This is a genomic window from Nonomuraea sp. NPDC051298 (genome assembly GCF_055586305.1).
In genome coordinates this window covers 166,606-223,506 of record NZ_JBVJIM010000008.1, presented here as the reverse complement: position 1 = coordinate 223,506, position 56,901 = coordinate 166,606, and the positions used below count along the sequence as shown (strand labels likewise).

Below are 56,901 nucleotides of genomic sequence, written 5' to 3'. Positions count from 1 at the left end.
AGCCACCGGTGCAGGCGGTCGCTCACACCGTCGAGGCCGCGGTCGGAGTAGGCGAAGTAGGCCCACGGGGACGCGTACGACTCGCCCGGAGCCAGCCGTACCTCGCCGGGGCCGAGCAGTTCGCCCGCGCCGATGACCGACCAGCCCTCGGGAAGCCGCTCGGCGTGGTGCTGGTGGTTGCCGCTCCAGCCGAGGTGCACCGCCCACACCTCCCCGTGCCGGAAGCCGAAGCCGGGGGTGCCGGCGACCAGCAGGCCGGTGGCGCTGTGCCCAGTGCGTCCCCGGCGCAGCTCCAGGGAGCGGATGCCCTGGTGGAAGGGGGAACGCTGGGGGTGGCGCTCGCGGCCCCAGCGTCCGGTCCAGTCCATCAGCTCGCCCGCGTGGTCGGGCACCGGCAGCACTGACAGCGGCGCGGCCAGGGTCCACGGGGTGCTGCCGAGGTTGGTCAGCGTGTGCCGCAGCCGCACCACCCCTTGGGGCTCCAGGTGCAGCTCGGTCGCGGTGCCGACGCCCGCCTCCGCGTCCTCGGCACGGATGAGCACCCGGCCCTCGGGGGCCTCCGCCTCGACGTCCGTCGTACGCAACCGCAGGTGGGGCGGGCGGCCCTCGCCGTGTCCCGCGACGCCGGGCCGTCCCTGCCAGCCCTCGTGCTCACCGGGCAGCAGCGACAGCACGGGCGGGACCGGCGGGGAGGCGCCGAGCCGGGCGGGGGTCCAGGCGCCGGTCAGCGCGTCGAGCGACACGCCGTCCAGCGGGCCCAGGGCCGGGCCCCAGTGCAGGACACTGGGTAACCCGGGGCCGTCGAGGCTCAGCACGAGCGCCGTGCCGTCGGCGCTCAGGATCAGCGGCTCAGGCATGCGCGCCGCCCTGACCTGCCGGTGGGGCCTGCTCGCCGGAGGGCGGGCGGGCGTCCGCCGGGTCGATGAGGGCGATCCGCCGGCGTACGTCGTCGAAGTGCGCGCGCATCTCGGCCGCCGCCAGCTCCGCGTCACCCTCGCGCAGGGCCCGTACGATCGCCAGGTGGATGGGCGCCAGCCTGCGCTTCCCCGGCGCTTTGAGAGCCTCCCCCAGCCGGGCGAACAGCTCCCAGAACGTCTCTATCACCTGGTCGACCAGCGTGTTGCCGAGCGCCCGGTAAAGCCGCAGGTGGAACTCCTTGTCCACGTCGGAGGTGGGCACCCCGGCCGTCTCCCGCTCCCCCATCACCTTGGCCAGCCGCTCGCATTCGTGCAGCTCGACGCTGGCCGGGAGCTTGGCGACGAACGCCATCAGCCCCACCTCCATGGCCTCGCGCGCCACCAGGATCTCGCCGAAGCGGGCGCCGGTGTCGGCCAGCCCGTACGGCAACTGCTCGATGATGGGACGGAAGGAGAAGGCGGAGACGAACAGCCCGTTGCCATGCCGCGCCTCGATCACCCCGAGCGTCTGCAGGCTCCTGGTGGCCTCCCTCAGCGAGAGCCTGCTGACGCCCAGCTCACTGGCTAGGGCCGCCTCCGGCGGCAGCCGATCGCCCGGACGCAACCTGTGCGTCTGGATGTACTCCTTGAGGCGGGCCTGCGCCTCGCGGTAGATGGGCGACTTGGTCAACTCGCCGTCCCCGTCCGCTCCGCCACGATCGGCCGCAGGTCCTCGGCCAGGCGGTCGATCTGCGCCATCGCGTCGGCGGGCAGCGAGTCCCATGGCGAGCGGCACCGCCCGGTGCGGGGCCCGAACCGGGAGACCAGTTCCTTGACCGTGGCGAGCGAGCCGAGCCGGTCGGCCAGCTCGGCCACGTCCCTGAAGGGACGGTGCAGGTGCGCGGCCTCGTCCAGGCGTCCCTCCGTGGCGGCGGCGAAGACCTGCCGGGCGCGGGGGGCGAGGAAGTTGTACAGGCTGCCGATGACGGACCGCGCGCCCAGCGCCAGCGCCGCGGGGAGCAGCTCGTCCTTGCCCCAGTAGACGCGCACGCCGGGCGCGACCTGCTGGGTCCTGGCGAACTCCAGCAGGTCGCCGTCGGTGAACTTCACGGCCGTCAGCGTCGGGACGTGCTTGACGCCCTCGGCGACCACCGCGGACACCGGCAGGTCCAGGCCCGTCATGCCGGGAATGTGGTAGTAGCAGAGCGGCACGCCGGGCGCCGCCTCCGCGATTGCGGCCAGGTGCGCCACCACCGCCTCCACCTTGGCGGAGGTGCCGTAGTAGGGGGCCACCGCGGCGATCATGTCGGCCCCGAGGCTGGCCGCCTGAGCGGCGAGTTCGCGCGCCTGCCCCAGGGCGGTGTGCCCGACATGCACGCCGAGCCCCAGCCCGGCCGGACGGTGCTCGGCCCACGCCGCGGCCAGCTCCAGCCGCTCAGCGGTGGACAGGGCGGGGAACTCCCCCGTCGTCCCGCCGACGAAGACGCCGTTCACCCCCTCCCCGAGCAGGTGGGCGGCCTGCTCGCCGACGGCCTCCAGGCGAAGCTCGCCTTCGGGGCCGAACGGCGTGTTGACGGCCGCCCAGATCTCGAGGCCGGTGCCTCCGGGAACAACGTGCATCAAGTAACCCTTCTCTCTTGGGAGCTAGCTCTTGCTGGCCCCGGCCGTCAGACCTCCGACGACGAAGCGCTGCAGGAAGAGGAACGCCAGGAAGATCGGCAGAGCGACCACGGCGGAGACCGCCATGACGTCGTTCCAGCGCGTGCCGAACGCGTTGGTCAGCCCCGCGAGGACCACACTGATCGGCTGCATCTCGTCCTTGGTGGCCAGCGCGAGCGCGAAGACGAACTCGCCCCAGGCGCCGAGGAAGCTCACCACGGCGACGGTGACGATGCCCGGCACGGACACCGGCAGCGCGATGCGGACGAACGCCCGCCACTGGTTGCAGCCGTCGACCCGGGCCGCCTCGACGACCTCGCCGGGCACCGCCAGGAAGTACGGCCGCAGCACGGTCACGGCCAGAGGCAGCGCCAGGGAGCAGTTGGCCACGACCAGTCCCGCGTAGGTGTTGACGAGTCCCAGATTACTGAAGATCACGAACATCGGCAGCGCCACGTTGATCGCCGGGATCATCTGGACCACGAGGAACAGCAGGAGGAAGGCGTTGACGAAGCGCAGCCGGAACCGCGCCAGCCCGTACGCCGCGGGAAGGGCCAGCGCGAGCGTCAGCACCGTCGTGGCCGCCCCGACCACGGTGCTGTTGGCCAGGCCGCGCAGCACGGCCGAGTTGTTCAGCACGCTGTCGGCGTACGCGCCGAACGTGACCGGCGAGGGCACCAGGTCGGGCGGGCTGGCGAAGATGTCGCCGGGCAGCTTGAGCGAGGTCGCGACCATCCAGTAGACGGGCACGATGTACAGGGCGGCCAGGAGTATGCCGATCGACGTGCTCAGCCAGGCGCGGAGGGAGGTCACGACAGCTCCTCCTTCCTCAGCGAGCGGAAGTAGAACACGCTCAGCAGCAGCGGGATCAACAGCATGACAGTCGTCTCGGCGGCCCCGGTGCCGAACCTGAAGAACTGGAAAGCCTCCAGGTAGGCGTGGATGGGCAGGATCGTGGTGGCGCCGCCGGGACCACCACGGGTCATCAGGTAGATGGTGTCGAAGGTCTTGAACACGGTCACGAACAGCAGCATCAGCACCGTCATGCTGACCGGCCGCAGCAGCGGCACGGTGATGCGGGTGAAGCGCTGCCAGGTGTTCGCGCCGTCGATGCGGGCGGCCTCGTACAGGCTGTCGGGGATGTTCTGCAGGCCCGCCAGCAGCAGGATCATCGCGAACGGGGCCATGGTCCACGTGGTGGCCAGGACCACCGCGACGAGCGCCGTGGCCGGCTCGACCAGCCAGAACACGTCACGTTCGAGCAGGCCGAGCGCGCCCAGCGCCGTGTTGACCAGGCCGTAGGTGCCGTCGAGCATCCACCGCCAGATGTTGGCGCTGACGACGCTCGGCAGCACCCAGGCCACCAGCAGCACCGAGCGCATCAGGTTGCGGCCGGGGAAGCGGCGGTTCAGGAACACCGCCATCGCCAGGCCGCCGCCGAACGACAGCGCGACGCAGAGCACCGTGTAGATGACCGAGATCGCGAGCGCGCGGCCGAACTCCGGCCGGGCGAACCTGCTCAGGTAGTTGTCGAACCCCACGAAGTCGCCGCCACCGGCGACGATCTCGCGTACGCCCACGTCACGGAAGCTGACCCCGATGTTGTAGACGAGCGGGTACAGCACCGTGACGGTGACGAACACCACCGCGGGCAGCACGAAGAGATACGTCGAGATCGGCACCTGCCGCCGCGGGCGCGGGGTTCCCCCCGCGGCCGCGGCGGAGCGCCTGCCGAGCAGCAGAGCCACTGCCTCTCCTCACCTGGGCCTTCAGCCGGCCAGCGCCTGGTCGATCTTCTGCTGAGCCTGGGTCAGGGCGTCGCCCGCGTTCGCCGAGCCGCTGATCGCGGCCTGCAGCGCGCCCTGGAGGTGGGTGAACACCTCGCTGGCGGAGGCCGCCAGCGGGCCCTCGGGCACCCAGGCCGACTTGAGCTGCTCCTGGAACACGGCGCGCGCCTCGTCCTCGCCGGGGGGCACGTCGCTGCGGGCGGGCAGCTTGTTCCGGTCGGGGAGGTACTCGGCGAGCACCTCCGGACGCTGCATCCACGTCATCAGGTCCCAGGCCGCGTCGGGGTTCTTGCTGCCGGAGGTGATGGTCAGGTTCTCCGCGCCGAGCAGGGTGGGGTTCTGCGTGTCCTTGGGCAGCAGCGCGACCTTCCACTTCAGGTCGGGCTTCTCGGTGCGGAGGGTGCTGACGTACGTGGCCGAGTTGATCATCATGGCGGTCCGCTCGTTGGCGAACTGGTTCTTGACGTCCTCCTCGTTCCAGCCCAGGATCCCCTTGGACATGGCCCCGGAGTCCACCATCTCCTTGAACTGGGTGAGCGCCTTGGTCGCCTGCGGCGTGTTCACCTTGGCGACGTCGCCGCCCGCGGCCAGGATGCGGATGATCAGGCCGGTGGCTCCCTCGTCGCCCTCGATGCCGCTCACCGCGAGGCCCTGGCGTTCGCCGGTGGCCAGCTTCTTCGCGGTGGCCGCCACCTCGTCCCAGGTCTTCGGCGGCTCCACGCCGGCCTTGTCGAGCAGGTCGGTGTTGTAGTAGAGCGCGTACGCGTCGGCGAGGTGCGGCAGGCCGTAGGTCTTGCCGCCGACCTGGGTGGTCTGCCAGCTCGCCGGGAAGAAGCCGTCCTTCTTGCCCCAGGCGGCGACCTTGTCGTCGAGTTCCTGGATGATTCCCGCCTCCACCATCGCCTGGGTGTGGAAGGCGTTGATGAGCGCGATGTCGGGCAGTTCGCCGCCGGCGGCGGACTGCAGCAGCGTGCGGGTGAAGTCGCCGAACGGGATGTGCCGCGGCTGGACGTCGACGCCCGGGTGCTCGCGCTCGTACCGCTCCACGAGTCGCACTAATGCCCCTCCGGTCGCGCTGTCCGGCGGGCCGTAGTAGTGCCACAGGGTCAGCGTCTTCTCGCCACCGCTGTCTCCGGCGGAGTCGGTCCCGCCGCCTCCCCCGCATCCCGTCGCCAGCACACCCGCCATGAGCAGCGCCGCGACGCGGCGAAGCGAAACCCCACCAAGTCTCATGAGGCCCTCCTGTTTCGTGGATCAGCAGGACCGGAACATAGATTAGATATCTGATCTCTGTCAATGAGATGTTTCGCGTTCGTTACGGACCACCCACATCCGACGACAGGGACGGTTAACCGCGAAGACCGAGCCGAGGAGGGCCGCGCAGACCCGTTGGGGCTACGCGGCCGCCCCAGCTAGAAAGGGCTTTCCCAAGACTCGGCGGGTCTCAGTGGCCGACGCTCTGGTAGTGGTCGAGCTGGCTTCGCCAGACCCGGTACGCCAGCGCGACGAGCACCACCCCCAGCAGCGGCGCGGCGAGCGCCCACGGGCTGTCGAGCTTGCCGAGCACGACGCTCGCGGGCACGTACGCCACGAAGGCGACCGGCACCACGAACGTGAGCACCCACTCGACCGCGCCACCGAAGATCTTCATCGGGTACGAGCCGAACTTGCTGAAGACGTCGTCGACGAAGACCCGCAGCGCGAAGGTGTCGATCATGCGCAGCGACAGGGAGCAGAGCGCGAGGAAGAAGGCGGCCTCGATGAGCGCGCCGCCGACGATCGCGATCAGGCAGAACGCGATCAGCCAGGCGCTCCACGGGACCTGCGCGCCCTGACTCGCCACGGCGAGCAGCGTCAGGCCCACGAGCAGGTCGCCGAACTGGGCGATGCCCATCCGGTTGCCCATGAGCTGGACGAGGGGGTTGAGCGGGCGCAGCAGGAACCGGTCGAACTCCCCGCCGATGACCAGCCACTGGATGTCGTTCATGCTCATCAGGGGGATCATGGCCAGGGCGTGGGCGGTCAGGCGCAGGCCGTACAGGAAGGCGATCTCCGCCAGGCCCCAGCCCGCCAGCGACGGGAAGGTGTGCATCACCACCCAGATGAAGGCGAATCCGGTGCCCTGCCAGATCGCCCCGCTGAGGATGCCGATCACGGTGTTCATCCGGTACTGCATGGCGCCGCGGGCGGAGGCGCGCTGGAGCAGCGCGTACAGCCGCAGGGCGCGCAGGATCTCAGCCACCCTGGATCACCACCCTGCGGTGGGCCCGTGACCAGGTCAGCGCGAGCAGGCCCCACAGCCCCGCGACCCAGGCGAGTTCGACCAGAACAGGGCCCGTGACGTCCGGGATGTGACCGACGTAGACCGCCGCGGGCACGTAACCGAGATACTTGAAGGGCAGGGCCTCGGCGAGCGCGCCCAGGAAGCCGGGGAAGAAGGCGAGCGGCACCATCGTCCCGGCGAAGAACTGGCTGACGAGCCGGTAGAGCAGCGAGATCGCGCCGATCTCCATCGTCCAGAAGCCGATCAGGCTGATCAGCAGCGCCAGTTGCACGGCGATCACGTAGCCGAGCACCAGCGTCACCACGTAGCCCAGTCCGTTGACCGGCGTGGTGATCGAGCCGACCAGCAGCACCACCGGGACGACCGGGGCGAGCAGCAGCAGGCCGCCCACGGTGTTCCCGACCTGGAAGGCGGCCATCTGCCTCAGGTAGCCGACCGGCCTGGCCAGGTCGAAGAAGACCATGCCGGTACGGATGCGATGGTGGACGGTCCTGGAGACGAGGGTCTGGGTGGCGAAGCTCTGCAGGTTGGCCAGGGTCAGGTAGGCCAGCAGCGCCTCCAGCGTGAGCCCGGCGGCGGAGGGGCGTGAGCCGTACACCGAGGTCCAGATCATGCGCAGCAGGAACACCTGGGCGATCAGCGTCACGCAGGTCATCACGATGTTGCTGCGGTAGGCCAGGGCGAGGCGGAAACCGATGCGCGTCATCGGGTGTAGATCCCCTTGATCACGCTCTCCAGGTCGGGCTCCTCGACCGACAGGTCGCGGATGGTGTGCTCGGCGGCGATCGAGGCGATCACGCCCGGCAGGTCGTCGTGGATCTCGAAGACGTGGCGGCCCTCGGCGTCCCGCGACACCCCGCGCACCTCCTCCGGCGCGGACTCCAGCAGCACCACCAGCCGCCTGGGCTGGTTCACCAGCGCGCCGATGGCGCCGTCGAAGAGCACCCGGCCGTGGTCGATGAGGATGATCCGCTCGCACAACGCCTCGACGTCGGCCAGGTCGTGCGTGGTGAGGATGACGGTGGTGCGGCCGGTGCGGTTGGTCTCCACGATGAACTCGCGTACGGCCTCCTTGGCCAGCACATCCAGCCCGACGGTGGGCTCGTCGAGGTAGAGGAGCGGTGGGTCGTACAGCATGGCCGCGGCCAGGTCGCCCCGCATCCGCTGGCCCAGGCTGAGCTGGCGGACCGGGGTGTCGAGGAACTCGTCGAGCCCGAGCACGTCGCGCAGCCTCTTCATGGACGCCTCGAAGCGCGGCGCGGGAACGTCGTAGAGCGAGCCCACCAGCCGGAACGACTCGATGAGCGGCAGGTCCCACCACAACTGGCTGCGCTGGCCGAAGACCACGCCGACGTTGCGTGCGTTGGCCGAGCGATCGCGCCACGGCACCAGGCCGCCCACCCGCACGGTGCCGCTCGTGGGGGTGAGGATGCCGGTGAGGATCTTGATGGTGGTGGACTTGCCCGCGCCGTTCGGGCCGAGGTAGCCGATGACCTCACCCTCGTCGATCTCGAAGCTGACGTCGTCGACGGCGGTCTTGTCGTCGTACTGGCGGGTGACCAGTGTGCGTAACGCTCCGAAAGGTCCGGAGAAAGTGCGTGGCCGGCGAAAGACTTTGGTTAACCCCTCGACTTCGATCATGGAAGAATTCTTTCTACGAAACGCGCGTCCTGCAAGTTGTTTTCATTACCGGCGGACTTTCCCAAACTTTCCGGACGGCGATTTCGGCGGACAATCCGGATAAATGACGGCAAGCTTTCCGAGATGTGGTGGAGCCCGAACTCCGTCGCCGCCGCCCGGCCAGAGCGGGCCCCGCACGGTGACGCTCGACACTTAGCCCTTGCGCTAACCATCGCGAGTCCAGTATTACTTAGCCCCATGGCACAGTATTCGGCGCAACTGGACGGCGTGTTCATCGCGCTCGCCGACCCGACCAGGCGGGCCGTCGTGCGGCGCCTCGGCCGCGGGCCGACGAGCGTCGGCGAGCTGGCCCGCGAGTTCCCGATGACCCTCCCCTCGTTCATGAAACACGTGCGGACGCTCGAGTCGAACGGGCTCATCCGCACGGCCAAGTCCGGCCGGGTACGCACGTGCGTGCTCAACCGCGAGCGGCTCGCCCTCGTCGACGACTGGCTCGCCGAGCAGCGCCGGGTCTGGGAAGAGCGCACCGACCGCCTCGAACAGTTCGTCACCGACCCGAAGGAGGACCAGCGGTGAACCCCGACCTCGACCTCAGCCTGGAACGGATCATCCGCGCCTCGCGCGTGACCGTATGGCGCGCCTGGACCGACCCCGCCCGGCTCGAGCGGTGGTGGGTCCCGGCTCCGTCGCGCTGCCTGGTGGACCGGCTGGACCCACGGCCCGGCGGGGCGTTCGTGACGCGGCTGAGTGACGACGGGGTCGAGTTCGTCCCGCACATGGACGCGTGCTTCCTCGCCGTCGACGAGCTGCGGCGCATCGTGTTCACCAACGCGATCGACAGCACCTGGCGGCCCGCGCATCCCGCCCCCGTCGCGATGACCGCCACCATCACGCTGGACGATCACCCCGACGGCACCGACTACCGGATGCTCGTCCGGCACCGCGACCCGGAGTCCCGCGCCCTGCACGACAAGCTCGGCTTCGCCGACGGCTGGGGTACGGTCGCCGCCCAACTGGCCGCCTTCGCCGAGGGCGGGGAGCCACGATGAGGCTCACCCTCACCGAGTTCGTCACGCTCGACGGGGTCAGCCAGGGCCCCGGCTCACCGGACGAGGACACCAGCGACGGCTTCACCCACGGCGGCTGGCTCGTGCCCCACATCGACGGGACGTTCCTCCAGCGCGCCTCCGGCTGGCTCGACCTCGCCGACGGTCTGCTGCTCGGCCGGCGCACCTACGAGGCGTTCGCCCGCGACTGGCCGAAGATCACCGATCCGGCCGACCCGTTCACCGAGCGGATGAACACGCTGCCGAAGTACGTCGTGTCCAGCACCCTCACCGAGGGCGCCTGGCACCCCACGACCGTGCTCAGCGGGAACCCGGTCCTGACGGTCGCCGAACTCAAGGAGCGACCGGGACGGGAGCTCCAGATCCATGGCAGCGCCCGGCTGGGCGACACGCTGCTGGCGGCGGGCCTGGTCGACACGGTCCGGCTCGTGGTCGCGCCCACGGTGCTCAGGACCGGCAGGCGTCTTCTGGGCGGGCCGGGCGCCGCGTCCGGTCTCCGCCTGGTCCGCCACGAGGCGACGCCGAACGGCCTGCTGCTCCTCGAATACGAGACCACGGGCCCGGCGAGCCAAGGCGTGTACGAGGGCGTCACCGCCTTCGCATAGAAGTGCCGGTCCCAGGCCGCGGACGAGCCGCGGCCCAGGACCGCCACGGAGCGGTGCCGCGGGTCTTTGGTCAGCCGCGGGTCTTTGGTCAGAGGATGACGCGGCCGGTCCACGACGCGGCGGCGGCCTTGTAGATCTGCGCCACCCCGCCGTCGAAGTACGGCGAGAAGCTCGTGTCGTAGCGCTGGTCGCCGTCGGTGTCGGCGACGCTGACGGTGATGCCGTTCAGGTAGCCCAGGCCGTCGCTGTAGTGCGAGACCCAGGACGAGCCGAGCGCGCCTTCACCGGTGAACGGGGATTCGACGGTGACGAACTCCTCGGCCTTCAGACTCGGCACCGCCGCGGACGAGGTGCGGCCCCGGGACGATTCGAGGCTCTCCCCCGAGTACGGCCGCTTCCCGTCGGGGTGTGCACCGGCCGGGTAGCCGAAGACGACGACCGGCTCACCCAGCGGCTGGTTCCAGGCCAGGCCCAGCCCGCCGACGCGGTCGCCGAGCCGGCCCGCGTCGGCCAGTCCGCCTTCGGGGGTGGGGACGACGCCGTTGTAGACGTTGACGAACGCGTAGTCGTCGTCGAAGTCCTCGAAGGCGTGGAAGTCGAAGTGCAGGAAAGCCTGCTTGCCGATGAAGAGACCCGGCGGAGACGTGTCGTCGGCGTCGTCGGTGTCGTCCGGGACGAAGACCCACTTGCCGAGCCCGGTGTTCGTCGCGAGGTCGAGAGCGCAGTGCCCGGCGGTGGCGACCAGGTTGCGGTACTGCGACTGCATCGCCGTGCCCGTGCACCACTGCGGCCGGCCGTCGGCGGTGACGAAGTAGACCTTGCCCGCGGTGGTGAGCGGCTTGCCGCCCGAATTGCCCGGAATGGGCACGACGGAGCCCGGCTTGGTGTCGGCCGGAACGCCGGTGCCCGGCAGGATCTCGCCCGTGATCGCGGTCTGGACGTCGTAGGGGGTGGCGTTTCGCAGGTTGGCTCCGCCGTCTCCGAGCCAGAACGCCGCGACCTCCTGAGCGGCGGCCGCCGTGGCCGCCAACGGTTCGACCGCAATGTCGGCGGCCGAGGCAGGCGCGGACCCGAAACCCGAGGTCAGTGCCGCGATGACGAACACCCCTAAAAAGCGCTTCATTTCGCCTTCCCGTGTCTTCTCGGAAATGCGACCAGGTGATCGGCGACGCCGGGAGCGCACGCCGAACACCATGATCACGCTACCCGCGGACCTTATCACATTGCGAACCTGTGTTCGAAGAAGGCCGCGAGGAGCCGGGCGCACTTACCAGGCCGTCACCGGTAGGAGTCGATGAGCCGGGCGAGATGCCTGCCGGCGATCAGCAGCGGGGCCTCGCTCTGGGACACCTGCGCCGACAGCTCCGCGCCCTCCAGCAGGTTGATCACGCTGTGCGCGAGGTCGTGGGCCACGTCGGGGGCGAAGCCGGAGCGCGTGAGCTTGTCGCGGACCAGCGTGCGCCAGTTCTCGTAGGCCGCCTCCGCGGCCTGCTGGATCTCGGGCTCACGGCCCGCGCTCTCCAGCGCCGTGGTGGTGACGGGGCAGCCGTCCAGCCAGCCGGACTCGCGCAGCCCGGTCGCCAGGTCGCGGGTGCAGGCGAGCATCGCCTCGGCCGGGTCGTCCTCCCGGTCGAACACCGTACGCAGGGAGTCGGCGAACTCCCTGTCGCCGTGGCGGACCGCCTCGATCGCCAGTTCCCGCTTGCCGCCGGGGAAGAAGTGGTAGACCGAGCCCAGCGTGGCCCGGGCCTCCAGGGAGATCTGCTTGAGGCCGGTCGCCTCGTAGCCCTGCCGCTGCATCAGGCGTGAGGTCGTCCGGACGATCCGCTCCCGGGTGCCGGTCTCGTGCTGGGTTCGCATGGCCTCATCGTACTAGGTAGAGCGTTCGTTCTAGTGGTGTGCTAGCGTGGCTCCTAGATAGAGCGTTCGTTCTAGTGATGAGGAGAGCGAGAATGCAGTCCGTGACAGTGATCGGGTTGGGCCCCATGGGGCAGGCCATGGTCGGCGCCTATCTCGACGCCGGCTACCAGGTCACCGTGTGGAACCGCACCCCTGCCAGGGCGGACGAGCTGGTGGCCCGGGGTGCGAAGAGGGCGGAGTCGGTCGAGGAGGCGCTCACCGCCAACGAACTGGTGGTGCTGAGCCTGACCGACTACGACGCGATGGACGCCATCTTGGCGCAGGCCCCACCGGCCGCCCTGAAGGGACGTACGCTGGCCAACCTCACCTCCGACAACCCCGACAGGGCCCGCCGGGCGGCGGCGTGGCTGGCCGAGCACGGAGCCGTGCAGGTCACCGGCGGTGTGCTCGTGCCGCCACCGGGCATCGGCAAGCCGGGCTCCATGACCTACTACAGCGGGCCCGAGGACGCGGTCGAGGCGCACCGGCCCGCCCTCGAGGTGCTGACCGGGATCGAGTATCTCGGCGAGGACCACGGGCTGGCGGCGCTGTACTACCAGATCGGCATCGACATGTTCTGGACCGCGCTGACCGGCTACCTGCACGGTCAGGCGGTGGCGGAGGCCAACGGCATCTCGGCCCAGGACTTCCTGCCGCACGCGGTGCGGACCCTCGAACTGCAGTACTTCCTGGAGTTCTACGCGCCCCGCATCACCGCGGGCAACCACGAGGGAGACGTCGACCGCGTCAGCATGGGCGTGGCGAGCCTGGAGCACGTGCTGCACACCACCCGGGCGGCCGGGGTGGACGACTCGCTCCCGTCCGCCGTCCTGGAGATCTTCCGCCGGGGGGCCACCGGCGGCCACTCCCAGGACAGCCTCACGAGCTTGATCGGCGTGCTGAAGAACCGCTGAGGAGCCGCCGGGGCGACGTGGGCAAGGGGCGGCGTCCTTCGCGGAGATCGTGGCCCGGGAGCAGGAGGACCGGCCGGGGAATGTGACGTCCCGGCCGGTCCCCTGCCCGGCGACCGCGCGGCCCGGTGGCGACTACGAGGTCCGCAGGTCGAACGAGGCCGTGGCCCTGACCGAGGACGAGTTGTGCGCGCACGCCGACACCACCACGACGTCCGGCGGCACCGTGACGGCCTGGTCGAAGGCCGTACCGGTCACGTCGAGAATCGTGTGGTGCTGGTCGTTCCCGTCGACCCCGGTGATCAGGAACTGGACCGGCACGTCGGAGTTCGCCACGAACCGCACGGCGCCCGAGACGAGCCCGCCGCAGAAGCTTCCACCGCTCACATGCGGCGTGAGCACCGCCGTGAGCGGCGCGGCCCCGACCTGGCCCGCCGGATCCTTCGTCTGCATGTTGAACGAGACGACCATCCTGAACTGGTCGGTACGCGGATTCGTCACGCACATCCGGTAGAAGTGGAAACCGGGGGTCGGGTGCGTGATGGTCGGATGGTTGGGGATCTCGGCCGTGACCCGCCGGAAGATCTCCGTTTCCGGCCCGCCGGCGGTGGCGGCGGCCCGCACCGTCCACACCGCGGGCCCGTTGTTGTTGGTCGCGTGAATGACCACTCCGGTGCCCGATCCCGTCTGACCCGTGCAGACGGTGCTGCCCGGGGCGATCCAGCCCGCTTCGGCCTGCGCCGGCCCGGCCGTCAGCGCCGCGCCGAAGAGCCCGGCCACCAGGGCCAGGACGAGAACCGTGCCACGTCTTCTCAGACTTCTCACCTGCTGCTCCTCCGTCCATTCGAGAGGGTCCGGCTACAGCGTGATGGGCGGGACGGAGACCCGATAGATGAATGCCGCTCATCCAATTGATCGGCACCGGGACCAGGACTGTTCACGTGCGGGAGCGGGCATTGACGTAGCGTTCGCGGGAAGCACTTTCCCGGCACGGAAAGTACATGAGAAGGCCCTCACGTCGATCTCACGTTGACCTCACCGCCGGTCGAAATCCTGCCTTTAACGCAGAAAGCGACACCGACGGAGGATACGAGATGCGCAAGATCGGATTGGCTCTGGCCGGGACCGTCCTCGGGGTCGGCATGGGGGCAGCGATGCTCGCCACCCCGGCCCTCGCCGAGGAACGCACCTGTAACGGCGCCATCGGCGCGGTGACCCTGGACAACGTACGCGTGCCGCAGGGCGGGAAGTGCACGCTCAACGGCACGCGGGTCAAGGGCACCGTGAAGGTCGAGCGAAACGCGACCCTGCTCGCCCGCGGCGTGCGCGTGGTCGGCAATGTCCAGGCGGAGGGAGCGAGCAGCGTGTCCGTCGTCGCCTCCTCGGTGATCGGCGGCAGCGTCCAGGTGAAGCAGGGCGGTGCGGCCACGGTCGAGTCGTCGCACATCAAGGCCGACATCCAGTACGACGCCAACGGCCGGCACCTGAAGGCCAACGACAACCGGGTCGGCGGCAGCATCCAGGTGGTCGGCAACCGCAACGGCGCGGAGATCCGGCGCAACCGGGTCGACGGCAACCTCCAGTGCAAGGAAAACCGCCCGGCGCCCACCGGCAGCGCCAACGTCGTCGACGGCAACAAGGAAGACCAGTGCCGAGGCTTCTAGCCACCACCTGACCGGCCTGGGACCTCGGTGGGGCCCCGTAGGTTCACACGGGGTCAACGCGGTGTTTGTTGCCGCCCCTGCGGATGCCTGCTTACGGTGCACGCGACATGAAGATCGCGATGCGGGGTGTCGTGGCGAGGCTCCGGCTGCTGGTGTCCGCAGTGTCCGTGTGCACGCTGTCCATGGTGGCCACGGCCGCGTTGCCGGTGTCCGTGACCGGCGCGACGCAGGAGCCGACGCAGGAGCCGACGCAGGGGCCGGGGCCGACGCAGGGGCCGGGGTCCGTGGCTTCGGGGCGTGGCGACGGGCCGGGGCCGACGTTTCTCACCCGCTTCGTGGCGCGGGATCCGGGCGTGCCGGTCGCGGTGGCCGGGACGGTGGTGCTGCGGGCCGACGAATGCGCCTCGCGGCTGGTGGTCGCGAAGGAGGGGGCGGGCACCGTCCGCGAGGTCGTACCGCCCGAGCTGGCGTGCGACGAAGGGTACATGCGCTACGAACTCGACACGGCGGCGCTCGAAGCGAACGCCCCGCACACCGCGGAGATCCACGACGCCACGGGCGAGGTGACGGACCGAATCGCCTTCACCCCGGTGGCCCGCGTGCGCGGCGTCGTTCCCGCGCTGCCGAAAGGCGTCTACGTCACCAACGGCTGGGCCGACGCCCCGGTCGCGGCGGGCCTGCGGTACATCGAGGAGGTCAGGGGCGCGGTGCCGGTCTGGGTGAAGGGCATCGCGGTGATCGTGGCCTGGCGCACCCTGCAGCCCGACCCGTCACTGCCGCTCGACACCGCGCGCATCGACGAGGCCCTCGACTACGCCGAGCGGCAGCGTCTCCTGCGCGGCGGGCTGCCGCTGCCGACGGTCTTCATCGTCAAGGCCGGCGACTACGCCACCCCGACCTGGTACTACCAGCGCCTCGGCCGGCCCGCCTACCACTTCCCCGGCGGGGAGGGGGTCGGCACGCTGCCGTGGGACTACGTGATGGGCGACCTGTTCGCGGCCGTGACGTCCCAGATCGCCGCCAGGTACGACGGCCGGGCGGAGCACCCCGACTTCGCCGGCGTCTACATCTCGGGAGCGGGCACCCCGCACTACCCCGAGATGTGGAGCAGCAGGCCCACCAGGTGCGGCGGGTGGAACGAGGACGTCGGCGTACTCGGCCGGATCGACTACGCCGACTTCACCTGGGACCCGCCCGGCTGCCCCGTGGAGCCCGCCCTCCCCGACCCGCTCAAACAGGCCGAGGCGTACGTCTCGACCACCCGGCTCATGGCTTCGCAGTTCACCAGCACCACGCTGGTCGCCATGCTCGACGTCACCCCGCCCGCCGAAGGCAGGGACCGCACGACAATCGCCATGGAACGCATCCTCGACCAGGGATTCGGCACCGTCTTCGGCGACGCCGCCGACCGCTACACGGTCGGTGTGACGAACCCCGGCCGGCACACCTTCGACCCGAACAACCACAACTTCCGCGAGAAGGACTGGCACAAGTACCGCGTCCTCGCCGCGTACGCCGAGCGGCACCCGGTCTTCCGCCTGATGGAGCTGGGCCCGACCCAGTTCGGCCCGCCGCCCGTCGAGGGCAGCGGCACGCCGGGCTGGTACCTCCCGACCGCCGACCCCGCCGCCGACCGCTACGCGATGCGGGAGGTGGTCCGCTACTGCGCCGGTCCGGCGGAGGACGACCCCAACCGCTACGAGCGCTACGTCGACGCCGACGCGGACGGTGTCGACGACTTCGACGTGGCGTGCGACGGAATGATCATCCATCGCACGAATCTCGACGCCGCCTACCGGGTCCACCAGTGGGTGTTCGACCGCTGCACGGTCTGGCAGGCCGCCTGGGACGTCTGGACCGACTCCACACCACCCGTGCCGACCACCGGCGACTACTGCGAGGAGCCCGCACCCGCCCGTCCCCCGGCCCGCTGACCTCCGCCCCGCCTCCGGACGTCCGCCTCCGGACGTCCGCCTCAAGACGGGCGGCGCAGGACGACGTAGCCGTTCTGGTCGAAGATCACCTGGTAGCCGGCGCGTTTCAGCTCCTCGACCCGTTCCCGCTGGCGTTCCACCGAGGGCCAGGGGAAGGCGAGCCGCCCGGTGTCCGCCACCACCCAGGGCGCGTTCCGCTTCCCGTCCTCCCACAGCAGCACCGTGGTCCGGGACGAGAGGTGGGGGCCGAGGCCATTGGCGGCCTCGACGGTGACGCCGTCCGGCACGCGTGCGACGGCCTGCGCGGCGGCGACGGCATCCGGCCCGGCACGGTAGAAGCCGGGTCTGGCCAACTGCCCCATGGGGTGCTGCGGGGCGAGCGTGAGCGCGACGGCGCAGACGCAGGCGGCCCAGGTCAGGCCGATCCCCGGCCGGCCGAACCGGCGCGCGAGCCGGGCCGCGCCGTCCACCCCCGCGCAGAGCACGATGGCGACGGTGAAGGCGTCGTAGTGGTAGTTCGTCCCCCACCAGTTCGCGTTGTCGGAGAGCATGCGTTCGAGCAGGTGCGGCAGCGCCACCAGGAGGAGCGGGGAGCAGAGGCAGGCGAACAGCGCCGTCCAGAGGACGAGCAGGAGGGTGTCGGCCTTGACCGCGGGGGTGACCAGGTACTGCAGGGTGTCCAGCGGGCTCCCGGCCATCGCCGCCAGCGCTCCTGGAACGTCCCTGCCGAAGTGGTCATAGGCCCAGTACGTCTCGGGATCGCCGCCCACGGCCGGGATCAGCACCGCGCGCACCAGGAGCACCCAGCCGAGGCCGGCCGCGAAGTAGGCGGCGCCGCGCGAACGGTCCCCCCGTAAGGCGGCGAAGACGCCGAAGGCCGCGACCGTGAGCCCCATGTCCTCCTTGACCAGCAGCAGGGCCCCGGCGGCGAGGGCGGCCGTGGCGTGCCGGCCCGCGTCGTACCGTTCGATCAGGAGCGCCGTCAGCAGGGGGACGAGGGCCACCTCGTGGAAGTCGAAGTTCAGGGCTTGGGCGACCGGCCAGGACAGCGCGTACGCGGCGGCCGTGAGGTACGCGGGCAGGACGCCGAGCCTGCGCCGGGCGAAGAGCCAGATCGGCACGGCGGCCCCGGCCAGCAGCGCCGCCTGGGCGACGAGCAGCGTCTCCGGCCCGTCGTGGATCCAGTAGAGCGGCGCGAGCAGGGCGAGGATCGGGGAGAAGTGGTCACCGAGCTGGTTCCAGTCCGCGGCCCGGCCGATGCTGACGCCCTTGAGCGCGCTCGTCGGCGCCTGGAAGCGGGCGTAGCCGCGCACCGCCTGGTCGAAGATCGTCAGGTCGACGCTGGTCGTCTGGAACAGGCGGTGCTTGGTCAGGCTGAGCAGCGCGTACGCGCCGAAGGACAGCGCCACGAGCGCACCGAGAGCCATCGCCTGCCTGGCGCGACCGGCGGTCGCCGGATCCGCAGGAGAGCCGATGGCCCGCGCGAGTGCCGCCACCCGGCTCCCGATCATGGGTGCAACTCTAGGCAGGCGATGCTGGATGCCGGGGGAACACGGCGTGAAGCTTGCGGGCACGCGCTGGCGGAACCTGGTGGGACCAGGTGTTCCCGGGCCGTACAGGGCGTGGTCATCCTGGGCCGCTAGGCTCCGCCCGTGATCACCTCGCAGCGCCTGTCTGCCAGGACAGCCCTGACGATCACGTACCTCTGGCTGGCGAGCAGGGTGCTCCTGCTGCTCATGGTCCTGGACGTCGTGACGCTCTTCGAGAGCGTGAACGTGGATGTCGCCGGCGTCTACCGGAACTGGCACGACGTCATGCGCACCACGGGCTCCTTACCCGTGGGCGACCCGACGTGGCAGTACCCGCCGGGCGCCGCGCTGCTCATGGTGGCTCCCGGGGTGCTGCCGTTCGGCTATCTCAGCGGCTTCATGGCCATCCTGGTGGCCTGCGACGCGCTCGTCACGGTCACGCTCGCCCACCAGCCCAGGCAGCACGGGCTGTGGGTGTGGCTGGCCGGGGTGCCGCTGCTGGGTCCCGTCGTCTACGCCAGGTACGACCTCGCGGTCGCCGCCCTGGCCGTGCTGGGCCTGCTGCGGCTGCGCGGCTCACCCGTGGGCGGAGGGCTGCTGCTCGGTGTCGCCACCGGGCTGAAGCTCTGGCCCGCGCTGGCCCTGGTCGGCGTGCCGAGCGGCGGACCGAGGGGCGGACCGGCGCGGCGCGTGGTGCTGGGGGCGGCGGCGGGGGCGTCGGTGACGACGCTGGTGGTGCTGGTCTTCCTCGGGCAGGGCGCGGACTTCCTCACGGCGCAGCGGGACCGCGGCGTCGAGGTGGAGTCGGTGTGGGCGCTGGGCTTCCACCTCGCCCGCTGGGCGGGCTGGCCGGGCGAGGTCAGCTCCAGCTACGGCTCCATGGAGATGATCGGGCCGTGGACCAGGGAGGTCGGCCAGTGGTCGCTGGTCGCGACGGCCCTGTGCCTGCTGTGGCTGCTGTACTGGCGGCGCCGGGTCAGGAGCTGGACCGACGCCACGGCCTATGACGCGGCGCTGGCCGCCGTGCTGCTGTTCGTCGTCACCAGCAGGGTGATCAGCCCGCAGTACCTGGTGTGGCTGGTCGGGCTGGCGGCCGTGTGCGCCACGGCCCGCGACTCCTCCCAGCGTCCCGTGGTGTCCCTCGTGCTGGCCGCGACCGCGGTGACGATGGTGGAGTTCCCGACGCTGTTCGTGGCGGTCCAGGAGAGCACCCCCCTGGGCGTGGGGGTGCTCCTCCTGCGCAACGGGCTGCTGGTGGCCGCGGCCGTGCTGTCCTGCGTACGGCTGTGGCGCGGCACTACCGGGGAGCCCATCCCCGCGGACTGACGGCCAGGCCGAGCAGGCGGGCGGCGGTGTCCCAGCGGACGAGCTTGAGCCCGGCCCCAGCGGGCTCCGGCGTGTCGGCGGAGTCCTGGACGACCAGGACGCCCTTGGGGAAGTGCCGCCCGGCGGGCACGTTGAGCACGTCCAGGCCGAGCGTGCCCTGCACGGGGTCGATGTGCGGCGCCGCGCCCACCCTGAACTGCCCCAGGTACGGGGCCCCGCCTCCCGAGCCGTAGACCGCGACGCGGCTGTTGTCCCTGCTGGAGGCCAGCAGGTAGCCACCGCTCGCTACGCCCTGGTAGAACGCGAGCCCGCCGAGCCCGACGAGGCGGTCGCCGCCTTCGCCCGGGTCGGTTCCCGGCACGCATCGCCCGGACGCCTCGTCGCGGGACGTGTCGGCGCCGAATCCGCTGACGACGTCCACGAGGTGCGGCTGGTCACCGAGGTCGGCCCGCAGGCGCAGGATCCCCACGCCTTGCTGGGCGACGTACAGGGTGCGGGACCTGCGGTCCACGGTCAGGCCCGCGACCGTGGGGGCCTCGCACGGCGACCAGGCGGCGCCGCTGCTCAGCGTGAACCAGGTGGGCAGGTCGACGGTCCTGATCACCTGGTAGCCGACCTTGCGTCCCGGCTTGGCGAGGAGCCGGACGAGGGCCAGCGTGCCCGTGCCCGCGCGACTCACGACGGCGTGGACCCTGCCGCCGTCGCGCCAGGTGACGAGGTGCTCCGGCGCTCCCCCATCGGGGAAGACGGCGGGCGCGCCCTTGGCGGTGACGTCCTCGACCAGCGGTCTGCCCCAGTCCGCGGCGACCGGGCGGAAGGCGAAGGACCTGAGCCCGCCGGAGGCGGAGTCGGCCGCCACCGCGAGGTCGTTGGACCACTTGGCGTCGAACCTGAACCGGTAGGCGACGTCCACCCCGGCCAGGCTCACCCCGTTGCCGGACAGCCGCTGCTTCGCCGTGCCGGTCAGGTTGTGCACGTGCAGGCCGCCCGCGCCCGCCGCGCTCACCACGACGCTCTTGGCGGGATCGCGCGGGTGCACCCAGATCGCCGGGTCGACCACCTGGCCGGCCGGCTTGGAGATCTCCCTGAGCGGCTTGGCGGACGGCACGAACGGCGTCGCCGACGGCGTCGGGGACGGCTCGGCCTCCGGCGTGACCTGGACCTCTCCGGGCGCCTCGGCCCCGGGTGCCTCGGCGGGCGGCACCGTCTCGCCCTCGACCGGCGGGTCCGCCTGCCCGTCCTCGATCGGTTCGACCTGCCCCTCCTCGGGCGTCTCGATCTGGTCGGCGCTCACGACGCCGGACGGCTCCTGCGCCGGATCGGCCACGAGCCGGATGTCCGTGGCCCCGCCGACGGACACGCCGACGGGCACCGCCACGACGCACACCGCGACGCCCAGCGCGAGCGACACCCTCAGGGCAGACAATTGGCGAACCCCATTCCGTTCATGGCGTGACCGGCCGGCCACGCCCCCATGCCTCGGCCACGCCGGCCGGGTCGGTGAAGGTCGCGCCCCGGACCAGGTCCAGCGCGCCCAGGAAGTCGTTCAGGCAGTACGACTCCGCGTTGTTGGTCCAGTGCGCGCGCCAGTCGCCGCTCGTGCAGTCCCACTGACCTGCGCCGTCCGCGTCGACGCGCCGGCCGCGCAGGAGCCGGTAGCCCTGCAGCGCGCGCCACTGGTCCGCCCCGCCCGACAGGAACGCCGCCAGCGCCTCGGGCGACTGGTAGGGCGGGAAGTTGTTGACGTTGTCGGGATGGCTGCGCGCCTTGGGGTCGGACACCCAGGACGCGCAGGTGAGCGCCGGGTCGTTGCACCGGCCGCCGTTGAAGCTCCACGTCTTCTGGAAATGCGGCCAGGCCGTCCCCGGCCGGGTGTTGACGCCGTCGCCGTACGTGCGGCCGTAGGCGAAGCAGCGGGCGACCACGTCCCGCTGGGCGGCCAGGTCGTATCGGTTGTTCGGGTAGGCGAACAGCCCCCAGGCCCGCAGGTGGCCGTGCGCCTCCAGGTCCGGGATCGTGCCGCACGACTCCGAGCGCTGCGCGTCCTGCGTGAGCCCGGCGAAGTCGGCGGGGTACGTCCTGCTGTGGCTGATCGCCTGCCAGCCGTACCGGTCGCGCAGGTCGGCGAGGTCCTCCCAGGTCGAGTAGTCGGCGAAGCCCTTGGTGCAGTAGCGGCCCCCGGTCCGCGTACGGTCGACGACGACCGTCGGGACGGCCCGGATCCCGCGCTGCCCGAGCAGGGAGGCCACCTCCCCCAGCGGGACCGAGCCGCGCAGCGGCGCGCACCACGGGTCGACCGCCTGCCACTGCGCCCGCCCGAACATCAGCGTCGCCAGGCGCTGCGCCCCCTGCTGGTAGCGGAAGCGCAGGTGCGGCAGGCTCCCGCCGGCCTCGGCCCGGTTGCCGGCCGCGTCGAACGCCTCGACGTGCACGAGGTACTGGCCGCTCGGCGGCTGCGGCAGCACGTACGACCACGCCGCGTGCCGCGTGCCCAGCCCGGTGATCTGGGGGGTGAGCCGGGGAGCGGCGCCCCACCCGCCTTGCTGCTGCCACCACCTGCCGGTGGCGGTGTCCATGACGCCCACGTAGATCGCGGTCACGGCGGCGTCGTCCGTCGCGGTGCCTGCGAGGCGTACCGGACCGGCGGTCAGCACGTCGCCATCACGCGGGGACGTGATCTCGGCGGCCGGGCGCACGGTGTCGGCGCCGCCGCCCGCCGCGCTGAACGGCGCCCACGACGGGCTGAGGTCCGGCTGGTCCGCCGCGTCCACGGCGGTGACCTGCAGGCCGAAGTCCCCGGCGCGCGGCGGCGTCCACGAGTACGACCAGCCGGTCACGGTGAAGGCGGGCGCCCCGTCGCGTACCGACCAGGTCTCGTCGCCGGGCGGGCCCGTCAGGGTGGCGGCGTGCCGCTGGTAGGCGCCCCAGGTGCCGTCGGCCCGCCACCACTGTTTGCTGACGCGGTCCTGGACGGCGACGTACACGGCGGCCACGCCCAGCGCGTCGCTCGCCCGTCCCCGCCACTCGGCGGGCCGGCCGACCGGCACGGCGCCGGCCTGGACGGGGTCCACGACCGCGTCGGGTGCCGCGGCGTCGACGGTGAACGCGGTGAACGGCCACTCGGCGGCGGGCGCGGTGCCGCCGTCCGCGGAGGTCGTGCGTACCTGGGTGGCGAACTCGCCCGCCTGCGTCGGCGTCCAGGCGAGGCTCCACTCCGTCAGCGGCCCTCCCGGCGTGGCCAGCCGGGTCCGGTGCCACTGGTGCGCGCCCCACGTGCCGTCGGCCCGCCACCACTGGCCCGTCACCCGGTTCTTGATCGCGAGGTCCACCGCGGCCACGCCCGCCCCCGCTCTGGCCAGGCCGCGCGCGGTGGTGGCCGCGCGTACCGGCAGCGGTTCCCGCGCGGCGGGGGCGGCGGTCGCGGCGCCGGTGCCCGACGCCGGGAGGGCGACGACGGTGAACGGGGCCCAGGGCAGGGTGGCATCCGGCACCCCGGCCGCGTCGTAGGCCGTGACCTGCACGCCGTACTCGCCGGGCACCGCCTGCGACCAGGTGTGGGACCACGCCGTGCCGTCGAGGCTCGCCGGGAAGGCGTGGTAGTCACCGAAGGAGCCGTCGGGCCGCAGCCACAGGCGGCTGGCCCGGTCCTGGACGGCGACGCGCACCCGCGTGGCCCCGCTCGCGGCGCCCCGCAGGAGCAGGGGACCGGCGGGGTGGAGGCTGTCCACGGCGGGCACGGCGATCGAGGCGTCGGCGGCGCCCGCGGACACGGAGGGGCCCGCGGACAGGGAGGCGCCCGCGGCCACCGGGGCCGGGATCACCAGACCGGTGACCGCGAGCATGAGGGCGATCAGGAAGCGGCGCAGCGCCACGTGCGTCTCCTAGGAACGGTTTCTCCGGCGTACGAGCCGGAGCACGGGCGGCGGGAGGAAGACGCCGACGATGATCACCAGGGCGACGACGTAGAGCGTCCACGGGGTCGCCGCGGACTTGGCGGTGTTGTCCACGCTCCTGGCGGAGTCCGCGGCCAGGCGGGGATCGATCAGGTTGTTGGCGGTCGCACTCGCCGACTGCCCGGGGGTCTGCTGCTGTTGCCGCAGGGCGAGGGTGGGGTCGCCGCCGGTGGTCGTCGTCTGCGGGCCGCCGCCGGCCGTGGGCGAGGTGCTGTTGCCGCCCGTCGGGTCGGCGCCGCCCGTGGGGCCCCCGTCCTGGCCCGGGGTGTTGCCGGTGTTGCCCGGGGTGTTCTTCTTGGGGCCGTCGGTGGGCTGGCCGGTGTTGCCGCCCGGGTTGTTCTGACCGTTGTTGTCCTGGTTCGGATTCTGGGTCTGGTTGTTGTTGCCGTTCGGATCCTGGTTGTTGCCGCCGTTGTTGGGGTCCTGGGGGTTGTTGCCGTTCGGGTCCTGGTTGTTGTTGCCGTTCTGGTCGCCGTCCCCGGTGCCCGGGTCGTCGTTGCCGCCGACTCCGCCGCCGCCGTCGACGCCGCCGCCGTCCTGGCCGGTCTCGCCCGCCTTCCCGCACGTGGTGCCGTCGGGGAGGGTCAGGCCCTCGTAGAACTTGCCCCACTTGTCGGGGTCGGTGGGGATCTCCGGGTGTCCCGGCACGTCCACCAGCGCGTCGAACCCCTGCTTGATGAGGTTGCTCGGCAGCGGCGAGTATCCGAGGTCGGCCGCGAGCTTCTGGCCGTCGGTGATCGAGTAGAGCACGAACTTGGCCATCGTCTCGCCCTTGGCCGGGTCGGAGCCGCCCGCGGGCACGATCACGTAGTTGTAGCTGGAGATCGGGTACGCGCTCGGGTGGTCGTGGTCGTAGACCTTCGTGAGGTTGTAGGTGCCGTCGGAGTTGCGTTCGGCGTTGGTCAGCGCGATGGCCTGGTTGCACGCGGTGGGCAGCACGTAGTTGCCCGCCTTGTTCTTGATCCGGGCCACGGGGAGGTTGCGCTGCAGCGCGTACGCGTACTCGGCGTAGCCGATCGTGCCGTCCTTCGAGGCCACGAAGTCCGCGAGCCCGGCCGAGTCGGCGCGCAGCTCGCCGCCCCGCTCCGACGGCCAGTCGCTGGTGGGCAGGCAGGGCTCGCCCCCGTAGCAGTTCTGGCCGGTGTTGGAGAGGTACTCGTGCCAGAGCTGGGGCGCCATCGTCCTGAGGTAGCCGGTGAAGACCGCCGTGGTGCCCGAGCCGCCCTTGCGGGCGACCACGCTGACCCGCGTGTTCGGCAGGCGGAACTCCAGATGGGGGTTCTCTGCCTTGATCATGGGGTCGTCCCAGAACAGGTTGCCGTTCGACTTCCAGTACTGGTGGTAGATCTTCATGATCAGCTCACCGGTGAGCTGCAGGTCCTCGATGCGCCGACCGGCGTTGTCCTTCAGGTTGTAGAGCATGGCCGTGCCACCGGCCACCAGCGGCATGTACGTGAACGGGAACGAGGGCGTCGGCTCGTTGGCGAGGTTGTCGGGGAACCGGTAGGAGACGTCGCTGGAGGCGAAGTCGACCAGCTTCTGCTCGAACTGGTTGCGGCCCGAGGTGGACCCGTTGGCGTTGAAGTTGACCGCGAGCCCCAGCTTGGCGCCGGCGTCGACCCGCCATTGGTCGATCGCCGGGGCCGCGAAGGTCGATCCCGACCCGTTGACCGCGGGCCCGGCGAGGGCGGCGCGCACCCGTGCGGCGGCGCTCGGCGCAGGGGCCGCGGTGCAGAGCAGCGCCAGGCAGGTGGCGAGGGTGATCCGTAACAGGCGTCCGACGGACATGATGCTCCTCGGGTCTAGCCGAACCGGCCGTTGACGTAGTCGGCGGTACGCGGGTCCTCGGGCTCGTGGAAGACCTGCTCGGTGGGCCCCTGCTCGACGACCCGGCCCGGGGCGTTCTCCTCGGCGAGGAAGAAGGCGCAGCGCTGGGAGACGCGCTGCGCCTGCTGCATGTTGTGCGTGACGATGATGATCGTCACCTGTTCCTTCAGCTCGTGGATGGTCTCCTCGACGCGCCTGGTCGAGGTCGGGTCGAGGGCCGAGCAGGGCTCGTCCATCAGCAGCACGTCCGGGCGGACCGCCAGCGACCTGGCGATGCACAACCGCTGCTGCTGGCCGCCGGACAGGCCGCCCGCGGGCGCGGCGAGCCGGTTGCGCACCTCGTCCCAGAGGCTCGCCCGGCGCAGGCACTCCTCGATGAGCGTCTCCTTGTCGGCGGACCTGAGGCCGTTGAGCTTCAGCCCGGCCGTCACGTTGTCGGCGATGCTCATCGCGGGGAACGGGTTGGGCTTCTGGAAGACCATGCCGATGCGGCGGCGTACCTCGGTGAGGCGCAGCTCGGTGCCGTAGATGTCCTCGCCGTCCAGCAGCACGGAACCGGCCAGCGTCGCGGCCGGCACCAGCTCGTGCATGCGGTTGAGGATGCGCAGGAACGTCGACTTGCCGCAGCCGGACGGCCCGATGAGCGCCGTGACCTCGCCGGCCCGCATGACGATGTCCACCTTCTCCAGCACCTTGCGCTGCCCGAACCAGGCGCTCACCCCGATCGCGTCCAGCGTGCCGCCGGCCGGTCCCGGCTGCTCGGCAGCCTCCATCACCTGGGTGTCGGCGGTCATCGCCGTCCTCGCTTTCTCGTACGCGGCCCGCCGGAGCCCATCCTGGCGAGCAGGAAGAGCAGGAGCACCAGCACCAGCAGGACCAGGGATCCCGCCCAGGCGCGGTCGACCGAGGTGTCCTGCGGGGCGCGGATCTGGTGGTAGATGAACAGCGGCAGGTCGTCCTGGATGCCGCCGAACGGGTTGGGGTTGAGGATCGCGGTGCCGACCGTGGTCAGCATCATGGGCGCGGTCTCGCCGATGATGCGGGCCGTGCCCAGCACCACGGCGGTGATCAGCCCGGCTCTGGCCGTGGGCAGCACGACCATGCCGACGGCCCGCCACTCGGGCCCGCCGAGCGCCAGTGCCGCCTCCCTCAGGCTGCCCGGCACGATCCGCAGCACCTGTTCCGCCGAGATCGTCACGGTGGGCAGCATGAGGATGGCCAGCGCCAGGCTGCCGGCGAAGCCGGAGAAGCCCCAGCGGAGCTGGACGATCAGCAGGGCGTAGACGAACAGGCCGGCGACCACCGAGGGCAGGGCGGTCATGGCCGAGGCGACGAGCCGGGCGGGCGCGGCGATCGGCCCCCTGACCTCGTTGAGGTAGACGGCGGTGAGGATGCCGAGCGGCACCGAGATCAGCGCCGCGATGCCGACCTGTTCGAGCGTGCCGAGGATCGAGTGCAGGCCGCCGCCGTCCGTGGCGGGCTGCAGCGGGCCGGTGAGCTGCATGGTCTCGACGAAGAAGCTCGGGCGCAGGCTCCGCAGCCCGCGGTAGACGACGTACCCGACGACGAGGGCGAACGGGGCGAGCGCCATGAGCGCTCCGGTCGAGATGAGCACCGTCATGATCCGGTCCCTGGCCACCACCCGGCCGCCGGAGTCCCTGGTGACCACCCAGTACGTGCCGAGGAACAACGCGTACCAGCAGACCGCGAAACCGGCGGGCTGCACGGTGAACGGCATCAGCCGGGCGAAGATCAGCCAGGTGAGCACGAACGCGGAGGCCGCCGAGGCGGACAGCTCGATGGTGTCGGACAGCCGCCACGCCCCCGGTCGGCGGCGTGGCGCCGGCGGGCGGGTGCGCTCCTGCGGACCGGCCGGTGCGGTGACGGTCATCGGGCGGCCCGTTCCGCCCGCTGCACCACGCGCGAGGCCAGGAGGTTGATGACGAAGGTGACCAGGAACAGCGTCGCGCCCGCGGCCATCAGCGCGCTGAGGCCCGCGTCGCGCGACTCCTTGAAGTAGATCGCGATGCCGCTGGCGATGGTGACGCCGCCGTTCTCGAAGATGCGCGGCTTGATCTCGAAGGCGAAGCTGAAGATCAGCGTGGCCGCCATCGTCTCGCCCAGCGCCCTGCCCAGCCCCAGCATCGAGGCGCCGACGATGCCGGTGCGGCCGAACGGCAGGATCACCGTGCGCACCATGCCCCAGCGGGTCGCCCCGAGCGCCAGCGCGCCCTCGCACTCGTGGCGGGGCGCCTGGTCGAGCACCGCCCGGACGATCGAGGTGGTGATCGGGATCGCCATCAGCGAGATGACCAGGCCGACGTTGAAGTACGACGAGCCGACCTCGCGGGCCTCGAACACGAAGAACACCCCGCCCAGGTGGTCGACGGCCCACTGTTCGATCGGGTCGAGGAACGGGATGAGCACGTGCAGGCCCCATCCGGCGAAGATGATGCTCGGGATCGCGGCCATCACCTCGATGGACGTGGTCAGCCCCGCCCTGGTGGCGCGCGGGGCGTACTCGTTGATGAAGACGGCCGTGGCGATCGAGATCGGCACGGTGAAGGCCATCGCGATCAGCGCGGTGACGAAGGTCCCGTACATCATCGCGGCGATGCCGAACTCGCCGCTCGTCTCGTCCGGGTTCCAGGCGGTGGTGGTGAAGAACGACCAGCCCGCGCGCTGGAAGGCGGGCAGGGCGGTGAGTACCAGGAACACCGTGATGAGCACGATCGTGACCAGCACGGTCGCCGCGGCCATGGTGGTGACGAAGCGGTAGATGCGGTCACCTCGGCTCAGCCTGGCCGTGATGATGCGGGGTGTCTCCAATGTCACGGGTGCTCCGACCGTCTACGTCCATGAGTCGGGCCCAAGTGTCCGCCCCGGCCCGGTACGCCCCAGCCGCCGTGGGGTTAACGCCGCCATAAGAGTTCGGGGCGGAAATCTAGGTAAATGTCCGGTTCGCCGCGACCGGTTGAACGAGGGCGGAACAGTGGCGGGCGGACTCATCGCGGCATTGTGGGCCGGCCCGGCGCCGGTTTCTCTGGTCGTGGATTGTCGGATCAACCCCATGGAGTGGAGCGGTGGACAGGCGCAAGCGTGCCCTGCTGTTGATCGTCGCCATGACCGGCCCGGCCGTGCTCGCCTCGTCACCCTCCGCGGCGACCGTGGCGGCCACCCCCACCGTGGAGGTCTGGTCGAACGCCACGCGGGCCGACGGCGTACAGGCCGTGCAGATCGATCCCGGCGGACAGGTCGAGATCCGGTGGAAGGGTTTCACCCCCAACATGCCCGTGGTGATCACCCAGTGCCGGCATCCCGACTTCGTCGCCCTGTACCTGTCGGCGCGGTGGAACAACGGGCTGTTCCACTGCGCCCACCAGACCCGCCGGTACGCGCAGACGGGCGCGAACGGCGAGGGCTCGCTCAGCACGGGCTTCAAGGCGGGCACGTTCAACCAGACGCAGGTCTCCAACTACCAGGGCAACTCGGTCTTCGAGTGCAACGGAGCCACCGACCCGGAGACCGGGCTGGAGTCCTCCTGCATCGTCACGGTCAGCGAGTGCGAGTGGTCACAGCCGCTCACCTTCACCAAGACCGGCTCCGTCTGGCAGCTCGTGCCGAACCCGCGTACCGACCTCGCCGACCCGGCGCTGGCGGCGGCCAGCAGGCCCGTACGGATCAAGAACCCGAACGGCGTCCCCGTCAGGACCGTCAACCCCGCCCCGCCGAAGCCCCGGGTGGAGGTGAAGGCCCCCGAGCCGCTGCCGACCCCGCAGGCCCCGCAGGACGCACCCATCAGCGGGGCGGGCTCGGTGAACATCTCCGAGGTCGTCACCGACTGGCTCGTCGGGGTCCGCGCCGCCTCGCCCGCGCGGGACGTCTCCTACCTGAGAGGGACGTCGGTGCTCGGCGCGAGCAAGCTGAAGCAGGGCTTCACCAGCGGCTTCGCCCAGGGCTCCGACTTCGCCATCACGGGTCTCAGCCACACGCGCGAGGAGACCGGCGGCGACGTGGCCTACGCGCCGATCTCCCTGACCGGGCTCAGCATCGCCAACGGGGTGGAGTTCGGCGGTCTCGGACTGGCCGGCACCCGGATGTCGCCGGACTCCGTGGCGACGATGTTCGGACTGAACGGGCAGTGGTCCGACTCCTCCTTCCAGGGCCCGACCGTGAACGACAACCGCGGGTGCGGGCTGCCCCAGCTCAACAAGAAGGCCGTGCTGCGGGCCGGGCAGTCGGCCCAGAACAAGGTGATCTCGTCCTGGCTGGGCGCGACGCTGCCGTCCGGGCGGTTCGCCGAGCTGTACGAGTCGGCCCCCGGCGACCTGGTGCTGGACCCGAGGGCGGTCGCCTTCGACCAGACCTCGGCGGACAACGGGGCGATCGCCGCCGAGTACATCGCGACCCTCGGCGGCAAGGGCGTCAACCGCATCGAGGTGGACGGGAAGACGTACCAGGAGAGCAACGAGACGAAGCAGCTCGACGGCATGCTCGGCTTCACCGACGCCACCCAGGTGGCCGCCGCCAAGGCGAACGGGTACGTGATCAACTCCGCGCCCGTGAAGAACGCCGCCGGCCGGTACGTGCTGCCGACGAAGGAGGCCGTGCTCGACGCGTTCGGCACGATGACCAGGAACGCCGACGGAACCTACAGCCCGGTGTTCGACCGGGCCGACAGGCCGGACGCCTACCCGCTGCCGATGGTCCACTACGTCATGGTCCCCAAGGCCGACGCGTCGGGGCGCAACCCGCTGCCGGCGGCCAAGCGCAAGACCCTGGCCGCCTTCATCGAGTACGCCATCAGCGACGCCGGGCAGCACAAGCTCGCCGAACTCGGCGCCCCCGCCCTGCCCCAGCAGCTCCGCGCACAGGCCGAGGAGGTGGTGCGGATGCTGCTGACGCCGGACCCGGAGGAGCCTCCCGGCACCACGTCGCCCACCCCGACGTCCTCGCCCACGCCCAGCTCGACCCGGTCGCCCTCCCCCACGCCCTCGTCGTCCAACCCCGGGGGCAACGGCGGCGGCCAGAACGATCCCGGCGACGACGGCGACCTGCCCACGCCGACCGTGACCCAGCGGGTCACCGTCAGCCCGAGCCCCAAGCCCGCCAAGTCCCCCACCTCGACCCCGTCCCCGACACAGAGCCGGAGCACGCCCCCTGCCGCCGGCTCGCCGGGCGACAACATCCAGCCGATCGCGGACTCCGGGACCCCGCCCGAGACCCCGCCCGCCTCAAGCGAGCCCGACCCGGCGATCCTGGCGGTGCCCTCGCCCGGGATCTCGGCGACGGTCTCGCCGGTCGCCCAGACGAGCGGCGAGGGCTCGGTGCGCGGCGGCGTGATCCCGCCGGCCGCGTGGGTGCTGCCCGCGGGGGTCGTCGCCACGATCGGCGCGCTCAGCGTGCTGCTCGGCGGCGGCTGGCGCGGGTACGAGATCCTCAGAAGCCGGCGACGCGACGGCGGCGCGCAGGGCACGGGTACGACCCCGACTCCTCAGGCATGACGAACGCGAGCACGCCGCCGGACCCGGCCTACCTGGTCAACCAGGCGGAGCAGGCCGTCATGCAACTGGAGGCGGCGGTGGCGCTGGTGGCCGCGGGCGCGCCGCACGCGGACCGCCAGAGCACGCTGGTGCACGCCGGGGCCCTGGCCGTGCTGCTCACCCAGGCGAGCACGGCCGCCAGGACCCATCACGCGCTGCGGGTGCGGGCCGACCTGCTGCGCACGCGGTACGACGCCGCCATGAGCGGCCTCGGGGTGGCGGTGAACGCCCAGCCCCACCCCGGCAACGGCGGGCCCGGCTGGCAGCAGGGCCATCCGGCTGTGCCGCCGTACGGCGCGCCGTACCCGCCGGGAACCCCGGTCATGCCGGTCATGCACCTGATGCCGAACTCGCCGATCAACCTCCAGCAGCCGCTGATGCTCACGTTCCCGATGCCCGGTCACCAGGCCCCTGGGCAGCCGGGCGGCGGTCACGGGGCGGTCCCGCCGCAGCCGCACGCGCCCGGCCACAGCGGTGGTGGCGCCTTCACCGGGTATCAGGGCGTGCCGCCGGGAGCGGCGCCTCCGTACTCTCCTGGGGCGGTTCCGCCGTTCTACGGGTATCCGGGGATGCCGGGACAGGCCGTGCCGCCGCCGCGTCGGCGCAGGCTCACGATCCCGCCGGAGCTGCGCAAGCTCGGCCGTCCGCTGGTGACGGCCGTCACGATCGCCGGTGTGCTGCTGCTCGCGTTCTCGTTCTACGCCTCCTGGTTCGGGCACCTGACGTACGAGCGCAACCAGCGGATCATGCTCGACCAGCTCAACGAGGACTTCAAGGCGTCCGCCACGATCGCCGCCGCGCCCATGGCCGGGGACCGGGACCTGTCGGCCGTGCCGCGGCCGGGCACGCCCGTGGTGCTCCTGGAGATCCCCGCGATCGGGCTGCGCGAGGTGGTGGTCCAGGGCACCGGCACCGGCGAGTTGCGCGCGGCGGTGGGGCACTACCGGCCCTCGCCCATGCCCGGCCAGATCGGCAACGCCGTGCTGGCCGGACACCGGGACCTGTACGGCCGCCCGTTCGCCAGGATCGGCGAGCTGCGACCGGGCGACAAGATCACCGCCAGCAGCCAGGAAGGCCGCTTCACCTACACGGTCGAGCTGGTCGAGCGGGCCAGGACGGGCGAGGAGGACTTCCTGTCGCAGGGCACGTTCGTCAACCGGCTCACGCTGCTGACCAGCGGCGACACCGACGACGGCGGGCGGCTGGCGGTGGTCTCGAAGCTGGACGGCCAGCCGGCCGGGCTGAAGATCCTCGACCAGGCCCGGGTCGAGGTGGACGAGCTGGGTCTCGGCCGCGACCCCGGTGGCTGGCTGCCCACGATCCTGTGGGGACTGGCCACGGTGGGTGTGCTGTTCGGCACGATCGTGCTCTACCGGCGCTGGCGGGCGACGTCGACGTATGTGCTCACCAGCCCCGTGCTGTTCGCGACCGTGCTGTTCTGGTTCGAGTCGGCCACGCGCCTGATCCCCTCCACCTACTGAAGGACCGACGATGGAGTTGTCCGACTACGCCCGCCGCAACCGGCGGCTCGTCGCCCCCCTGATCGCGATCCCGCTGGTCGCCGGACTGGGCGGCGCGGGCTGGGCCCTGACCAGGCCCGCCGAGTACACCCACTCCTCGGAGGTCCAGGTGCCCGCCGCGCCGGGGCAGGCCGGCGCCGCGGCCGTGGAGCAGACGATCTCGACCTTCCGTACGCTGGTCACCTCGGCCGGGGTCGTGAACGAGGTCGCCCGGCAGACCGGCGTGAGCGTCGACGACGTGCGCGAGAGCCTGACGACCGGCCGTCCGGTCCAGGGCGGCCAGCGCGGCACGCTGGTCCGGGTGCATTTCACCGGCGACGACCCCGAACAGGTGACCGCCGCGACCCGCGCCGCGACCACCGTCGCCCTGAACACGCTGCTGCGGCAGTCGGTCACGGCCGCCGGCTCGGCCAACGCCCGCGCCAAGGAGATCGCCGACAAGGCCGAGGCCGACCTCGCCGCCGCCGTCAAGAAGTACGGCGGGCTGCCCGCGGAGCGCTACCGGGCCACGCTCGGCGAGATCTCGCGGCTGGAGACCGAGCTGCTGGCCCCGGTCTCCCAGCGCAAGCCCAAGGACATCCGCAAGACCATCAAGACGCTCAACGGCCGGCTGACCGGCCTCGCCCCGCAGGTCCAGGAGTACCAGGGGCTGCAGGACGCCGTCGTGCAGAGCGCGCGCAAGCTCGCCACCACCGAGCAGCAGGCACGTGACGTCGAGGCGAACCTGACCGCCGCGACCGCGTCCATCACCCCGGTCACCGCGCAGGCCGTGCCCGCCTCCCGCGGCGCGCTGGTGCTGCGGGCCGCCGCACTGTCGGCCGGGGTCGGCCTGCTGATCGCGGCGCTGCTGGCGGTGCTGCGCGGGTTCGGCGGGCGGCGCGAGGTCGTCGCGCCCGAGACGACGCTCCCGGTGCCCGTGCCCACCCGATGAAAGGCCAGAAGAAGGGCCGGAAGAAGGGGTCGATGACAGGGCTCTGGACGCTCGCCGACCAGGTCCTGGCCAGCCTGAGCAACGTCCTGCTCACGATCGTGATCGCCCGCGAGGCGAGCCCCGACGGGCTGGGCGCCTTCGGGGCGGCGTTCGCCGTCTACCTGATCATGACGGGGGTGTCCAGGGCGGTCGCGTCCGAGCCGCTGCTCGTCCGGTTCAGTGCCCACGACCGGGAGGCGGGCGCCGCCGAGCACAGGGCCGCCTCGCGTGCCTCCGCCGGCGCCGCGCTGGCGCTGGGGCTCGCGGGGCTCGCCGCGCTGCTCGCGGTCTCGGCGCTGACCGGCGGCACGCTCGGCGCGGTGTTCGCCGCGCTGGCCTGGTCGCTGCCCGCGCTGCTGGTCAAGGACGCGCTGCGGTTCGTGTTCCTGGCCGCCGGACGGCAGTCCGCCGCGATGGCGGGCGACCTGACCTGGGTGCTCGCCCAGGTCGTCACCGTCGGCTGGGTGCAGGCGTACGGGCCGCGGGACGTGCAGTGGTACGTGCTCGCCTGGGGCCTGTCGGCGGCGGCCGGCGCGGTGCAGGGCGCGTTCCACGCCCGCTGCCCGCCCTCGCTCGCCCGGGTGCCCGCGTGGCTGCGGGCGCACCGGGACCTGCTGCCGGGCTACGTGATCGACTTCGCCGCCCGCAGCGGCGGCCGGCAGGTGACCATGCTCGCGGTCGGCTGGTTCGGCGGCCTGGCCGCGCTCGGCGCGATCCGGGCGGCCGAGGTGCTGTTCAGCGCACTCAACGTGGTGCTCCAGGCGGGCCACCTGGCGACGATCCCGTCCGCGGTGGCCGCGCACCGGCGTGGCCGGCTGCGCCGTGCCGTCCTGCGGCTCGGCGTCGTCCTGGTCGGGGCGTCGTTCCTGTACGGCTGCGGCACGCTGCTCGTACCCCCGGCGCTCGGCACCGCGCTGGCCGGGGAGACGTGGGAACTGGCCCGGCCCGTCCTCGTCGCCGAGATCGCGCTCTACGCGGGCATCGCGGCCGTCACGGCGGTCACCGTCGGCCTGCGGGCGGCGGGCGACGCCCGGCGGAGCGCGCTGGTGCGGGTGGCCGTCGTGCCGTTCTCCATCGTCGCGGGCGTGGCGGGCGCGCTGGTCGCGGGGGCGCCGGGAGCGGTCATCGGGCTCGCGGCGGTCAACTGGCTCGCCCTGCCCGTGTGGATCCGCCAGTTCAGAGCGGTGTCGTCGGGTAGCCGTGCCGCCGCAGGTGCCGTTCCAGCGAGTGGGTGAGCAGCGTCTGCTGGGCCGGGGTGAGGTCGGTGCGGTAGGAGTCGGCCCGGCCGGAGCTGAAGCGGTGCCGGGCGAAGCCGCGCTCGAAGTCCGCGGTCCACGGCAGGCCCAGGAAGTCCAGGATCAGCTCGACGTGCTTGCGGGGGTCGGCCACCACGTCCTCGTACCTGACCTCCAGCCACCGGTCCTGGGGCGGCGCGGCGGCCTCGTAGGCGTCCATCAGCAGCTTCCAGGCCAGCCCCGCCAGCAGGACGTGCGAGCGGCCCGAGCGCTCCCACTCCTGCGCGTACGGCTCGGGCAGCGGGCCGAAGTGCCATCCGGAGGGACCGAGGTGACCCCGCCACCACGGCATCCGCAGCCACGAGTTGGCCACGGCCCGGCCGTCGCGTACGACGTGCACGAAACGCGCGTCGGGGAAGACGGCGCGCAGCAGGCCCACGCGAGGCCAGCCGGTGAACTTGTGCGAGAACTGCGCGGTGCCCCCGGCCTCCCAGCGGCCGAGGAAGAAGCGGCGCAGCCGGTCGGCGAGCCACGGGGTGAGGTCGTCGGCCGTCAGGTCGCGGAACGGGTCGGCCAGCAGCGGTGACACCTCGCGCGACAGGGCCAGGTAGCCCTCGGAGGGCGCGAAGCGCACGCGTCCCTTCCTGGTCAGCGCGGGCGGGACCCGGCGGTAGATCGCGCCGCTGCGCCGCCGTACGGAGGAGGGGCAGCGCGGGGAGCGGTCGTCCAGGTTGGAGACGAAGCCCAGCGCGGGATGGCGGGCCATGACCTCGTGGACGAGGGTGGACCCGCAGCGGCCGGTCCCGATCACGAAGCTGAGCACGGTGCCTCCAATGGGTCGAGGACCCGGCCGCTCGGGGCCGGGTCCTCATGACGTCGCGGTGTTCAGAGGGGTCAGACGTTCACGTCGGTGAAGGTGCACTTGTTGCCGGTCGGGTTCACCTTGACGAAACCGGCGTCGGCGATGATCTGGTCGATGTGCTGACCCCAGTTGCGGTCGGCGCTGGCGTGCGCGACCCCGGGGCCGGTGTTGCCGATCGGCTTGCTGTGCGAGCCGTTGGACTTGCAGATCCAGCCGTTCTCGCCGATGTAGCCGCGGACGTGCGCCGGGACGGCCGGGTTGGCGAGGCGGTAGACGTTGTACAGGGACCGGCTGTACTGGTACGACCCGTCCTGGATGGTGCCGGGCTCGGGGGCGATGCCGTTCACCGAGATCAGGTCGGTGGCGGCGTCGGTGCAGGTGGCGGCGCCGGTCTGGTACTTGCCGAAGGACAGCCACCAGATGGAGCGCTGCCGGTCGGCCGCGGGCAGGTTGTTGATCGGGGTGCACTCGTTCTCGAACAGCACCTGGCCACCCGTCGCCGAGACGCAGGTGTTGGGGTCGCCGCCGAGGAACGACTGCCAGGTGGCGTACGTGCCGGAGCTGGTCTGGATGCCGTGCACCATGATCTGGCCGGAGCCGCCGCCGAAGTCGCTCCAGTTCTCGGCGCAGCCGTCACCGGAGACGTCGAGGAAGATCTCGCGGAGCTGGTCGTGCGTCAGGCTGGCCACCGAACTGGCCGGGCCGCCCAGCCACTTGGGAATGGCGATGGCGTCCTTGGCCCAGGCCACGTACCGGAGCTGGTCGGTGCTGTTGACGCACTGGCTGGGCCGGCTGCCGGGGCCGGAGGAGGACCGCGCGTAGTAGACGGGGGTGACGCCGGACGCCCCGAACTCGCACAGCCCGCGCAGGCCCGCGGAGGTGCCCTGCGCGAAGAGGCTGTAGGCGATCTCGTGGTCGTAGTTCTCGAGCTGGTTGGCGGCGGCCTGGTCCAGCGGGTCGCACTGGAACTGCGGCGTGGCCGGCGGAACGCGCAGGGCGCAGCCGGGCGAGGCGTTGAACGCCTTGTCCAGGTTGGCCATGGCCTCGTAGGTGGTGTCCGAGCCGGCGCCCCGGATCGGGAAGTCCATCGTGCCGTTGTTGAACGGCGGGATGGCCTGCGCCGGAGCGGCGACCGCGACGACGCTCACGAACGCGGCGGCCACCACGGCCAGGCGCGTCAGGAAGCGGCGGAGCTTGTTGTTCTGAGGGGTGCTGTTTTCAGCGGACATGAATCCTCAATCCGTCCGTAGGGGGTTGGGGACATTTGCGACGCCTCGCCGATAATCACGCCCCCGGCACTCCAGGAAAACAAATGGGTCGCGTCCGCCAGGGGAACGAATCCTTCACTCACGCTGACGTCCCGGCGTTTCTCCGGTGCGCCGAAAATTGTCCGTCCATTTACTTGCCGAGCATATGCCGTGTCTTTTGTTCTTGGTCGGGCGGCGGATAGTGCCGTGCCATGAGGACAGCCTTTGTGATCATCGTCGCAGCCGTCTCCCTGTCCGCCGCCGTCGCCTGCGGCGGGAGCACGGGCCGCGCCGCCGCCCCCGCCGCCCCCGACGTGCCCGCCGCGCCGACCGGCGACGTGGCCGCGGGCAGGGAGATCGAGCTGACCGCGCGGGGTCCGGTGCCCCGCCATCTGATCGCCGGCCCAGGAGACCGCGTCACCTGGCACAACGGCACGTCGAGCGACCAGACGGTGACGATGCTGGACGGCACGAAGTCCGGGGTGATCGGGCCGGGGCGGTCGTTCACCCGGGATTTCCCCACCTCGGGGACGTTCGCCTACAAGGTCGCCCCCGGCGACAGGCCGGGCCTGGTGGAGATCAACCTTCCCGAGCCGTCTCAGGAGCCTGCCACGCCCGCGCCGAGCTGACCGCGATGAGCGACTTGGTCAGCCCGGCCACCCGCTCGGCGAGCAGCGTCGAGTCGGGGAAGTAGTAACGCATCTGCGTGCGGCTGAGCAGCTCGATCTCCATGACCGCGACCAGGGCCTCGGCGCGGGTGCGCGGCCGTACGCCGGACAGCGGCCAGCGCAGGGCCAGGGCCGTCTGCACGCGCAGCGGCAGGAACTGGAACATGGGGAACACCCAGTGCGGCTCGATCGGGAAGTACAGGTACGGCACCTGCACCCAGTGCCGGCTGCCCAGCCGGTAGACGGTCTCGGCGAAGCGGGCCCGCCGCTCGTGCCCGCCCACGTGCTCCATCACCGAGTTGGAGAAGACCAGGTCGAAGCGGCGGCGGGCGAGCGGGCCGGAGAGGTCGCAGGCGTCGGCCAGCTCGACGCTCACCCAGTCGGGCACCTCGTCCACCGGGGGTTCCAGGTTGACGAGGTGCACGTGCGCGGGGCGTACCGGCGCCCTGGTCCAGGTCCGTACGGTGCCGCCGAGGTCGACGACCTCCATCGACTCCAGGTCGGGGAAGCGGTCCAGCAGCAGGCCGAACCTGCGTGCGCGCAGCCGCGTGTTGAGCGAGCCGGGCCGGCCGATCAGCAGGCGGCGCAGCCGCCGTCCCAGATCGTCGTCGGCGGAGTCGGGGGCGCTGCCGGGGGCCCGGAACTGCGTCATGAATCAGCCTTCCTGAAACGGTGCCGCGGCTAGCTGGAATTCGCCGCCTTGACGGCCTCGCGGTAAATCTCGCGGAGCCCGGCGTAGTGCCCTTCCGGAGAAAATCTGCGGCGCGCCACCTCGCGGCAGGAACGGCCCATCTCCAGCGTCTCCTGCGGATTCTTGAGTAATGCCAGCGCCGCCGAGGAAAGCGCCAGCGGGTCGTCCGGCGGCACCAGCTTCCCGGTGGCTCCGTCGACGACGAGTTCGGGGATGCCGCCCATCGTGGTGCCGATCACCGGCACCCCGCAGGCGAACGCCTCGAGGATCGTCATGGGCTGGTTCTCGTACCAGCGGGAGGGTACGAGGAGCGCGGTGGCCGACTGGATCAGCCGCAGCACCTCCTCCTTGGGCAGCCGGCCGGTGAAGCGCACCCGGCCAGGCGCCACCTCGTCGGCCATCCGCTCCAACGCCATCCGCTCCGGCCCGTCCCCCGCGATCACCAGCTCGCCGAACCCGCGCAGCATGCCCAGCGCCTTGATCGCGACGTCGATCCCCTTCTCCGGGCTCAGCCTGCCCACGCAGACCAGCGGCCCACCGGGGACCGTCTTCGCGGGCGATCCCCCGCCGTCGGCGAAGTGGTCCAGGATCCGCAGCCGGTCGGGGAAGATCTCCGCCTGGGTGAGCTGCCCCGCCATGAAGCGGCTGGGGCAGATGAACCGGTGGACGGGGTCGTAGGCGTCGAAGCGGCGGTGCAGCCACGTCTCCAGGGCCACGGCCATGCTGGCGCTCAGCGAGCCGCCCTTGCACCTGCGTTTGACCGGCTCGCGCAGGCTGCCGCCGACGCAGGCCGTGCACGGGGTGCCCTTGTCGAGGAAGGAGTAGGAGGGGCAGGCGAGCTTGTAGTCGTGCAGGGTCATCACCATCGGCACCCCCGCGGTCCTGAGCGCGGCCAGCACCGACGGCGAGAGCTGGTGGTAGATGTTGTGCAGGTGGGCCACGTCGGGCTCGAAGTCGGCGATGACCTTGCCGATCCCGCGCCGGGCACTCCTCGACCAGAGCATGCGCCCGGCGCCGCGTAACTTGCCGAGCGGGCCGCGCGGGAGCGGGTTCAGCTCGAGGTGCCGGGGAAAGTGCTCCTCGTACGGGACGGCGAGGTTGTCGGGGTGACGCATCGAGAAGAAGGCCACCCGGTCGCCCCGCTCCCGCTGCAGCTCGGCCAGATCCAGCAGGTACGACTCCGCGCCCCCGCGCCGGTAGAGGAACTTGTTGACATGCAGGATTCTCAATTGCGGACTCCGCTTCCGTGTGTGAGGCCCGCGAACGCCGCGAAATACCACATGACGGCCACAGAGGTCATGACGTTGTCGGCCAGCGCGGCCACCGCGAGCGCGGCGACACAGGCGGCGAGCCCGACCGCCACCCCCCGTTCGAGCCCCGCCCGCGTGGCGCGCAGCGCGCGGGCGGCGATGAGTGCGAGCGTCACGAGCAGTGCCAGGTAGGCGATCAGTCCGAGAAGCCCCGTCTCCACGGCCGCGCGCAAATAGTCGTTGTGCACCTCTTTGACGATCAGCAGTTTGGTCGTGCCGAGCCCGGTGCCGGTGACCGGGTTCCGCTCCATCAGGCCCAGGGCCTGCTCCCAGTGGTCGAAACGCCAGACCACCGAGTTGCCCGCGTAGCCCGCGTCCGTACGGCTCTCGCCCAGGCTCGACGGCAGCACCACCGCCGCCGCCACCCCGGCCAGCCCGACGACGGCCAGCAGCCGCCGGTCCTGGGCGATCGCCACCACCACCAGGCCGGCCACCGCGCCCAGCCAGGCGGTCCGCGCCTCGCTGGCCACCAGCGCGAACGCCAGCCCGGCGACCACGACGGCGAGCAGCAGCCGCGCCCGGCCCCGGCTCCACCACAGCAGGCTCACCCCCATGAGGGCGAGCAGCATGCAGAACAGGCCCAGCCCGTTGGGATGCCAGAACGTGCCGTGCGGCTGCGGCACCCCGTGCACGTACGCCTGGTCGGCACCGGTCACCACCTGGTGGACGGTCAGCACGACGGGCGGCACCGCGGCGGCGAAGACGGCGGTGAGCAGCGGCCCGCGCAGCGCGGGCTCCTCGCTCGTCAGCCGTCCGACCACCACCATCATGAGCAGCCAGGTGGCCAGGCGGAGCAGCTCGGCGGCGCTCGTCGCCGGATCGTACGACCCCAGCGTGCTGAGCCCGGCCACCCCCAGAAACGCCAGGATGGCGGGGTGCACGCCCTTCCACGGCTGCGCCGCGAGCCAGGCCAGCCCCGCCACCAGGAACAACACACCCACGGCCGTCCCGGGGTCGAGCCAGGCGGGCAGCTCCGAGTAGTCGCCGACCACGCGCGTGTCGAGGGTGCCTCTGGCCGTGTCGAGCGAGGCCCGCACGGCCAGCGTCGCGCCCACGAACGCGGCGAACCTGGTCACCGCCAGGTGGACCAGCAGCGCCAGCCCGACCGCCACGACCGGGAACACGACGGCGGCGCGCGAGGCCGCGGCGGCGACCTGCGCACCGGTCAGCACGGCGACGGCGGCCGCTCCCAGGACCAGCGGCCACCCCGTACGCGCTCTGGTGATCACGACGCCCTCAGCCAGTTCATGGTTTCCTCGATCGGCGCCCGCACGGTGACGAGAACGGGCGTGGCGCCCACCGCCAGTGGTCGTCCGCCGGTCAACGGCCGGGCCGGGCCGCCGGGCAGCGCGGCCGTGGTGACCTCCGTCCCGGCGGGCGGGCGCAGCTCGGCCGGGCGCTCGCTCCACAGGACCAGCACGGTGCCGCCCTGCCAGGCGACCGCGCCGCCCTCCACACCTTTTTCGACATCGGGCAGGCGGCGCCACCGCCCGGAGCCGTACGCCTTGAGCCGGTCGAGCACGGACCTGGCCGGTCGGGGCCGGCCGTCGGCCCCGTACAGGGCCCGCCACGTCTCCACCTCGGCGATCTCCCCGGGCGAGTGGTAGACGGGCAGGTAGACCAGCTTGCGAACACCACCGGCGAGCAGGTGCGTGACCAGTTTCGCGGTCTCCGCGCCGTGGGCGGCCGGGTCGTACCCGCTGCCGGGCCAGAAGGAGCCGACCTCCCACGCCTCGACCGGCAGTCCCGCGCCCTTGACGTAGTCGAGCACGTCGGGCGTCAGCGACCAGTGGTCGTAGTAGTGGAGCTGGTAGGCGTCGAACGTGCGGGCGCGGTCCAGCTCGAAGACCACCTGATGGGCCGTGAGCGCGCGGCGCGCGACCGGTCCGGCGAGCGCGGCGCGCAGCCCGGCGGCGTCGGCCGCCGCGGGGAACCGGCCGCCGGTCCGCCGCCGGTAGAACTCGCGGTAGAAGGTCAGCGCGGCCTCGGCGTCCCCCGCGTCGGCGCGCTGCCGGGCGATGGCCAGGCCGTAGCTGGAGCTCGACAGGCCGGGATCGACCAGCCGCGCCTTCGGGTCGGCCTGCCGGACGGCCCGCGCGCCCGCCTGCCCCACCTGCCGGTAGGCCGCCGGGTCCGCCCCCCAGGACGTGGCCGCGTCGATCTCGTTCTCCACCCCGTAGAGGTGGACGCCGCGCTTCGCGTACCGGCCGACCAGCTCGCGGACGAACGCCTGGTAGCGCCCGAGGTCGGTGGGGGGATAGGAGGGGGAGATCCGTACCCGGTCGGTCGCGGGACGCCCGCTCGCCCAGCACGAGCCGATCCGGACGCGGATGAGCAGCTCGTAACCCCGGCCGAGGATGTCGTCCACCACCTTGTCCTCCAGGGACCAGGTCCTGCTGCCCGGCCGCCGTTCCACGGCGCACCAGACGATGTCGTGGAAGCTGGGCCCGCCGGAGTAGCCCGCGACGGCCGCGCGGAAGCGGGAGGGCAGCTCGTACGCGTTCCACTTCAGGCCGAACCGCGCCTCGTACGCGGACGCGGCGGAAACCCCGGCGGAAACCCCGGTCGTCGCCGACGGGACCGGCGCGCAGGCCAGTAGCAGGAGCACGGCCGAGACCACGGCGAGGAGGCGGGCGGGCGGGCTCACCTGTGGTACCCGTATCGTCGTCCGGCCGGGAACGTCAGCAGCTCCACCAGGCGCCGGGTGGCCGCGGGCATCGCGCCCGCCCACTGGCTGTCCAGGCGCAGCGGGGTGCGGCCGGTCCTGTGCCGGTCCACGTTCCCCGCGACCGTGTGCGTGGGCCGGAGCAGCACCCCGTCGGCGTCGATCTCCGGGATCTCCGGCTCTGCGTGCCCGACCAGGTGCGCGACCCGGCGCAGCCAGTGCTCGGGCTCGGCCACCAGGTCCTCGTAGCGGAGCAGGAGGTAGTCGTCCCCGCTCAGCCGGGCGGCGGCCCGGTTGCCCGCCCGCCACAGCAGCGCGCTCTGCCAGGCCGGGCGCACGGCCATCGCGTCGGCGCCCTCGCCCGCCTTGCGGCGCTGCCACGACCACGCCACCGCGCGCGGGTCGCGGACGAGATGGACGACCTTCAGCTCGACGTCCGGCGTGCGCGCGAGGAGATGGCCGTAGGGCGCGGGCTTGGTGGTGTCGACCACGACCGCGCACCCCGTCACCTCGGCCAGGGCCCGGTAGAGCCGGGCGAGCAGCCGCAGGTGGTCGCCCGGCGCGGGCACGGCGTGGCCGGGCAGGGCCGCCGCCATCACTCGCCAGCCGCGCATCGCCGCCCGGTGCCTGCGCGCCAGCTCGGCCAGCTCGTCCAGCTCGGGGAACGCCCGCTCCAGCACCGCGCTCCACACGGGACACAGGCGGACGGGCCGCCCGCAGCCGCACGCGCCGCCCGCGGCCAGCCCTCGCTCCCACAGGTAGCCGGCCTCGCCCACGTTGCAGAAGCCCGGGATCTGGCCGAGCATGCTGCCCAGGAGGGTGCTGCCACTGCGCCCCGCGCCGGTGACGTGCAGGACCCTCACCAAGGCCGCCGCACCTCCACCCGGTGGAAGGGCTTGCTCTGGTCGACCAGGCCGACCCGGTCGACGGCGCCGAACTGGACGACGAACTTGCCCTTCTTGGCGGGCGGGGTGAACCTGTAGGACCACGACGCGGTGGGCGAGCCAGGACGGTCGACGGCGACGACGTAGCGCTGGTAGTCGCCCCAGGTGCCGTCGGGCCTGAGCCACGCCCTGGTGTGGAAGTCCTGGATCGCCACCCACAGGCCGCTCACGCCGTGGTCGTCCGACGCGGTGCCGGTGAAGCGGAGCGTTTTGCACCGCTCCAGTACGGTGTCCAGACCCGCCGGGCTGCTGATCACGGTGTCCGGGTGGGCGGTGTCGACGTCGAAGCGGCGGAAGGGCAGGTCCTGGTCCGGCTGCCCGGTGCGGTCCTTGGCCACCACCTGCAGGGAGAACCTGCCCCCGCGCGGCGGCGTCCAGCCGTACGACCAGGTGGTGGCGGTGGTCCCCGGGCGGGCGAGCGCCGCGGCGTGCTGGACGTAGTCGCCGAACGTCCCGTCGGGGCGGTACCACTGCCCGCTGTCGATGTCCTTGATCGCGACGGCCACCTCACCCACCCCGCGGTCGTCGGTGGCGGCGCCGGAGAAGGTCAGCGGACGGCGGCCGTACACCTCGTCCTGGATCGGCGGGACGTCGATGGTGGCGTCCGGCGCGACCGCGTCCACGGAGAACGGCCGCCAGGCCGGCGTGGGGTCGGCGGTGCCGCCGGTGTCCTTGGCGGTCACCTGGATGCCGAAGTCTCCGGCCGCCGTGGCCTGCCAGCGCCAGTCCCATGCCGTCCTGTCGGCGGAGAGGTTCGCGGCGTGCCTGGCGTAGGCGCCCCACGTGCCGTCGGCCCGCCACCACAGCCGCGAGACGCGGTCCTGCACGGCCACCCAGACCTCGCCCACCCCGGTGTCGTCCGTCGCCCCGCCCCGGAAGTCGACGGCGCCGGGCTTCCACACGCTGTGGGCGTCAGGGCCTGTGACGGTCGTGTCCGGAGGCGAGACCGGAGCCGCCGCCATGGTGGCGATCAAGGCCGTAATGCCGGTAAACCTAGTAGGAAAAGAGGATAAGAGGACACCCATTCCAGCCTCCCCAGCAGGGCACCACCCAATGGACAGCCCTTTATAGCCCCGATCCGGCCCCCGCTGTAGTATGCGGCGAATCAACGCCAAAAGGGACTTCCATGAACCTCGGGTAAACGGCAGGTTCGTCCCTATTCCCCCGCGGTTTCCGCGCGTCGCCGGAGAAAACCAGGGGTGAAGAACGAGGAAAAACGGCCGACTCCCCTTTTGTCCCATTCCTCAATTCCCTAGCGTCCACGCCGGAAGCGTGTAAGCGACTGGTTGGAGCCGGCATGCGCGCCACACAGCAGCCAGAGTCCCGCGCCGATCAGCCGCCGGGCCGTCACCCTTTGCGAATCGTCATGATCGGGCAGCGTGGGCTCCCGCCGACCTTCGGCGGCATCGAGCACCACGTGGCCCAGCTCGGCCGCCGGCTGGCGGCGCGCGGGCACGACGTGACCGTCTTCTGCAGGACCAACTACGTTCCCGAGCGCCTGCCGTCCTTCAACGGCATACGGCTGCGCCACCTGCCCACGGTGGGCACCAAGCACATGGACGCCATCGTGCACAGCGCGCTGTCGACGCTGGCCGCCATGCGCGAGCGCCCCGACATCGTGCACTACCACGCGCTCGGCCCCGGCCTGTGCGCGCCGCTGCCCCGCTACCTGTCCGGGGTCCGCGTCGTGCAGACGATCCACGGCCACGACGACCGCGGGCAGAAGTGGGGCAGGGCCGCCCGCTCGGTGCTGCGTACGGCCCGGTGGACGAGCGAGCGCGTGCCGCACGCGGTGATCGCGGTCTCCCGGCTCAGCGCCGAGGAGTACGGCCGCACCCGCCCGGGGACCACCGTCCACATCCCCAACGGCGTGGAAGCGCCACAGTCGTCCCCGCCCGCCTCCCTCATCCAGGAGTACGGCCTGCGCCCGGGACGGTACGCCCTGTTCGTCGGCCGGCTCATCCCCGACAAGGCCGTGGACGTGCTGATCAAGGCGTTCCGCGAGCTGCCGGGGGACATGGACCTGGCCGTCGTGGGCGGCTCGGCCTTCACCGGCGAGCACGTGGCCCTGCTGCACTCCCTGGCCGCCGCCGACCCGCGGATCCGCATGATCGGCTACGCCTACGGCGAGCACCTCGCCGCGCTCTACGAGCACGCCGCCGTGTACGTGCAACCGTCGTGGACCGAGGGCATGCCGCTGACCGTCCTGGAGGCGATGTCGCACGGCCTGCCGCTCGTCCTGAGCGAGATCCGCGGCCACACCGACCTGCTCGCCCCCCTCTCCCCCGCGGCGCGCTTCTTCCCGCCCGGCGACTCAGGCGCACTCGCCGCGCAACTCGGGTTCGTCCTGCGTGACCTGGACGCCGAGCGCGCCGCCGCGGAGTCGCGGCGGGAGTGGCTGTTCCGCAAGTACTCGTGGGAGTCCGCCGCCGCGCACACGGAGGACCTCTACCGATCCCTGGTCGCGGCACTGCGGTGAACGCATGAGCACCACGCTCGACGTGTCGGTCGGCGGCCCGATCGCCAGGACGGACTGGGTGACCCGCTACCGGCGTCACGTGTTCTGGTGCGACCTCCTGGTGATCTGCCTGGCCGTGGTCTCGGGGTACTTCGGGAGGTTCGGCTGGCAGCCGCCGGTCATCGCGGGGGTTCCTTACGCGGTGGTCGGCGCGGCCTTCGTGGTCGCCTGGCTGTTCGCGCTGCAGCAGATGCGCTGCTACGACGGCAAGGTCCTCGGCCACGGCACCGACGAGTACCGCAGGGTCGCGACGGGCAGCCTGAACGTGGCGGCCTTCGTCGCCATCGGCTGCTACGTCGCCGACCTGCCCCTGGCCAGGGGCTTCGTGGCGATCACCTGGCCGCTCGGCACCGTGGGCATGCTGGCCGCGCGCCTGCTGGCGCGCAAGTTCCTGCACCGGCGCCGCGGGGAGGGCACCGCGTGGTCGCACCGGGTGCTGCTCGTGGGCACCGAGGACCACGTGCTGCACCTGCTGGGCCGGCTCAGGCGCGAGCCGTACGCCGGTTACGACGTCGTGGGCGCGTGCCTGCCCGATGCCTCCACCCTGCCCGGCATCTCCACCCTGCCTGACATATCCGCCCTAGCTGGCATGTCCGCCGTGCGGGGCATGTCCGCCCTGCCGGGCATCCCGGTCGTCGGCTCCACGGAGCGGATCCTGGAGACCGCCTCGCTGGTCGGCGCCGACATCGTCATGGTCGTCTCGGCGGCCGGGATCTCGCCCGACGCGCTGCGCGAGCTGGGCTGGGAGCTGGTGGGCACCGGCGTCGACCTGGTGGTGGCCCCCTCACTGACCGACGTGGCCGGGCCGCGCATCCACACCAGGCCCGTCGCCGGGCTGCCGCTGCTGCACGTCGAGGAGCCCGAGCTGGCCGGACCGCGGCGCGGCGTCAAGGACCTCCTGGAGCGCACGCTCGCCCTGGCCGCGCTGATCCTCCTGCTGCCCGCGTTCGCCGTCGTCGCCTGCTGGATCCGGCTGGACAGCCGGGGACCGGCGATCTTCAGGCAGGCGCGCGTGGGCAGGAACGGCCGGATCTTCACGCTCTACAAGTTCCGCTCGATGGTGGTGAACGCCGAGCGGGAGCGGCCCCGGCTGGACGGGCGCAACGAGAAGGACTCCGTCCTGTTCAAGATCCGGCGGGACCCCCGGGTGACCCGGGCGGGACGGTGGCTGCGCAGGTGGTCCGTGGACGAGCTGCCCCAGTTGCTCAACGTGGTCAAGGGCGAGATGGCCCTGGTCGGGCCGCGCCCGCCGCTGCCGTCGGAGGTGGCCCAGTATCCCCGGCACGTGGCCAGGCGGCTGCTGGTGCGTCCGGGGCTCACCGGGCTGTGGCAGGTCAGCGGCAGGGCCGAGCTGTCATGGGAGGACAGCGTCCGGCTCGACCTCTACTACGTGGAGAACTGGTCGATGACCGGAGACCTGGTCATCCTGTGGAAGACGGTCGGGGCCGTGCTGCGGGGTCACGGGGCGTACTGAAGGGGCTCGCGGTCCGGCGGCTGCTCCACGGTGACGTCCTCCAGGTTGAGCAGGCCGTCCACCAGCGGGAAGATCCCGAACCACAGCACCGCCAGCACCCCTGCGGTCAGGGCGACCGCCAGCGCCACCCGCACCGGCAGGCGTCCGGGCAGGCGGCGCCAGATCCACGCGTACATCAGGCGCGTCCCTTCTTCAACGCCGCCGGCCTGCCCTCGGACTTGGCCCGCTCCTCCACCAGCTCGGCGTGCACGATCAGCCGCTGGTAGTTCTGGAACTTGGGATTGCAGGTGGTCAGCGTGAGCATGGCCTTGGCGGGCGGATCGTCCGGGTGGTCGGGATTGGGCGCGACGACCTCGACGGCGGTGGGGGGCACCACGCGCTCGCGTACGACGCGGTAGACGTACCAGCCCGTCTTGGTCTCGGCCACGATCGCATCGCCCTTGCGCAGCCGGTCGAGGTCCCAGAACACCGAGGAGATCCGGTGGCCGGCGACGGCGACGTTCCCGATCTCGCCCGGCCGGGCCGTACGGGGGTAGTGGCCGGGCCCCTTGCGGAGGTCCGCCTGCGTCACGCCCTCGGTCACCGCCCACCGCCGGTCGAGTCTGGGGATGTGCAGCCTGGCCATCGGCTGGCCGGACACCGGGGTCTCCGCACCGGACGCCCAGCGCCGGTCCAGCTCGGCCCCCAGCTCGCGCTGCTCGGTGTCCATCTCCCACGCCTTGCCGTACACGGCGTAGGCGGCGAACAGCACCAGCAGCACCCCGCAGGTGAGCATCAGCTCACCGGCGAGCCGCGCCACCCGCAGGCGGCGCGGCTCCCAGACCTCCGGCTCCTCCTTCGCCAGGGTGGCGTGCTCGGCGGTACCCGTCACAGATCGTCTCCCAGGTAACCGGCTCTGCGGGAGGCACGCAGGGTGATCCCGCCGCCGACCATCAGGCCGAGGCCCACGGTCAGCAACGGCAGCACGTAGCCGTCGCCCGTCTTGGGCAGGGTGTCGTCGACGGACTCGCCGCCGGCGGGCGTGACCGACTCGAAGACCGTCCTGGTGGCCGGGGTGGACCTCCTCGGCGTGGACGTCGAGGTCGGGGTCGAGGTGGGCGAGTTGGTGGAGGTCGGCGTCGTGCTGGGCGAGCGCGACGGGGACGAGCTGGGCGTGTGCGACGGGCTGCCGCTCTCGCAGTTGCTGGGGGACGGGCTGGGCGAGGACGTGCCGCTGCCGCTCGGGCAGGGGGTCACGGCGTCGCCCCTGATCACGGTGAGGAGGTCGTCGAGCGCGTCCTGCTCGTAGGTGAGGCTGAAGGCCACGGGGGCGAGCGGGGCCCTCGTGCCGAACAGGCCGGACATCGCGTCGGCGACCTGCCGGCTGACGGCCGTGGGGGTGCCGGTCCAGGCGACGGTGCGCTTCTGCCGCTTGACGTCCGTCTGCTGCAGCGTCAGCAAGGCCACGTCGGTGGTGCCCAGGTGCATGGAGGTCGGGTACGCGGCCGGCGGCGACGGCTCGGACGACGGCGTCGGGCCGGCGACGCTCGGCGGGACGGGCGGCGGCGTCACCGTGCCCGGCACCGTCGCGGTCGGGCTCTGCGGAGTCGGAGTCGGGGAGAGCGGCTCTGTGACGGAGCCGCTCGGCGTGCCGGAGAGGGAGGGCGTCCCGGACGGGGTGCCCGGCGGCGCGGTGGTCGGGGGCACGGCTGTGGTCGAGGGCACGGTCGAGGGCGCGGTGGCGCCCGGTGGAGCCGGGGTGGGCTCCGTGGCCGGGGTACCGGAGGCGGTCGGCGGGGCCGTGACGGGGGGAGCCGGGTCCGACGGGGCGGGCGGGCCGCTGAACGCCAGCTCGGCGCGTAACGTCGACTCGCCGCCGTGGACCACGATCTCGGGGTCGGAGATGACCAGGCTGCTCTGCCCGCGGACGATGGTGACGCTGCCGCCGTATTTCGCCGTGGCCGTGCCGGTGCCGGTGTCGTACTCGCCGTCGACCATGGAGAAGACGAAGCGGCCCGTACCGTCCTGCACGACACCGCCCGACAGGGCGACGCGTACGTGCTCGTCGGCGAGGCCGTCGCTGACCGACCAGCGCAGCGTGCCGCCGGTCACCTCCCGAGGGCCGGGGTCGGACGTCGCCGCGACCGCCGCCACGGTCGCCACGCCGCCCGTGAACAATTGCACGAGTGCGATAACCAGAAGCCACCGGATGTGCCTCCGCCCGCGCTGCCGGCGAACGGTGGACGCGCCATTCATATCAATACCTCTAGCGAAGAGAGTGCTCAGGAATTTCCCTGGGAGCCGGCCGTTGCATAGACGATCAAATTGTCGGTGTGGCTTCCTGTTTTTCTGCTGTACACCCCCGCGCAGGTAATGAGGCGAAGCGCCGCGAACGGCACGTCCCCATAAACCCGCCCGGTCGGAAACCGCGATTTGGGCACCTGTTCGGAGTGGTCCACGGTGAACGTCACCGGCCCGCCCGCCGACCGCTCGATCGTGATCGTGTGGCCGGGACGGAGTTCGCGCAGCCTGGCGAAGACCGACGGGCCCCACCTCGTGCCGACGTGTCCCACGATCACCGCGGGTCCGGCCTCTCCTGGGGGCGGGCCGTACTTGTACCAGCCCGTCAGGTTGCGCGGGGAGAGCGGCGGCACCTCGATGGCGCCCGACCGCTGGAGCCCGACCTGTCCGACGGGCGCGTTCACCCCGATGGCCGGGATGAGGATCCGGGTGGGCACCGCGGTGACCGACGCGCCCGCGGGCACGGCGAGGACGCCGCTCCCGGCGAGGGCCAGCACGACGGCGGACAGGAGCAGCGCGATCCGCCGAGGCAACGCGTTTCGAGAGTGTTCTACGGGCATCCGCACGCCTCCTGGGAGTGCTCTGCACTGGTGCGGGAGAAAAGGCTTTCGACCGCCGGTTACGAGTGAGGGGGCAATGGGCTGCCTCGGGGTGTTCTGACCGCGAACCATGAGGCGAGAGGCGTACACCGGAGGAGGCCCAGGTTTCGCACGGCTGTCACGAAGGTGAACCCCACCGAGAAACCGGACTTCCGCCACGCAACAGGATGCCGCTCACGACTCCGGGCCGGTCCACGCCACGACCCCCGATCCGCGCCACGACCCCCTGGTCCGCGTCACAACCCCCTGGTCCGCGCCACAACCCCCTGGTCCGCGCCACGAGCCTCTGGTCCGCGCCACGAGCCAGGAGCGGCACGCCTCGACGTCCGTTCAGGGCGACTTCGGCCCCTTCCTGCCCAGCCCCTTGCGCGGAGCACGTGGCGCGGGCACGAGCTGCCGCGCGGCGGCGCGCACGCGTTCGGCCAGTCCGAGCGGATCGAGCCCCTCGTGCAACTGGTGCAGGTACGTCATCGGGGACTCGCGCAGCAGTTGGTCACGCAGCCGCCGCCGTTGCAGCGCCGCCGCCCACACGCCGAACGCGAACCCGCCCAGGCCGATCGCCGCGGCCTGCGCGGGGGACGGCTGGGTCGCCAGCACCGCGAGCGCGCCGGTCGCCACCGGCGGCGCGGCCGCCTGCACGTTGATCGCACCCCACAGGGTCTCCATGCCCCGGCCGCGCATGGCGCGCCGGAGGTCGTCGAGGGCGGGCTGGATCCGGGTCTCGAAGCGGGAGCGCAGGTGGTCGAGCAGGATCGCCTGGTCCCGGATGTCACCCAGCGTGGTGCTCTCGGCGACCATGGCGTCCACCGCGTCCCTGAACCTGGCGCGTTCCCCGGCGTACCGGTGCCGGAAGTCGACGATCCGGTCCACGGAGATCTCTTCGATGTCCCGTGGGAGCACGGCCGCCACGGACAGGTTGACCAGCAGCGCGGCCCGCTCGCCGGCCGCCGCCTCGGGCGCGGGCCGGTTGAGTACGCCCGCCACCAGCCGCCGCGCCCCGAGCCCCGACGCCGTCAGGTCGAACGCGTCGTCCGTCAGCGGGGCGGCGCCGTACGCGGGGGCGGCCAGTGACCCGAGCAGGAGCAGGTAGGCGCCGGCGAGACTCATGTGGAGCTGGATCCGCCCGGGCGCGGCGGGCGACCGGGTGGCGAGGTCCATCTCGGAGAGCCGCTCGACGAGCTGTGGTGAGGTCTTCCATTCCGCCAGTCCGGTGGCGAGACCGGGAAACTCGTGTCGTTCGAACCGCGGGGACGCGTAGCGCGACAGGTCGACGCCGTCGAGCGCCTTGAGCAGGCGCCTGGCCGCAGCCTGCACGTCACGCCGGCGGGGCACGGCGGGCCTGACGAACCCGTGGGCGACCAGACCCACCTCGGCCCCGAAGATGACCGGGAAGGAGTCTTCGTGGTCGTCGGCGTCGAAGCGGTAGAGCCGGTCCCAGTAGAGCGCGGTCAGCTTCAGCCACCTCTCGTCCCGGAAATGGACGTGCGGGTAGTACAGCCCGATCCATTCGCGCATGCTCCAGCTCTCCTCCCGGGTGGGTCCGGTGGGCCGCGATCGACACGAGGCCGCTCCTCCAGCATCCCCGCCGTAGCCGGGCGGATCACGCCGATTCCCACCAATCCCGACATCCCCGCATAGTTACGCTCCGTAGGGGGATAACACTCTCCGTACTATCAACAGGGTGCTTCGCCTGAAATATGCCGATTTGTCGGGGACTGGAGTCATCGAGATGCGGAACGGCGGGACCATAGTCGTCAGCACGTTCACGGCAGTGCTGCTCCTTGCCGTGGGCTGCACCTCGGGCGGCTCGAACCAGCCGCCCGCGCAGCCGCCGCCCGCCCAGGCGGCCAAGCTGTCCATCACCCCCGCCAACGGCACGACCAAGGTGCCCCCCGACACCTCGATCAGCGTCAAGGTCAGCGACGGCAAGGTCACCAGGCTGACCGTCGCGGACACCAAGGGGCGCGAGGTCAGCGGGACCACCGGCGCGGACGGGACGTGGCGGCCCACCTGGCCGCTGAAGCCGGCGACGGCGTACACGGTGCGCGCGCAGGCCACCGGCCTGGACGGCAAGCAGGTCATGGCGCAGTCCGAGTTCACCACGCTGAAGCCGAAGAACGTGCTGGAGACCGGCATGTCGCCGCTGGACGGCGAGAAGGTCGGCGTCGGGATGCCCATCCAGCTCATGCTGTCGAAGCCGGTGACCGCCCAGGCCGACCGGGCGGCGGTCGAGCGTTCGCTGGTCGTGCAGATGTCCAAGCCGGTCATGGGCGCGTGGAGCTGGGTCAGCGACCGGGAGGTGCAGTTCAGGCCGCGCGAGTACTGGCCGGCCGACCAGCAGGTCACGGTGGTCGCCCACCTGGCCGGGCTGCGGATCGGACGCAACCTGTGGGGCACCAAGGACCGCACCCTGAGCTTCACCGTCGGCCCCAAGCACATCACCAAGATCCGCAGCAAGTCCCACGAGGCCGTCGTGAGGGAGAACGACAAGGTCGTCAAGACCATCCCGGTCAGCCTCGGCAAGCGCGGCGACGAGAGCTGGTCCGGCATCATGATCGCCCAGGAGAAGGCCCCGACCACGCTCATGGACTCGGCCACCATCGGCCGGCCCGGGCTGTACTTCCACCGCACCAAGTGGAACGTCAGGCTGACCTACAGCGGCATGTTCTTCCACTCGGCCCCCTGGTCGACCGGCGACCAGGGACGCCGCAACGTCAGCCATGGCTGCGTGAACGCCAGCCCGTCGGACGCGCACTGGTTCTACAAGTTCACCCAGCGCGGAGACATCGTCGAGGTCACGGGCACGTCGCGCAAGCTCGAGTTCGGCAACGGGCCGACGCCGTGGGCCAAGACCTGGGAGGAATGGCTGGCGGGCAGCGCCATCGGCAAACCCGTCAACGCCTGACCGCACGCCCGTCAACGCCTGAACGACGGCAACTCGGACGAAGGCCCGCGCGTCGACCCCCGACCGCGCGGGCCTTCGTCCGCGCCTGCCCCCTGGCGAGGCACGAACGCCGCCACGTGTAGGAAGGCCGTCAATATTCACGCCACGGCCGTATGAAGTGCGTCAAGAACGACAAAACTCCCCATTCCTCATCGTTTGCTTGTGAGGCGGTCGCCCGACCAAGGGCGGCCGCGATCTCATCTTCGAACTGAGGAGTGGGGATGACTGACGTCATCTTCGTCGCCCTGACGATCGTGATCTTCGCGATCTTCGGGCTGGTCGTGAAGGCGGTGGAGCGGCTGTGAACGCCGTCAACGCCACCGGTCTGATCGTGGCCGCCGGACTGGTGGTCTTCATGGTGGTGGCCCTGCTGTTCCCGGAGCGCTTCTGATGAGCATGACCGCGGCAGGGATGATCTTCATCGTCTCCCTCATCGTCGCGCTGGCTCTGGTGCACAGGCCGCTCGGCGACTACATGTACCGGGTCTACTCCGGCACCCGGCACAACCCCGTCGAGCGCGGCGTCTACCGGCTGCTCGGCGTGCGCGCCGACGCCGAGCAGAGCTGGGGCGTCTACGCGCGCAGCCTGCTGGCCTTCTCGGTGATCTCGATCCTGGTCGTGTACGGCATCCAGCGCCTCCAGGACAAGCTGCCGCTGAGCCTGGGCATGGAGCCGGTCACCGACCACATCGCGTGGAACACCGCGATCAGCTTCGTCACCAACACCAACTGGCAGGCGTACTCGGGCGAGTCCACGATGGGCCACCTGACCCAGATGACCGCCCTGGCCGTGCAGAACTTCGTCTCGGCCGCGGTCGGCATGGCCGTGGCGATCGCGCTGGTGCGAGGCTTGGCCCGGCGCAGGGCCGACACGATCGGCAACTTCTGGGTGGACCTGGTACGCGGCTCGATCCGCATCCTGCTGCCCATCGCGTTCGTCGGCGCGCTGGTGCTGGTCGCCGGCGGGCTCGTCCAGAACTTCTCCGGCGTCCACGAGGTCACCACGCTGACCGGCGGCACCCAGGCGATCACCGGCGGGCCGGTGGCCTCGCAGGAGGTCATCAAGGAGCTGGGCACCAACGGCGGCGGCTTCTACAACGCCAACTCGGCCCACCCGTTCGAGAACGCGACGACGTGGACGAACTGGCTGGAGATCTTCCTGATCCTGGCGATCCCGTTCTCGCTGCCGCGTACGTTCGGCAAGCTGGTCGGCCAGGTCCGCCAGGGGTACGCGATCCTCGCCGTGATGGGCGTGATCGCGCTGGCCAGCATCCTGCTCACCAACGTGTTCGAGCTGAGCGGCAACGCGACCGTGCCGCAGGCCGTGGGCGCGGCGATGGAGGGCAAGGAGGTCAGGTTCGGCATCTCCAACTCGGCGACGTTCGCCGCCTCCACCACGCTGACCAGCACCGGCGCGGTCAACTCCTTCCACGACTCCTACACGCCGTTCGGCGGCATGATGACGCTGTTCAACATGATGCTCGGCGAGGTCGCGCCCGGCGGTGTCGGCGCCGGCCTGTACGGCATGCTGATCCTGGCGGTGATCACGGTGTTCGTGGCCGGGCTGATGGTCGGCCGCACGCCCGAATACCTGGGCAAGAAGATCGGCGCGCGCGAGATCAAGCTGGCCTCGCTGTACTTCCTGGTGACCCCGGTGCTGGTGCTGATCGGCACGGCGTTCGCCATGGGGTCGGAGGAGCAGCGCGCGAGCATGCTGAACTCGGGCCCGCACGGCCTGTCGGAGGTCCTCTACGCCTTCACCAGCGCCTCGAACAACAACGGCTCCGCCTTCGCGGGCATCACGGTCAACACCCCCTGGTACGACGTGGCGCTCGGCCTGTGCATGGTGTTCGGCCGGTTCCTGCCGATCATCCTGGTGCTGGCGCTGGCCGGTTCGCTGGCGGCGCAGTCGCCCGTTCCCGAGGGCGCGGGCACGCTGCCGACCCACCGGCCGCAGTTCGTCGGCATGGTCGTCGGGGTGACGATCATCCTGGTCGCCCTCACCTTCCTCCCGGCCCTCGCGCTCGGCCCCATCGCAGAAGGACTGTCCTGATATGTCAACCCCCGTGCTCGAAGCGACGCCGGGTCAAGCTCCCGCGCCGAAGCGCGACGACCGCGTGGGCGGCGGACTGCTGGACCCCAGGCAACTCATCACCTCACTGCCGGACGCGCTGAGGAAGCTCAACCCGGTCACGCTGTGGCGCAACCCCGTCATGTTCATCGTCGAGATCGGCGCGGTCTTCACCACCGTCCTGGCGGTCACCGACCCGTCGTTCTTCGCCTGGGCCATCGCGGTGTGGCTGTGGCTGACCGTCGTCTTCGCCAACCTGGCCGAGGCCGTGGCCGAGGGCCGAGGCAAGGCGCAGGCCGCCACCCTGCGCAAGGCCAAGACCGACACCCAGGCCCGCAGGCTGGCCGACCCGGCCGACCCCACGAGGTGGGAGGCCATCCGGGCGCCCGAGCTGCGACAGGGCGACCACGTGATCGTGGAGGCCGGGGAGATCATCCCCGGCGACGGCGACGTGGTCGAGGGCATCGCGAGCGTGGACGAGTCGGCGATCACCGGCGAGTCGGCCCCCGTGATCCGCGAGTCGGGCGGCGACCGCTCCGCCGTCACCGGCGGCACCAAGGTGCTGTCCGACCAGATCATCGTCCAGATCACCCAGAAGCCCGGCGAGAGCTTCGTCGACCGGATGATCGCCCTCGTGGAGGGCGCGAACCGGCAGAAGACGCCGAACGAGATCGCGCTCAACATCCTGCTCTCCGCCCTGACCATCATCTTCCTGGTCGCCACCGTCACCATGCAGCCCCTGGCGATCTACTCCAAGCTCACCAACCCCGGCGTGCCCGACTCCCTCGCCCTCGACGGGAACGGTGTCACCGGCGTCGTCCTGATCTCGCTGCTGGTCTGCCTGATCCCGACCACGATCGGCGCGCTGCTGTCGGCCATCGGCATCGCCGGGATGGACCGGCTCGTCCAGCGCAACGTCCTGGCCATGTCGGGGCGGGCGGTCGAGGCGGCCGGGGACGTGTCCACGCTGCTGCTGGACAAGACCGGCACCATCACACTGGGCAACCGTCAGGCGGCCGAGTTCGTCCCCGTGAAGGGGGTCAGCGAGGCCGACCTGGCCGAGGCGGCCCAGTTGTCCAGCCTGGCGGACGAGACCCCGGAGGGCCGTTCGATCGTGGTGTTCGCCAAGCAGCGCCACGGCCTGCGCGAGCGCCGGCCGGGCGAGCTGGCGCACGCCGAGTGGGTGCCGTTCACCGCGCAGACCCGCATGTCGGGGGTGAACCTGGACGGCCGGCAGGTGCGCAAGGGCGCCGCGACCGCGGTGATGAAGTGGGTGCGCGACGCCGGCGGCCACCCCACCGAGGAGGTCGGCGACCTGGTGGACGGCATCTCCGCCTCCGGCGGCACCCCGCTGGTGGTCGCGGAGCGGGGCCGCGTCCTGGGCGTGATCCACCTCAAGGACGTGGTCAAGGAGGGCATGCGGGAGCGCTTCGACGAGATGCGCCGCATGGGCATCAGGACCGTCATGATCACCGGTGACAACCCGCTGACCGCCAAGGCCATCGCGGACGAGGCCGGGGTCGACGACTTCCTCGCCGAGGCCACCCCGGAGGACAAGCTCGCGCTCATCAGGAAGGAGCAGGAGGGCGGCCGGCTGGTCGCGATGACCGGCGACGGCACCAACGACGCCCCCGCCCTGGCCCAGTCGGACGTCGGCGTGGCCATGAACACCGGCACCTCCGCCGCCAAGGAGGCCGGGAACATGGTCGACCTGGACTCCAACCCGACCAAGCTCATCGAGATCGTCGAGATCGGCAAGCAGCTCCTCATCACCAGAGGCGCGCTGACCACGTTCTCCATCGCCAACGACATCGCGAAATACTTCGCGATCATCCCGGCCATGTTCGCCGCCGTCTACCCGGGCCTCGACGCCCTCAACGTCATGCGCCTGGCCAGCCCCCAGTCCGCGATCCTGGCCGCGGTGATCTTCAACGCGGTGGTCATCGTCGCGCTGATCCCGCTGGCGCTGCGCGGCGTCCGCTACCGCCCGTCCAGCGCGTCCAAGCTGCTGTCGCGCAACCTGTACGTCTACGGGCTGGGCGGCATCATCGCCCCCTTCATCGGCATCAAAGTCATCGACCTGCTGATCCAGTTCCTTCCGGGGATGTCATAAATGGAACGCCTGCCAAGCTGGGTCCGCCAGCACCTCGCCGCGCTGCGCGCGGTCGCCGTCCTGACCGTGCTGCTCGGCCTGATCTATCCGCTGGTCACGACCGGCGTCGCCCAGGCGCTGTTCAACGACCACGCCAACGGCTCGATCGTCCAGAAGGACGGGAAGGACGTGGGCAGCTCGCTCATCGGCCAGTCCTTCACCGACGCCGACGGCAACCCGGTCAGGACGTACTTCCAGTCCCGCCCGTCGGCGGCCGGCGACGGCTA

At 71.6% G+C, this 56,901-nt stretch carries 51 protein-coding genes (2 of these 51 cut by a window edge); 19 read left to right on the top strand and 32 right to left on the bottom strand.

The window, feature by feature from the left end; all coding sequences use genetic code 11:
• The 9 genes from ACZ6S0_RS24455 to ACZ6S0_RS24415 all read right to left on the bottom strand — a co-directional run.
• A protein-coding gene (locus ACZ6S0_RS24455; protein ID WP_465921635.1) for an alpha-galactosidase crosses the window boundary here: on the bottom strand, positions 1-857 show its beginning. 1,270 nt of this gene lie to the left of the window's left edge; the window shows 857 of its 2,127 coding nt (coding positions 1-857); the start codon lies at positions 855-857; its stop codon lies off the left edge, out of view.
• Positions 850-1,587: a FadR/GntR family transcriptional regulator gene (locus ACZ6S0_RS24450; protein WP_465921634.1), complete on the bottom strand. Its 738-nt coding sequence runs from the start codon at positions 1,585-1,587 to the stop codon at positions 850-852. The genes ACZ6S0_RS24455 and ACZ6S0_RS24450 overlap by 8 nt, the downstream gene beginning before the upstream one ends.
• Positions 1,584-2,516 carry a dihydrodipicolinate synthase family protein gene (locus tag ACZ6S0_RS24445; RefSeq protein ID WP_465921633.1) on the bottom strand — a complete coding sequence of 311 codons (933 nt, stop codon included), beginning with the start codon at positions 2,514-2,516 and terminating at the stop codon, positions 1,584-1,586. Before ACZ6S0_RS24445 ends, ACZ6S0_RS24450 begins: the two co-directional genes overlap by 4 nt.
• A gap of 24 nt (positions 2,517-2,540) precedes the next feature.
• The gene (locus ACZ6S0_RS24440; protein ID WP_465921632.1) at positions 2,541-3,368 is read right to left on the bottom strand and encodes a carbohydrate ABC transporter permease; all 828 of its coding nucleotides are present in this window, start codon (positions 3,366-3,368) and stop codon (positions 2,541-2,543) included.
• Positions 3,365-4,303, bottom strand: a complete 939-nt coding sequence (locus ACZ6S0_RS24435; RefSeq protein ID WP_465921631.1) for a carbohydrate ABC transporter permease — start codon at positions 4,301-4,303, stop codon at positions 3,365-3,367. Before ACZ6S0_RS24435 ends, ACZ6S0_RS24440 begins: the two co-directional genes overlap by 4 nt.
• Positions 4,304-4,324: 21 nt before the next feature.
• A complete protein-coding gene (locus ACZ6S0_RS24430; RefSeq protein WP_465921630.1) occupies positions 4,325-5,575 on the bottom strand; it encodes an ABC transporter substrate-binding protein in 1,251 nt (416 codons plus the stop codon).
• Between the two features lie 211 nt (positions 5,576-5,786).
• The gene (locus ACZ6S0_RS24425; RefSeq protein WP_465921629.1) at positions 5,787-6,584 is read right to left on the bottom strand and encodes an ABC transporter permease; all 798 of its coding nucleotides are present in this window, start codon (positions 6,582-6,584) and stop codon (positions 5,787-5,789) included.
• Complete coding sequence (locus ACZ6S0_RS24420) at positions 6,577-7,332, bottom strand: ABC transporter permease (RefSeq protein ID WP_465921628.1); 756 nt, start codon at positions 7,330-7,332, stop codon at positions 6,577-6,579. The genes ACZ6S0_RS24425 and ACZ6S0_RS24420 overlap by 8 nt, the downstream gene beginning before the upstream one ends.
• A complete protein-coding gene (locus ACZ6S0_RS24415; protein WP_465921627.1) occupies positions 7,329-8,267 on the bottom strand; it encodes an ABC transporter ATP-binding protein in 939 nt (312 codons plus the stop codon). The genes ACZ6S0_RS24420 and ACZ6S0_RS24415 overlap by 4 nt, the downstream gene beginning before the upstream one ends.
• 237 nt (positions 8,268-8,504) lie before the next feature.
• On the opposite strand from ACZ6S0_RS24415, the gene ACZ6S0_RS24410 reads away from it, so the two are divergent.
• From ACZ6S0_RS24410 to ACZ6S0_RS24400, 3 genes are read left to right on the top strand one after another with little or no spacing between them, the layout of a single operon-like run.
• Positions 8,505-8,843, top strand: a complete 339-nt coding sequence (locus ACZ6S0_RS24410; protein WP_465921626.1) for an ArsR/SmtB family transcription factor — start codon at positions 8,505-8,507, stop codon at positions 8,841-8,843.
• Positions 8,840-9,316, top strand: a complete 477-nt coding sequence (locus ACZ6S0_RS24405) for an SRPBCC domain-containing protein (protein ID WP_465921625.1) — start codon at positions 8,840-8,842, stop codon at positions 9,314-9,316. Before ACZ6S0_RS24410 ends, ACZ6S0_RS24405 begins: the two co-directional genes overlap by 4 nt.
• On the top strand, positions 9,313-9,939 hold the full coding sequence (locus tag ACZ6S0_RS24400; RefSeq protein WP_465921624.1) for a dihydrofolate reductase family protein: 627 nt from the start codon (positions 9,313-9,315) through the stop codon (positions 9,937-9,939). The genes ACZ6S0_RS24405 and ACZ6S0_RS24400 overlap by 4 nt, the downstream gene beginning before the upstream one ends.
• A gap of 88 nt (positions 9,940-10,027) precedes the next feature.
• On the opposite strand, the gene ACZ6S0_RS24395 is transcribed toward ACZ6S0_RS24400, so the two are convergent.
• Together ACZ6S0_RS24395 and ACZ6S0_RS24390 are read right to left on the bottom strand one after the other, a co-directional pair.
• The gene (locus ACZ6S0_RS24395) at positions 10,028-11,062 is read right to left on the bottom strand and encodes a trypsin-like serine peptidase (RefSeq protein WP_465921623.1); all 1,035 of its coding nucleotides are present in this window, start codon (positions 11,060-11,062) and stop codon (positions 10,028-10,030) included.
• A gap of 155 nt (positions 11,063-11,217) precedes the next feature.
• On the bottom strand, positions 11,218-11,799 hold the full coding sequence (locus ACZ6S0_RS24390; RefSeq protein WP_465921622.1) for a TetR/AcrR family transcriptional regulator: 582 nt from the start codon (positions 11,797-11,799) through the stop codon (positions 11,218-11,220).
• Positions 11,800-11,891: 92 nt separating this feature from the next.
• On the opposite strand from ACZ6S0_RS24390, the gene ACZ6S0_RS24385 reads away from it, so the two are divergent.
• A complete protein-coding gene (locus tag ACZ6S0_RS24385; protein ID WP_465921621.1) occupies positions 11,892-12,752 on the top strand; it encodes an NAD(P)-dependent oxidoreductase in 861 nt (286 codons plus the stop codon).
• A 132-nt stretch (positions 12,753-12,884) separates the two neighbouring features.
• Here ACZ6S0_RS24385 and ACZ6S0_RS24380 read toward each other — a convergent pair whose 3' ends face one another.
• Positions 12,885-13,574, bottom strand: a complete 690-nt coding sequence (locus ACZ6S0_RS24380; protein ID WP_465921620.1) for a hypothetical protein — start codon at positions 13,572-13,574, stop codon at positions 12,885-12,887.
• A gap of 269 nt (positions 13,575-13,843) precedes the next feature.
• Here ACZ6S0_RS24380 and ACZ6S0_RS24375 point away from each other — a divergent pair, with 269 nt between their 5' ends.
• Positions 13,844-14,413 carry a hypothetical protein gene (locus ACZ6S0_RS24375; RefSeq protein WP_465921619.1) on the top strand — a complete coding sequence of 190 codons (570 nt, stop codon included), beginning with the start codon at positions 13,844-13,846 and terminating at the stop codon, positions 14,411-14,413.
• A gap of 107 nt (positions 14,414-14,520) precedes the next feature.
• Positions 14,521-16,347 carry a hypothetical protein gene (locus ACZ6S0_RS24370; protein WP_465921618.1) on the top strand — a complete coding sequence of 609 codons (1,827 nt, stop codon included), beginning with the start codon at positions 14,521-14,523 and terminating at the stop codon, positions 16,345-16,347.
• Positions 16,348-16,388: 41 nt separating this feature from the next.
• Here the strand turns inward: ACZ6S0_RS24370 and ACZ6S0_RS24365 are convergent, their stop codons facing one another.
• Complete coding sequence (locus ACZ6S0_RS24365; protein ID WP_465921617.1) at positions 16,389-17,858, bottom strand: DUF2079 domain-containing protein; 1,470 nt, start codon at positions 17,856-17,858, stop codon at positions 16,389-16,391.
• A 141-nt stretch (positions 17,859-17,999) separates the two neighbouring features.
• On the opposite strand from ACZ6S0_RS24365, the gene ACZ6S0_RS24360 reads away from it, so the two are divergent.
• Positions 18,000-19,202: a glycosyltransferase 87 family protein gene (locus ACZ6S0_RS24360; protein WP_465921616.1), complete on the top strand. Its 1,203-nt coding sequence runs from the start codon at positions 18,000-18,002 to the stop codon at positions 19,200-19,202.
• Here the strand turns inward: ACZ6S0_RS24360 and ACZ6S0_RS24355 are convergent.
• The 6 genes from ACZ6S0_RS24355 to pstC are packed head-to-tail and all read right to left on the bottom strand — an operon-like array spanning position 19,174 to position 27,817.
• On the bottom strand, positions 19,174-20,628 hold the full coding sequence (locus ACZ6S0_RS24355) for a phytase (RefSeq protein ID WP_465921615.1): 1,455 nt from the start codon (positions 20,626-20,628) through the stop codon (positions 19,174-19,176). The two genes, ACZ6S0_RS24360 and ACZ6S0_RS24355, sit on opposite strands and share 29 nt — an antisense overlap.
• Before the next feature lie 19 nt (positions 20,629-20,647).
• A complete protein-coding gene (locus tag ACZ6S0_RS24350; protein WP_465921614.1) occupies positions 20,648-23,074 on the bottom strand; it encodes a hypothetical protein in 2,427 nt (808 codons plus the stop codon).
• 9 nt (positions 23,075-23,083) lie between these two features.
• Entirely contained in the window at positions 23,084-24,943 is a 1,860-nt protein-coding gene (locus ACZ6S0_RS24345; RefSeq protein WP_465921613.1) for a phosphate ABC transporter substrate-binding protein PstS, read from the bottom strand.
• A gap of 14 nt (positions 24,944-24,957) precedes the next feature.
• Positions 24,958-25,776, bottom strand: coding sequence for a phosphate ABC transporter ATP-binding protein (locus tag ACZ6S0_RS24340; RefSeq protein ID WP_465921612.1), 819 nt, complete (start codon positions 25,774-25,776; stop codon positions 24,958-24,960).
• Complete coding sequence (gene pstA / locus ACZ6S0_RS24335; protein WP_465921611.1) at positions 25,773-26,873, bottom strand: phosphate ABC transporter permease PstA; 1,101 nt, start codon at positions 26,871-26,873, stop codon at positions 25,773-25,775. Before pstA ends, ACZ6S0_RS24340 begins: the two co-directional genes overlap by 4 nt.
• Complete coding sequence (pstC, locus tag ACZ6S0_RS24330) at positions 26,870-27,817, bottom strand: phosphate ABC transporter permease subunit PstC (protein ID WP_465921610.1); 948 nt, start codon at positions 27,815-27,817, stop codon at positions 26,870-26,872. Before pstC ends, pstA begins: the two co-directional genes overlap by 4 nt.
• 248 nt (positions 27,818-28,065) lie before the next feature.
• On the opposite strand from pstC, the gene ACZ6S0_RS24325 reads away from it, so the two are divergent.
• From ACZ6S0_RS24325 to ACZ6S0_RS24310, 4 genes are read left to right on the top strand one after another with little or no spacing between them, the layout of a single operon-like run.
• Positions 28,066-30,486 (top strand): substrate-binding domain-containing protein, encoded by a 2,421-nt coding sequence (locus ACZ6S0_RS24325; RefSeq protein ID WP_465921609.1) that lies wholly within the window; start codon positions 28,066-28,068, stop codon positions 30,484-30,486.
• A complete protein-coding gene (locus tag ACZ6S0_RS24320; RefSeq protein ID WP_465921608.1) occupies positions 30,483-32,006 on the top strand; it encodes a sortase in 1,524 nt (507 codons plus the stop codon). Before ACZ6S0_RS24325 ends, ACZ6S0_RS24320 begins: the two co-directional genes overlap by 4 nt.
• 10 nt (positions 32,007-32,016) lie before the next feature.
• Positions 32,017-32,976 carry a hypothetical protein gene (locus ACZ6S0_RS24315; RefSeq protein ID WP_465921607.1) on the top strand — a complete coding sequence of 320 codons (960 nt, stop codon included), beginning with the start codon at positions 32,017-32,019 and terminating at the stop codon, positions 32,974-32,976.
• A gap of 32 nt (positions 32,977-33,008) precedes the next feature.
• On the top strand, positions 33,009-34,250 hold the full coding sequence (locus ACZ6S0_RS24310; RefSeq protein ID WP_465921606.1) for an MATE family efflux transporter: 1,242 nt from the start codon (positions 33,009-33,011) through the stop codon (positions 34,248-34,250).
• Here the strand turns inward: ACZ6S0_RS24310 and ACZ6S0_RS24305 are convergent.
• Together ACZ6S0_RS24305 and ACZ6S0_RS24300 are read right to left on the bottom strand one after the other, a co-directional pair.
• Positions 34,192-35,073 (bottom strand): sulfotransferase family protein, encoded by an 882-nt coding sequence (locus tag ACZ6S0_RS24305; protein WP_465921605.1) that lies wholly within the window; start codon positions 35,071-35,073, stop codon positions 34,192-34,194. The genes ACZ6S0_RS24310 and ACZ6S0_RS24305 overlap by 59 nt on opposite strands.
• Positions 35,074-35,144: 71 nt before the next feature.
• Positions 35,145-36,341, bottom strand: a complete 1,197-nt coding sequence (locus ACZ6S0_RS24300) for a type 2 periplasmic-binding domain-containing protein (protein ID WP_465921604.1) — start codon at positions 36,339-36,341, stop codon at positions 35,145-35,147.
• A gap of 245 nt (positions 36,342-36,586) precedes the next feature.
• Here ACZ6S0_RS24300 and ACZ6S0_RS24295 point away from each other — a divergent pair, with 245 nt between their 5' ends.
• Complete coding sequence (locus ACZ6S0_RS24295) at positions 36,587-36,988, top strand: cupredoxin domain-containing protein (RefSeq protein ID WP_465921603.1); 402 nt, start codon at positions 36,587-36,589, stop codon at positions 36,986-36,988.
• Here ACZ6S0_RS24295 and ACZ6S0_RS24290 read toward each other — a convergent pair.
• The 6 genes from ACZ6S0_RS24290 to ACZ6S0_RS24265 are packed head-to-tail and all read right to left on the bottom strand — an operon-like array spanning position 36,939 to position 43,611.
• Positions 36,939-37,679 carry a class I SAM-dependent methyltransferase gene (locus tag ACZ6S0_RS24290; RefSeq protein WP_465921602.1) on the bottom strand — a complete coding sequence of 247 codons (741 nt, stop codon included), beginning with the start codon at positions 37,677-37,679 and terminating at the stop codon, positions 36,939-36,941. The genes ACZ6S0_RS24295 and ACZ6S0_RS24290 overlap by 50 nt on opposite strands.
• 29 nt (positions 37,680-37,708) lie before the next feature.
• Positions 37,709-38,947, bottom strand: coding sequence for a glycosyltransferase family 4 protein (locus tag ACZ6S0_RS24285; RefSeq protein ID WP_465921601.1), 1,239 nt, complete (start codon positions 38,945-38,947; stop codon positions 37,709-37,711).
• Positions 38,944-40,257: an O-antigen ligase family protein gene (locus ACZ6S0_RS24280; protein WP_465921600.1), complete on the bottom strand. Its 1,314-nt coding sequence runs from the start codon at positions 40,255-40,257 to the stop codon at positions 38,944-38,946. Before ACZ6S0_RS24280 ends, ACZ6S0_RS24285 begins: the two co-directional genes overlap by 4 nt.
• On the bottom strand, positions 40,254-41,675 hold the full coding sequence (locus ACZ6S0_RS24275) for a hypothetical protein (protein WP_465921599.1): 1,422 nt from the start codon (positions 41,673-41,675) through the stop codon (positions 40,254-40,256). The genes ACZ6S0_RS24280 and ACZ6S0_RS24275 overlap by 4 nt, the downstream gene beginning before the upstream one ends.
• Positions 41,672-42,556 carry a sulfotransferase gene (locus ACZ6S0_RS24270; protein WP_465921754.1) on the bottom strand — a complete coding sequence of 295 codons (885 nt, stop codon included), beginning with the start codon at positions 42,554-42,556 and terminating at the stop codon, positions 41,672-41,674. Before ACZ6S0_RS24270 ends, ACZ6S0_RS24275 begins: the two co-directional genes overlap by 4 nt.
• Complete coding sequence (locus ACZ6S0_RS24265; protein ID WP_465921598.1) at positions 42,553-43,611, bottom strand: hypothetical protein; 1,059 nt, start codon at positions 43,609-43,611, stop codon at positions 42,553-42,555. Before ACZ6S0_RS24265 ends, ACZ6S0_RS24270 begins: the two co-directional genes overlap by 4 nt.
• 392 nt (positions 43,612-44,003) lie before the next feature.
• On the opposite strand from ACZ6S0_RS24265, the gene ACZ6S0_RS24260 reads away from it, so the two are divergent.
• Both ACZ6S0_RS24260 and ACZ6S0_RS24255 read left to right on the top strand, forming a co-directional pair.
• Positions 44,004-45,116, top strand: coding sequence for a glycosyltransferase family 4 protein (locus tag ACZ6S0_RS24260; RefSeq protein WP_465921597.1), 1,113 nt, complete (start codon positions 44,004-44,006; stop codon positions 45,114-45,116).
• A gap of 4 nt (positions 45,117-45,120) precedes the next feature.
• The gene (locus tag ACZ6S0_RS24255; RefSeq protein ID WP_465921596.1) at positions 45,121-46,629 is read left to right on the top strand and encodes a sugar transferase; all 1,509 of its coding nucleotides are present in this window, start codon (positions 45,121-45,123) and stop codon (positions 46,627-46,629) included.
• Here ACZ6S0_RS24255 and ACZ6S0_RS24250 read toward each other — a convergent pair.
• From ACZ6S0_RS24250 to ACZ6S0_RS24230, 5 genes are all read right to left on the bottom strand, one after another.
• Positions 46,614-46,805: a hypothetical protein gene (locus ACZ6S0_RS24250; protein ID WP_465921595.1), complete on the bottom strand. Its 192-nt coding sequence runs from the start codon at positions 46,803-46,805 to the stop codon at positions 46,614-46,616. The two genes, ACZ6S0_RS24255 and ACZ6S0_RS24250, sit on opposite strands and share 16 nt — an antisense overlap.
• Positions 46,805-47,500: a class E sortase gene (locus ACZ6S0_RS24245; RefSeq protein ID WP_465921594.1), complete on the bottom strand. Its 696-nt coding sequence runs from the start codon at positions 47,498-47,500 to the stop codon at positions 46,805-46,807. Before ACZ6S0_RS24245 ends, ACZ6S0_RS24250 begins: the two co-directional genes overlap by 1 nt.
• The gene (locus ACZ6S0_RS24240; protein WP_465921593.1) at positions 47,497-48,792 is read right to left on the bottom strand and encodes an HtaA domain-containing protein; all 1,296 of its coding nucleotides are present in this window, start codon (positions 48,790-48,792) and stop codon (positions 47,497-47,499) included. The genes ACZ6S0_RS24245 and ACZ6S0_RS24240 overlap by 4 nt, the downstream gene beginning before the upstream one ends.
• 98 nt (positions 48,793-48,890) lie before the next feature.
• On the bottom strand, positions 48,891-49,469 hold the full coding sequence (locus ACZ6S0_RS24235) for a class F sortase (protein WP_465921592.1): 579 nt from the start codon (positions 49,467-49,469) through the stop codon (positions 48,891-48,893).
• Between the two features lie 369 nt (positions 49,470-49,838).
• Positions 49,839-51,023, bottom strand: coding sequence for a DUF6236 family protein (locus ACZ6S0_RS24230; protein WP_465921591.1), 1,185 nt, complete (start codon positions 51,021-51,023; stop codon positions 49,839-49,841).
• Positions 51,024-51,237: 214 nt separating this feature from the next.
• Here ACZ6S0_RS24230 and ACZ6S0_RS24225 point away from each other — a divergent pair, with 214 nt between their 5' ends.
• The 5 genes from ACZ6S0_RS24225 to ACZ6S0_RS24205 all read left to right on the top strand — a co-directional run.
• Positions 51,238-52,413, top strand: a complete 1,176-nt coding sequence (locus tag ACZ6S0_RS24225; protein ID WP_465921590.1) for a L,D-transpeptidase — start codon at positions 51,238-51,240, stop codon at positions 52,411-52,413.
• A gap of 340 nt (positions 52,414-52,753) precedes the next feature.
• Entirely contained in the window at positions 52,754-52,843 is a 90-nt protein-coding gene (gene kdpF, locus ACZ6S0_RS24220; protein ID WP_465921589.1) for a K(+)-transporting ATPase subunit F, read from the top strand.
• Complete coding sequence (kdpA, locus tag ACZ6S0_RS24215; RefSeq protein ID WP_465921588.1) at positions 52,843-54,504, top strand: potassium-transporting ATPase subunit KdpA; 1,662 nt, start codon at positions 52,843-52,845, stop codon at positions 54,502-54,504. The genes kdpF and kdpA overlap by 1 nt, the downstream gene beginning before the upstream one ends.
• Before the next feature lies 1 nt (position 54,505).
• Complete coding sequence (gene kdpB, locus ACZ6S0_RS24210) at positions 54,506-56,635, top strand: potassium-transporting ATPase subunit KdpB (protein WP_465921587.1); 2,130 nt, start codon at positions 54,506-54,508, stop codon at positions 56,633-56,635.
• Positions 56,636-56,901: the 5' end (the start) of a potassium-transporting ATPase subunit C gene (locus ACZ6S0_RS24205; RefSeq protein ID WP_465921586.1), read on the top strand. It continues 595 nt past the right edge of the window; only the first 266 of its 861 coding nucleotides appear in the window; its start codon is at positions 56,636-56,638; its stop codon lies off the right edge, out of view.

Excerpts from the sequence above, each read along its gene's own strand:
- ACZ6S0_RS24310 (WP_465921606.1), top strand. The coding sequence starts at position 33,009 with ATGACAGGGCTCTGGACGCTCGCCGACCAGGTCCTGGCCAGCCTGAGC.
- ACZ6S0_RS24420 (WP_465921628.1), bottom strand. The coding sequence starts at position 7,332 with ATGACGCGCATCGGTTTCCGCCTCGCCCTGGCCTACCGCAGCAACATC.
- ACZ6S0_RS24340 (WP_465921612.1), bottom strand. The coding sequence starts at position 25,776 with ATGACCGCCGACACCCAGGTGATGGAGGCTGCCGAGCAGCCGGGACCG.
- ACZ6S0_RS24250 (WP_465921595.1), bottom strand. The coding sequence starts at position 46,805 with ATGTACGCGTGGATCTGGCGCCGCCTGCCCGGACGCCTGCCGGTGCGG.
- ACZ6S0_RS24235 (WP_465921592.1), bottom strand. The coding sequence starts at position 49,469 with ATGCCCGTAGAACACTCTCGAAACGCGTTGCCTCGGCGGATCGCGCTG.
- ACZ6S0_RS24370 (WP_465921618.1), top strand. The coding sequence starts at position 14,521 with ATGAAGATCGCGATGCGGGGTGTCGTGGCGAGGCTCCGGCTGCTGGTG.
- ACZ6S0_RS24445 (WP_465921633.1), bottom strand. The coding sequence starts at position 2,516 with ATGCACGTTGTTCCCGGAGGCACCGGCCTCGAGATCTGGGCGGCCGTC.
- kdpB (WP_465921587.1), top strand. The coding sequence starts at position 54,506 with ATGTCAACCCCCGTGCTCGAAGCGACGCCGGGTCAAGCTCCCGCGCCG.
- ACZ6S0_RS24385 (WP_465921621.1), top strand. The coding sequence starts at position 11,892 with ATGCAGTCCGTGACAGTGATCGGGTTGGGCCCCATGGGGCAGGCCATG.
- ACZ6S0_RS24430 (WP_465921630.1), bottom strand. The coding sequence starts at position 5,575 with ATGAGACTTGGTGGGGTTTCGCTTCGCCGCGTCGCGGCGCTGCTCATG.
- ACZ6S0_RS24365 (WP_465921617.1), bottom strand. The coding sequence starts at position 17,858 with ATGATCGGGAGCCGGGTGGCGGCACTCGCGCGGGCCATCGGCTCTCCT.
- ACZ6S0_RS24300 (WP_465921604.1), bottom strand. The coding sequence starts at position 36,341 with ATGTCCGCTGAAAACAGCACCCCTCAGAACAACAAGCTCCGCCGCTTC.
- pstA (WP_465921611.1), bottom strand. The coding sequence starts at position 26,873 with ATGACCGTCACCGCACCGGCCGGTCCGCAGGAGCGCACCCGCCCGCCG.
- ACZ6S0_RS24345 (WP_465921613.1), bottom strand. The coding sequence starts at position 24,943 with ATGTCCGTCGGACGCCTGTTACGGATCACCCTCGCCACCTGCCTGGCG.
- ACZ6S0_RS24315 (WP_465921607.1), top strand. The coding sequence starts at position 32,017 with ATGGAGTTGTCCGACTACGCCCGCCGCAACCGGCGGCTCGTCGCCCCC.
- ACZ6S0_RS24375 (WP_465921619.1), top strand. The coding sequence starts at position 13,844 with ATGCGCAAGATCGGATTGGCTCTGGCCGGGACCGTCCTCGGGGTCGGC.
- ACZ6S0_RS24395 (WP_465921623.1), bottom strand. The coding sequence starts at position 11,062 with ATGAAGCGCTTTTTAGGGGTGTTCGTCATCGCGGCACTGACCTCGGGT.
- ACZ6S0_RS24290 (WP_465921602.1), bottom strand. The coding sequence starts at position 37,679 with ATGACGCAGTTCCGGGCCCCCGGCAGCGCCCCCGACTCCGCCGACGAC.
- ACZ6S0_RS24230 (WP_465921591.1), bottom strand. The coding sequence starts at position 51,023 with ATGCGCGAATGGATCGGGCTGTACTACCCGCACGTCCATTTCCGGGAC.
- ACZ6S0_RS24255 (WP_465921596.1), top strand. The coding sequence starts at position 45,121 with ATGAGCACCACGCTCGACGTGTCGGTCGGCGGCCCGATCGCCAGGACG.
- ACZ6S0_RS24415 (WP_465921627.1), bottom strand. The coding sequence starts at position 8,267 with ATGATCGAAGTCGAGGGGTTAACCAAAGTCTTTCGCCGGCCACGCACT.
- ACZ6S0_RS24410 (WP_465921626.1), top strand. The coding sequence starts at position 8,505 with ATGGCACAGTATTCGGCGCAACTGGACGGCGTGTTCATCGCGCTCGCC.
- kdpA (WP_465921588.1), top strand. The coding sequence starts at position 52,843 with ATGAGCATGACCGCGGCAGGGATGATCTTCATCGTCTCCCTCATCGTC.
- ACZ6S0_RS24225 (WP_465921590.1), top strand. The coding sequence starts at position 51,238 with ATGCGGAACGGCGGGACCATAGTCGTCAGCACGTTCACGGCAGTGCTG.
- ACZ6S0_RS24320 (WP_465921608.1), top strand. The coding sequence starts at position 30,483 with ATGACGAACGCGAGCACGCCGCCGGACCCGGCCTACCTGGTCAACCAG.
- ACZ6S0_RS24260 (WP_465921597.1), top strand. The coding sequence starts at position 44,004 with ATGATCGGGCAGCGTGGGCTCCCGCCGACCTTCGGCGGCATCGAGCAC.
- ACZ6S0_RS24400 (WP_465921624.1), top strand. The coding sequence starts at position 9,313 with ATGAGGCTCACCCTCACCGAGTTCGTCACGCTCGACGGGGTCAGCCAG.
- ACZ6S0_RS24390 (WP_465921622.1), bottom strand. The coding sequence starts at position 11,799 with ATGCGAACCCAGCACGAGACCGGCACCCGGGAGCGGATCGTCCGGACG.